At 75.4% G+C, this 57,146-nt stretch carries 46 protein-coding genes and 2 riboswitches (2 of these 48 running past the window's edge); of the genes, 23 read left to right on the forward strand and 23 right to left on the reverse strand.

Going from position 1 to position 57,146, the window contains the following annotated elements; genetic code table 11:
* The 5 genes from egtC to ACW14Y_RS32730 form a co-directional block, all read right to left on the reverse strand.
* Positions 1–116, reverse strand: partial view of an ergothioneine biosynthesis protein EgtC gene (gene egtC / locus ACW14Y_RS32710; RefSeq protein WP_030392116.1) — the 5' end (the start) only. 622 nt of this gene lie to the left of the window's left edge; only the first 116 of its 738 coding nucleotides appear in the window; the start codon lies at positions 114–116; the stop codon falls past the left edge of the window.
* The gene (egtB, locus tag ACW14Y_RS32715; RefSeq protein WP_456984482.1) at positions 116–1,552 is read right to left on the reverse strand and encodes an ergothioneine biosynthesis protein EgtB; all 1,437 of its coding nucleotides are present in this window, start codon (positions 1,550–1,552) and stop codon (positions 116–118) included. Before egtB ends, egtC begins: the two co-directional genes overlap by 1 nt.
* On the reverse strand, positions 1,549–2,847 hold the full coding sequence (egtA, locus tag ACW14Y_RS32720) for an ergothioneine biosynthesis glutamate--cysteine ligase EgtA (protein ID WP_380299357.1): 1,299 nt from the start codon (positions 2,845–2,847) through the stop codon (positions 1,549–1,551). The genes egtB and egtA overlap by 4 nt, the downstream gene beginning before the upstream one ends.
* A gap of 173 nt (positions 2,848–3,020) precedes the next feature.
* Positions 3,021–3,536 carry an SRPBCC family protein gene (locus ACW14Y_RS32725; RefSeq protein WP_456984484.1) on the reverse strand — a complete coding sequence of 172 codons (516 nt, stop codon included), beginning with the start codon at positions 3,534–3,536 and terminating at the stop codon, positions 3,021–3,023.
* Between the two features lie 70 nt (positions 3,537–3,606).
* A complete protein-coding gene (locus tag ACW14Y_RS32730; RefSeq protein WP_456984486.1) occupies positions 3,607–5,391 on the reverse strand; it encodes a glycoside hydrolase family 15 protein in 1,785 nt (594 codons plus the stop codon).
* A 255-nt stretch (positions 5,392–5,646) separates the two neighbouring features.
* Between ACW14Y_RS32730 and ACW14Y_RS32735 the strand changes: the two genes are divergently transcribed.
* The 12 genes from ACW14Y_RS32735 (at position 5,647) to ACW14Y_RS32790 (ending at position 22,262) form a co-directional block, all read left to right on the forward strand.
* Positions 5,647–6,453 carry an SAM-dependent methyltransferase gene (locus ACW14Y_RS32735; RefSeq protein WP_380299360.1) on the forward strand — a complete coding sequence of 269 codons (807 nt, stop codon included), beginning with the start codon at positions 5,647–5,649 and terminating at the stop codon, positions 6,451–6,453.
* Positions 6,450–8,594: a putative bifunctional diguanylate cyclase/phosphodiesterase gene (locus tag ACW14Y_RS32740; protein WP_380299361.1), complete on the forward strand. Its 2,145-nt coding sequence runs from the start codon at positions 6,450–6,452 to the stop codon at positions 8,592–8,594. Before ACW14Y_RS32735 ends, ACW14Y_RS32740 begins: the two co-directional genes overlap by 4 nt.
* A 394-nt stretch (positions 8,595–8,988) precedes the next feature.
* Positions 8,989–9,897, forward strand: coding sequence for a glycosyltransferase family 2 protein (locus ACW14Y_RS32745; protein WP_456984489.1), 909 nt, complete (start codon positions 8,989–8,991; stop codon positions 9,895–9,897).
* Positions 9,894–11,219, forward strand: coding sequence for a glycosyltransferase (locus ACW14Y_RS32750; protein WP_380386861.1), 1,326 nt, complete (start codon positions 9,894–9,896; stop codon positions 11,217–11,219). Before ACW14Y_RS32745 ends, ACW14Y_RS32750 begins: the two co-directional genes overlap by 4 nt.
* Positions 11,216–12,598: a glycosyltransferase family 2 protein gene (locus tag ACW14Y_RS32755; protein WP_456984491.1), complete on the forward strand. Its 1,383-nt coding sequence runs from the start codon at positions 11,216–11,218 to the stop codon at positions 12,596–12,598. The genes ACW14Y_RS32750 and ACW14Y_RS32755 overlap by 4 nt, the downstream gene beginning before the upstream one ends.
* Complete coding sequence (locus ACW14Y_RS32760) at positions 12,598–14,196, forward strand: lipopolysaccharide biosynthesis protein (protein ID WP_456984493.1); 1,599 nt, start codon at positions 12,598–12,600, stop codon at positions 14,194–14,196. The genes ACW14Y_RS32755 and ACW14Y_RS32760 overlap by 1 nt, the downstream gene beginning before the upstream one ends.
* The gene (locus tag ACW14Y_RS32765; protein WP_456984495.1) at positions 14,193–15,284 is read left to right on the forward strand and encodes a glycosyltransferase family 2 protein; all 1,092 of its coding nucleotides are present in this window, start codon (positions 14,193–14,195) and stop codon (positions 15,282–15,284) included. Before ACW14Y_RS32760 ends, ACW14Y_RS32765 begins: the two co-directional genes overlap by 4 nt.
* Positions 15,281–16,105: a polysaccharide deacetylase family protein gene (locus tag ACW14Y_RS32770; RefSeq protein ID WP_380299367.1), complete on the forward strand. Its 825-nt coding sequence runs from the start codon at positions 15,281–15,283 to the stop codon at positions 16,103–16,105. Before ACW14Y_RS32765 ends, ACW14Y_RS32770 begins: the two co-directional genes overlap by 4 nt.
* A gap of 5 nt (positions 16,106–16,110) precedes the next feature.
* The gene (locus ACW14Y_RS32775) at positions 16,111–18,213 is read left to right on the forward strand and encodes a glycosyltransferase (RefSeq protein WP_456984497.1); all 2,103 of its coding nucleotides are present in this window, start codon (positions 16,111–16,113) and stop codon (positions 18,211–18,213) included.
* A complete protein-coding gene (locus ACW14Y_RS32780; protein WP_456984498.1) occupies positions 18,210–19,571 on the forward strand; it encodes a family 16 glycosylhydrolase in 1,362 nt (453 codons plus the stop codon). The genes ACW14Y_RS32775 and ACW14Y_RS32780 overlap by 4 nt, the downstream gene beginning before the upstream one ends.
* Before the next feature lie 196 nt (positions 19,572–19,767).
* Entirely contained in the window at positions 19,768–21,018 is a 1,251-nt protein-coding gene (locus tag ACW14Y_RS32785) for a carboxylate--amine ligase (protein WP_380386850.1), read from the forward strand.
* A complete protein-coding gene (locus tag ACW14Y_RS32790) occupies positions 21,015–22,262 on the forward strand; it encodes an NAD(P)-binding domain-containing protein (RefSeq protein WP_456984501.1) in 1,248 nt (415 codons plus the stop codon). Before ACW14Y_RS32785 ends, ACW14Y_RS32790 begins: the two co-directional genes overlap by 4 nt.
* Positions 22,263–22,298: 36 nt before the next feature.
* Here ACW14Y_RS32790 and ACW14Y_RS32795 read toward each other — a convergent pair whose 3' ends face one another.
* On the reverse strand, positions 22,299–22,994 hold the full coding sequence (locus ACW14Y_RS32795; protein WP_380299372.1) for a GTP cyclohydrolase II: 696 nt from the start codon (positions 22,992–22,994) through the stop codon (positions 22,299–22,301).
* 322 nt (positions 22,995–23,316) lie between these two features.
* Here ACW14Y_RS32795 and gdhA point away from each other — a divergent pair, with 322 nt between their 5' ends.
* The 3 genes from gdhA to ACW14Y_RS32810 all read left to right on the forward strand — a co-directional run bounded on the left by gdhA (position 23,317) and on the right by ACW14Y_RS32810 (position 26,708).
* Positions 23,317–24,696, forward strand: a complete 1,380-nt coding sequence (gene gdhA, locus ACW14Y_RS32800; protein WP_380299373.1) for an NADP-specific glutamate dehydrogenase — start codon at positions 23,317–23,319, stop codon at positions 24,694–24,696.
* A gap of 114 nt (positions 24,697–24,810) precedes the next feature.
* Positions 24,811–25,683, forward strand: a complete 873-nt coding sequence (locus ACW14Y_RS32805) for an AraC family transcriptional regulator (RefSeq protein ID WP_380299374.1) — start codon at positions 24,811–24,813, stop codon at positions 25,681–25,683.
* Between the two features lie 116 nt (positions 25,684–25,799).
* Positions 25,800–26,708, forward strand: a complete 909-nt coding sequence (locus ACW14Y_RS32810; RefSeq protein WP_380386845.1) for an NADP-dependent oxidoreductase — start codon at positions 25,800–25,802, stop codon at positions 26,706–26,708.
* Between the two features lie 18 nt (positions 26,709–26,726).
* On the opposite strand, the gene lnt is transcribed toward ACW14Y_RS32810, so the two are convergent.
* Both lnt and cobN read right to left on the reverse strand, forming a co-directional pair.
* On the reverse strand, positions 26,727–28,343 hold the full coding sequence (gene lnt / locus ACW14Y_RS32815; RefSeq protein WP_456984504.1) for an apolipoprotein N-acyltransferase: 1,617 nt from the start codon (positions 28,341–28,343) through the stop codon (positions 26,727–26,729).
* Positions 28,344–28,429: 86 nt separating this feature from the next.
* Entirely contained in the window at positions 28,430–32,044 is a 3,615-nt protein-coding gene (gene cobN, locus ACW14Y_RS32820) for a cobaltochelatase subunit CobN (protein ID WP_380386840.1), read from the reverse strand.
* Positions 32,045–32,186: 142 nt separating this feature from the next.
* Positions 32,187–32,272, reverse strand: a riboswitch (cobalamin riboswitch).
* 166 nt (positions 32,273–32,438) lie between these two features.
* Here cobN and ACW14Y_RS32825 point away from each other — a divergent pair.
* Genes ACW14Y_RS32825 through ACW14Y_RS32835 form a run of 3 tightly spaced genes read left to right on the forward strand, consistent with a single transcriptional unit; the run spans position 32,439 to position 35,871 of the window.
* Positions 32,439–33,722, forward strand: coding sequence for a hypothetical protein (locus tag ACW14Y_RS32825; RefSeq protein ID WP_456984505.1), 1,284 nt, complete (start codon positions 32,439–32,441; stop codon positions 33,720–33,722).
* Positions 33,719–34,345, forward strand: a complete 627-nt coding sequence (locus tag ACW14Y_RS32830) for a precorrin-8X methylmutase (protein WP_030392140.1) — start codon at positions 33,719–33,721, stop codon at positions 34,343–34,345. The genes ACW14Y_RS32825 and ACW14Y_RS32830 overlap by 4 nt, the downstream gene beginning before the upstream one ends.
* Before the next feature lie 11 nt (positions 34,346–34,356).
* A complete protein-coding gene (locus ACW14Y_RS32835) occupies positions 34,357–35,871 on the forward strand; it encodes a precorrin-2 C(20)-methyltransferase (protein ID WP_380299419.1) in 1,515 nt (504 codons plus the stop codon).
* 99 nt (positions 35,872–35,970) lie between these two features.
* Here ACW14Y_RS32835 and ACW14Y_RS32840 read toward each other — a convergent pair whose 3' ends face one another.
* Together ACW14Y_RS32840 and ACW14Y_RS32845 are read right to left on the reverse strand one after the other, a co-directional pair.
* Positions 35,971–36,231, reverse strand: coding sequence for a type II toxin-antitoxin system RelE family toxin (locus ACW14Y_RS32840; RefSeq protein ID WP_380299379.1), 261 nt, complete (start codon positions 36,229–36,231; stop codon positions 35,971–35,973).
* Positions 36,228–36,491: a type II toxin-antitoxin system Phd/YefM family antitoxin gene (locus ACW14Y_RS32845; RefSeq protein ID WP_045939983.1), complete on the reverse strand. Its 264-nt coding sequence runs from the start codon at positions 36,489–36,491 to the stop codon at positions 36,228–36,230. The genes ACW14Y_RS32840 and ACW14Y_RS32845 overlap by 4 nt, the downstream gene beginning before the upstream one ends.
* A 126-nt stretch (positions 36,492–36,617) precedes the next feature.
* Here ACW14Y_RS32845 and ACW14Y_RS32850 point away from each other — a divergent pair, with 126 nt between their 5' ends.
* Positions 36,618–37,751, forward strand: a complete 1,134-nt coding sequence (locus ACW14Y_RS32850) for a cobalt-precorrin-5B (C(1))-methyltransferase (RefSeq protein WP_402721733.1) — start codon at positions 36,618–36,620, stop codon at positions 37,749–37,751.
* Between the two features lie 159 nt (positions 37,752–37,910).
* On the forward strand, positions 37,911–39,440 hold the full coding sequence (locus ACW14Y_RS32855; RefSeq protein ID WP_053644465.1) for a UDP-N-acetylglucosamine 1-carboxyvinyltransferase: 1,530 nt from the start codon (positions 37,911–37,913) through the stop codon (positions 39,438–39,440).
* A gap of 62 nt (positions 39,441–39,502) precedes the next feature.
* On the opposite strand, the gene ACW14Y_RS32860 is transcribed toward ACW14Y_RS32855, so the two are convergent.
* The 5 genes from ACW14Y_RS32860 to ACW14Y_RS32880 form a co-directional block, all read right to left on the reverse strand.
* Positions 39,503–40,030, reverse strand: coding sequence for a DinB family protein (locus ACW14Y_RS32860; protein ID WP_456984509.1), 528 nt, complete (start codon positions 40,028–40,030; stop codon positions 39,503–39,505).
* Between the two features lie 40 nt (positions 40,031–40,070).
* Positions 40,071–40,862 carry a cobalt-precorrin-6A reductase gene (locus ACW14Y_RS32865; protein WP_456984511.1) on the reverse strand — a complete coding sequence of 264 codons (792 nt, stop codon included), beginning with the start codon at positions 40,860–40,862 and terminating at the stop codon, positions 40,071–40,073.
* Positions 40,862–41,623 (reverse strand): precorrin-4 C(11)-methyltransferase, encoded by a 762-nt coding sequence (gene cobM / locus ACW14Y_RS32870; RefSeq protein ID WP_456984512.1) that lies wholly within the window; start codon positions 41,621–41,623, stop codon positions 40,862–40,864. The genes ACW14Y_RS32865 and cobM overlap by 1 nt, the downstream gene beginning before the upstream one ends.
* Positions 41,620–42,873 carry a precorrin-6y C5,15-methyltransferase (decarboxylating) subunit CbiE gene (cbiE, locus tag ACW14Y_RS32875; RefSeq protein ID WP_456984514.1) on the reverse strand — a complete coding sequence of 418 codons (1,254 nt, stop codon included), beginning with the start codon at positions 42,871–42,873 and terminating at the stop codon, positions 41,620–41,622. The genes cobM and cbiE overlap by 4 nt, the downstream gene beginning before the upstream one ends.
* A 120-nt stretch (positions 42,874–42,993) precedes the next feature.
* On the reverse strand, positions 42,994–43,416 hold the full coding sequence (locus ACW14Y_RS32880; RefSeq protein ID WP_402721729.1) for a gamma-glutamylcyclotransferase family protein: 423 nt from the start codon (positions 43,414–43,416) through the stop codon (positions 42,994–42,996).
* A 136-nt stretch (positions 43,417–43,552) separates the two neighbouring features.
* Here ACW14Y_RS32880 and ACW14Y_RS32885 point away from each other — a divergent pair, with 136 nt between their 5' ends.
* Positions 43,553–44,638: an EamA family transporter gene (locus tag ACW14Y_RS32885; protein WP_456984516.1), complete on the forward strand. Its 1,086-nt coding sequence runs from the start codon at positions 43,553–43,555 to the stop codon at positions 44,636–44,638.
* 19 nt (positions 44,639–44,657) lie between these two features.
* Here ACW14Y_RS32885 and ACW14Y_RS32890 read toward each other — a convergent pair whose 3' ends face one another.
* From ACW14Y_RS32890 to ACW14Y_RS32915, 6 genes are all read right to left on the reverse strand, one after another.
* Positions 44,658–45,758, reverse strand: a complete 1,101-nt coding sequence (locus ACW14Y_RS32890) for a PhlD (RefSeq protein WP_456984518.1) — start codon at positions 45,756–45,758, stop codon at positions 44,658–44,660.
* A 329-nt stretch (positions 45,759–46,087) separates the two neighbouring features.
* The gene (locus tag ACW14Y_RS32895) at positions 46,088–46,651 is read right to left on the reverse strand and encodes an EF-hand domain-containing protein (protein ID WP_380386818.1); all 564 of its coding nucleotides are present in this window, start codon (positions 46,649–46,651) and stop codon (positions 46,088–46,090) included.
* Between the two features lie 201 nt (positions 46,652–46,852).
* Positions 46,853–48,574: a dipeptide ABC transporter ATP-binding protein gene (locus ACW14Y_RS32900; RefSeq protein WP_380439865.1), complete on the reverse strand. Its 1,722-nt coding sequence runs from the start codon at positions 48,572–48,574 to the stop codon at positions 46,853–46,855.
* Between the two features lie 35 nt (positions 48,575–48,609).
* Positions 48,610–49,602: an ABC transporter permease gene (locus ACW14Y_RS32905; RefSeq protein ID WP_380386815.1), complete on the reverse strand. Its 993-nt coding sequence runs from the start codon at positions 49,600–49,602 to the stop codon at positions 48,610–48,612.
* A 93-nt stretch (positions 49,603–49,695) separates the two neighbouring features.
* Positions 49,696–51,450, reverse strand: coding sequence for an ABC transporter substrate-binding protein (locus ACW14Y_RS32910; RefSeq protein ID WP_380386812.1), 1,755 nt, complete (start codon positions 51,448–51,450; stop codon positions 49,696–49,698).
* A gap of 122 nt (positions 51,451–51,572) precedes the next feature.
* On the reverse strand, positions 51,573–52,547 hold the full coding sequence (locus ACW14Y_RS32915) for an ABC transporter permease (protein ID WP_380299392.1): 975 nt from the start codon (positions 52,545–52,547) through the stop codon (positions 51,573–51,575).
* A 315-nt stretch (positions 52,548–52,862) separates the two neighbouring features.
* A riboswitch (ZMP/ZTP riboswitch) is annotated at positions 52,863–52,960 on the forward strand.
* A gap of 21 nt (positions 52,961–52,981) precedes the next feature.
* Here ACW14Y_RS32915 and ACW14Y_RS32920 point away from each other — a divergent pair.
* On the forward strand, positions 52,982–54,439 hold the full coding sequence (locus tag ACW14Y_RS32920; protein WP_380299393.1) for a glycine hydroxymethyltransferase: 1,458 nt from the start codon (positions 52,982–52,984) through the stop codon (positions 54,437–54,439).
* A gap of 443 nt (positions 54,440–54,882) precedes the next feature.
* Complete coding sequence (locus ACW14Y_RS32925) at positions 54,883–55,872, forward strand: class I SAM-dependent methyltransferase (protein WP_380299395.1); 990 nt, start codon at positions 54,883–54,885, stop codon at positions 55,870–55,872.
* 281 nt (positions 55,873–56,153) lie between these two features.
* On the opposite strand, the gene ACW14Y_RS32930 is transcribed toward ACW14Y_RS32925, so the two are convergent.
* On the reverse strand, positions 56,154–56,615 hold the full coding sequence (locus tag ACW14Y_RS32930; RefSeq protein ID WP_456984522.1) for a very short patch repair endonuclease: 462 nt from the start codon (positions 56,613–56,615) through the stop codon (positions 56,154–56,156).
* A 105-nt stretch (positions 56,616–56,720) separates the two neighbouring features.
* Positions 56,721–57,146 carry the 3' portion of an APC family permease gene (locus ACW14Y_RS32935; RefSeq protein ID WP_456984524.1) on the reverse strand. The gene runs 1,272 nt beyond the window's last position, so 426 of the gene's 1,698 nt are visible here — the last part of the coding sequence; the start codon falls outside the window, past its right edge; it ends in the stop codon at positions 56,721–56,723.

A 57,146-nucleotide genomic window follows, 5' to 3' on the forward strand; every position in this document is an offset into this window, starting at 1 on the left:
GTGCCGTACTGCTGGAGGCGCGGCGCCCAGGACTGCCGGTGGAGGCCGAACGGCGGTTCCACCAGCAGCGCCCGGGGCGACACCGGCTCGCCGACGTAGGCGAGGTGGCGGCACATCAGCCGGCCTCCCGAACGGGGCCCGAGCCGGGGCCGTCGGACCCGCCCGGGACGTCGGCGGCGGTGCGGAACCCGGCGAAGATCTGCCGCCGGACCGGGTAGTCCCAGTTGCGGAAGGTGCCCCGGCAGGCGACCGGTGCCACCGCGAAGCAGCCGCCGCGCAGCACCTTGTACTCGGGCCCGAAGAACACCTCCGAGTACTCCCGGTACGGCCAGGCCCGGAAGCCGGGGTACGGCCGGAAGTCGCTGGCCGTCCACTCCCACACGTCGCCCATCAACTGCCGTACCCCGTAGGAGGAGCGGCCCTCCGGGTAGCTGCCGGCCGGGGCCGGGCGCAGGTGCCGCTGGCCCAGGTTGGCGTGCTCGGGGCCGGGGGCGCCGTCGCCCCACGGGAAGCGGCGCGAGCGGCCGGTGGCCGGGTCGTGCCGGGCGGCCTTCTCCCACTCCGCCTCGGTCGGCAGCCGGCGTCCGGCCCACCGGGCGTAGGCGTCCGCCTCGTACCAGCTGACGTGCAGCACCGGCTCGTCGAGCGGGACGGGCTCCAGGACGCCGAACCGGCGGCGCAGCCACTGGCCGTCCTCGCGGCGCCAGAACAGCGGGGCGGTCAGATCGGCGCTCCGCCGGTGCGCCCAGCCCTCCGCGGTCCACCAGTTCGGCTCGTCGTAGCCGCCGTCCTCGACGAACCGCAGGTAGGCACCGTTGGTGACCGGGGTGGTGTCCAGCCGGTAGGCGGGCAGGTCGACGCGGTGGGCCGGGCGTTCGTTGTCCAGCGCCCAGGGCTCGGTGTCGGTGCCCATGGTGAACGGGCCGGCCGGGATCAGCACCTCGGCGGGCAGCGCGGCGGCGTCGGCGGGTGCGGGCGGCGGTGCCGGGGCGGCCAGCGCGGGTTCGCCCCTGCGCAGCTGATGGGTGATCAGCATCGTTTCGTCGTGCTGCTGTTCGTGCTGGGCGATCATGCCGAAGGCGAACCCGGCGTCGAGCAGCGGCGCCCCCTCCAGCGGGCTGGCGGCGAGCAGGTCGAGCACCCGGCCGCGCACCTCGCCGGCGTAGGCGCGGGCCTCCCCGGGCGGCAGCAGCGGCAGGGTGGGGCGTTCGGAGCGGGGGTGCTCGAAGGCGTCGTAGAGCGGGTCGATCTCGGGGTGCATCGGGTCGCGGCCGCCGATGTTGCGCAGCAGCCAGAGCTCCTCCTGGTTGCCGATGTGGGCGAGGTCCCAGACCAGCGGCGACATCAGCGGGGAGTGCTGGGCGGTGAGGTCGTGGTCCTCGACGCAGTCGGTGAGCGCGGCGGTGCGGGCGCGGGCGGCCAGCAGCTCGGCGGCGATGGTCTCCCGCAGCGCCTCGGGCGACAGGGTCTCCAGGGAGGGGGTCTCCAGGGAGGGGGTCTCCGGCGGGCGGGTCTCCCGGGTGCTGCGGTCGGCGCGGGTGTCGTCGATCATGGCGTGGCCTCCTCCGGGGGAGTGCGTCGGGTGCCGGAGCGCAGGGCGTCCAGCTGGTCGTCGGCCGGGCAGCGGCCGCGCGCGGGGTAGCGCTCGGCGAACGCGGCGACGGTGGCGCGCAGCGGCTCGGCGCCGGGCAGGCGGCCCAGCGCGGCGTCGGCGGCGGCGAAGCAGGTGAGGGCGGCGCGGCGCAGCTCGGGGTCGGCCGTCGCCAGGGCGGCCGCCCGGCGCCAGGCGTCGCTGCGCGGCGCGCGCGGACCGGAGGTGCCCGGGGGCGGTTCCAGCGGCTCCAGGGCGGCGAGCGCGGTGTCCGCGGCGACCGGGTCGTCCAGCAGCGCGGTGACCAGGGCGGCGGGGACGATCCAGCCGTCCCCGGGCTGGGCGTCGATCATCCGCAGCTCCAGGTGGCCGCGCGGGCGGACCGGCGGGAACAGCGTGGTGCGGTGGTAGTCGAGGTCGGCCAGGGTGGGCGGCCGTTCGCCGCGGCCGCGCAGCCAGTCGAGGAAGGTCAGTCCGCTGGGCGCGGTCCACGGCAGGCCGTCGCGGCGGCGCACGCAGAGCACCTGGGCGTCCAGCACGTACCTGGTCCAGGCCTCGCGCGGGTCGCCGTGGTCGGGTGCGGGCGCCAGGGTGCGGGAGGGGTCCATCCGGGACCAGACGGTCTGCCGGGTGGACCGGTGCCCGGTGGGGCGGCCGTCCAGCACCGGCGAGTTGGCGAAGGCGGCGACCAGGACCGGGCCGAGCCGGTGGGCGAGGCGCCAGCGGCGCTCCAGCGCCTGCGGGCCGCTCTCCGTCCCGGCGTCCAGGCAGACCTGGAGCGAGGCGGTGCCGGTCATCATGATCCGGCCCCAGGGCCCGGCCGAGGCGAAGTGGTGCTCCATCGCGACGTAGCGCGGGTGGTCCAGCACCATTCGGCGGGGGCGGGCCAGCGGGTCGGTGCCGGTGCCGGTGAGGCGCAGGCCCTGGGCGGCGAAGGCGTTCCGCAGGGCGGCGAGGTCGCGCCGGGTGTCGGCGACGCAGCCGGTGAGGCTGTCGGCGGGCGGGGAGCTGAGCTCTACCTGACCGCCGGGTTCGAGGGTGAGGACGGCGCCGGAGGGGAGGGTGTTCCCGTCGGGGCCGCCCAGTGGCAGTGCGTCCAGTGCGGCGTGCAGTCGTTCCGGGGGGACCGGTTCGTCGGGACATCGGTCGTCGTGGACGAACCACTCCAGCTCGACGCCGACCAGCCGGGGAGGGCCGATCTTGAAGCAGACGCCGGTCATGTGGTTGCGCGCGGCGGATTCGGTCAGCGGGGTCACCGTAGCGGCGGGAGGTCCCGCGGTCTGCCGGTCGGTCGGACCGGACGGTCGGAGGGGTATCACCGGACTCACCATCCTCGGGGCACGGGTGCGGCCCGGACTACCCTGCCCAGTCTGCTACGGACCATGCCCGGGCGCCGCGCAAACATCTGGTGAAGGAGTGTCCTCGCAGGTCAGGGCCGGTGCGAACGGGTGAATCGGGCCTTTTCGAGGCCCGCGCCCCAGCTCGAGCCGCCGGCCGGACGGGCGTCGAGGTGGGCCGCCAGGCCGCGCCGCCCGCGCCGCATCATCACCGCGTGGTTGGCCCGGAACAGCGGCCGCGCGGGCAGTGCCAGCAGGCGCAGCAGCGGCTTGGCCGGGCGGGTGTCCTCCTCGAACAGGACCAGGCTGCCGCCCGCGCCGTCCGCCGTGACCGTCCAGCGGGACCAGCCGGTGAGGTCGCCGTCCATGGCCGCCTCCAGGACCCCGGCGGCGCGGTCCTGGCGCACGGCCGTCAGCCCGATCACCAGCCGGTAGGGGAGCAGGGCCCGGACCAGGACCTCGCCCCGGTCCGGCCCGGTCTCCCGGACGGAGAGGATCTCCGGCCACCAGCGCGGGTAGCCGGGGACGTCGGCGAGCGCCGCGAAGACCGCCGACGGCGGGGCGGCCAGCCGCCAGACGCCGCGGAACCGGTAGTGGTTGGGGTCCACGGGGGCACTCTAGACCCGGTCCGGGCCGCCCCGGCAGGGGGTGGTCGGGCGCTCCGGCCGCCCGGCGCGGCTACGCTCCGGGCTCGGCCAGCGCGAAGGCGGTGTTCACCAGCGCCACGTGACTGAACGCCTGCGGGGTGTTGCCGAGTTGGCGCCGGGCCCGCGGGTCCCACTGCTCCGAGAGCAGGCCCAGGTCGTTGGCCAGGCCGACCACCCGGGCGAACAGTTCGCGGGCCTCGCCCCGCCGCCCGGTCGCGGCGAGCGCGTCGGCGAGCCAGAACGAGCAGGCGAGGAACGCGCCCTCGCCGCCGGGCAGTCCGTCGGTGCCGGGCGCCGGACGGTAGCGGCGGACCAGTCCGCCGTGGTCGAGGCCGTCCCGCACGGCGTCGACGGTGCGCACCACCCGCGGGTCGTCGGGCGGCAGGAAGCCGCTCTTGACCACGAACAGGGTGGCCGCGTCCAGCCCGTGCCCGCCGTAGTGCTGGACGAAGACGCCCCGGCGCCGGTCGTAGCCGTGGGCGCACACGTCGGCGTGCACGGCGTCCCGCATGGCCCGCCAGCGGTCGAGCGGCGCGGGCAGTCCGGTGGCCTCGGCGAGCCGCACCGCCCGGTCGGCGGCGACCCAGCACATCACCTTGGAGTGGACGAAGTGCCGCCGCCGGCCGCGCACCTCCCACAGGCCCTCGTCGGGTTCGCGCCAGTGCTGTTCGAGGTGGTCCATCAGCGCGCGCAGCAGGGTCCAGACGTGCCGCTCCATCGGGATGCCGGCCAGCAGCGCCAGGTGCAGGGTGTCGACGACCTCGCCGTGGACGTCGAGCTGGAGCTGGCCGACGGCGGCGTTGCCGAACCGGACCGGGCGCGAGCCGAGGTAGCCGGGCAGCCAGTCGGCCTCGGTCTCGGTGACGACGCGCTCGCCGGCCACCCCGTAGAGGGCCTGGAGGTCGCGGGGGTCGCCGGCGATGGCGCGCAGCAGCCACTGGCGCCAGGCGGCGGCCTCCTCGCGGAAGCCGCCGCGCAGCAGCGCGGAGAGCGTCATCGAGGAGTCGCGCAGCCAGCAGAACCGGTAGTCCCAGTTGCGCGGGCCGCCGATGTGCTCGGGCAGGGAGGCGGTGGGGGCGGCGACGATGCCGCCGGTGGGCGCGTAGGCGAGCGCCTTGAGGGTGATCAGCGAGCGGAGCACGGCGGCCCGCCACTCGCCGTCGTAGCGGCAGCCGGCCGCCCAGCGCCGCCAGGTGTCGACGGTGGTGGCCAGTTCGGCGTCGGGGTCGGTGCTCGGGGCGGCACGCAGGTGGGAGGGCTGCCAGGTGAGGACGAAGGGGACGCGCAGGCCCGGGGTGACGGTGACCTCGGAGACGGTGGTGCCGTCGGCGCCGTAGGTGTGCACCCCGGGCGGGACGCGCAGCCAGGCGGAGTCGGGGCCGGCGACGGCGACCCGGTGGTGCCCGGTGCGGCGCACCCAGGGGTCGATCCGCCCGTAGTTGAACCGCAGCCGCAGTTCGCCGCGGACCGGGACGGCGCCCTCCAGCCCCTCGACGATCCGGACCAGCCGGGGCGGGCGCCGTCCGTCCGCGCCGCGCTGCGGCATGAAGTCGGTGATCCGGACCCGGCCCTCGGGGGTGTGCCACTCGCTGTCGAGGACGAGGCTGTCCGGCCGGTAGCGGCGGGTGGCGCACTCGCGGGCGCCGGCGGGGGCGAGCCGCCAGGCGCCGTGCCGCCGGTCGCCGAGCAGGGCGGTGAAGCAGCTGGGGGAGTCGAAGCGGGGCAGGCAGAGCCAGTCGACGGCGCCGTCCCGGCCGACCAGGGCAGCGGTCTGCAGGTCGCCGATCAGGGCGTAGTCCTCGATGCGTCCGGCCATCGGGTCCATTCTCGGCGCTCCGGGCGGCACCCGCAGATCCGTCCGGGGGCCGCCGGCGGATCCGTCCGGGGGCCGGTGGCGGATCCGTCCCGGGCACCACCCGCGGATCCGGCCGAGGTGGTCAAAAGGGCCGCGTCACTCCGCTTGCACCCGTTCGACGTGCAAGGGAGGATCTTGTGTGCTTGTAGTCTCATCAGTCCCAGCCATCACGGCAGGCGACTGATTCACCGGAACCGGAACGAAGGAGTCCCGAGAATGCGGCGACCGAACTGGGTACCGGAGGGCACGGACCTGGACAAACCGAACGCCGCCCGGGTCTACGACTACTACCTCGGGGGCTCGCACAACTTCGAGGTGGACCGGGAGATGGCCCGCAAGGCGATCGCCCTCTGGCCGGAACTCCCGCAGATCATGCGCTCCAACCGGGCCTTCCTCCGCCGCGCCGTCCAGTTCACCGCCGAACGCGGCATCAGCCGCTTCCTGGACATCGGCTCCGGCATCCCCACCTTCGGCGCCGTGCACGAGATCGCCCGCGCCATCCGGCCGGAGTCCCAGGTCGTCTACATCGACCGCGACCCGGTCGCCGTCGCCCACAGCCGGCTGCTGCTGGAGGACGACCCGGGCAGCCTCGTCGTCCAGGCCGACGTCCGGGACGTCGACGACCTGATGTCCCGCCCCGAGGTGACCGCGCTGCTCGCGCCCGGCGAGCCGGTGGCCGTCCTGCTGGTCGCCGTCATGCACTTCGTCCAGGACGCGGACGACCCGTGGAAGCTGATCGCGGTCATCCGCGACGCCCTCCCGCCGGGCAGCGCCCTGGTGCTCTCGCACGCCTCCCTGGAGGGCCGCCCCGACCAGGCCGAGGACCACCAGCGGCTCTACCGGATGACGCCCACCCCGCTCACGATGCGCACCGTCGAGCAGATCACCGGGATGTTCGCCGGCTTCGACATCGTCGAGCCCGGCGTCGTCTACCTGCCGCAGTGGCACCCGGACCAGCCGGAGACCGTCGGCGAGCACCCCGAGCGGATGACCGGGGTGGCCGGGGTGGGGTTCCGCCCGTGACCCGAGCACCGGAACCGAGCAGCGGCGCCGAACGGTTCCACGAGGACTGGGCGCGGCTGCTCTCCGGTGACCACGGCACGGCGGTGCACCCCGGCCTGCTCGACCGGCTGGTGTCCGGGACCGCCGGCCTGCTCCGCCGCGCCCAGCTGGACGAGCCCTTCGAGCCGCACTTGGCCGCCGAGGCCGGCGCACAGCTCGTCGAGGCCCAGTTCACCGACCCGATCGTGCTGGCCCGCGCGGTGGAGCTGCTCCAGCGGCAGCCGTCCGCCGACGGCCGGGGCCCGGCGCTGTGCGGCGCGTTCGCGGCCGGCTGGGCGGCCGCCCTGCGCGAGCGCACCCTGCGCGAGCAGGAGGCCATCCGCACCGCCGCCGACATCGCCCGCAAGGAGGCCGAGAAGGCGCTCCGGGCGTCCGAGGCGCGCTTCCGGGCGCTGTTCGAGAGCGCCGCGATCGGCATCGGCATCGGCGACACCGACGGCAACATCCTGGCCGTCAACAAGGCCCTCCAGGAGCTGTTCGGGGCCGGCCCGGAGGACATGATCGGCCGCCGGGTCGGCGACCTCGTCCACCCCGAGGACGCCGACGGCGTCTGGGACGTCTACGAGGAACTGGTCAGCGGCAAGCGCGAGTACTTCCAGTTCGACAAGCCGTACTACCGGCAGGACGGCGAGGTGGTCTGGACCCACCTGACGGTCTCGCTGATCCGCGACGACGACGGCACCCCGCAGTACCAGGTCGCGATGCTGGAGGACGTCACCGACCGCTACCGGCTCCAGGAGCGGCTGCGCCACCAGGCCACCCACGACCCGCTCACCGGGCTGCCCAACCGGGCCGCGTTCTTCGAGCGGCTGGAGAAGCTCTTCGAGGACCCGGACCCGGGTGCCCGGTTCGGGCTCTGCTACGTCGACCTCGACGGCTTCAAGGTGGTCAACGACAGCCTCGGCCACGACACCGGCGACCAGCTGCTGTCCGCCGTCGCGGCCCGGCTGAAGGCCGCGCTCAACCCGCTCGGCCACCTGGTGGCCCGGCTCGGCGGGGACGAGTTCGTCGTCCTGCTGGAGAACAGCCGCGGCGAGCAGGAGGCCGTCGCCGCCGCGAAGACCGTGCTCAAGGCGCTGGCCGGGCCGGTGCTGATCGGTGACCACAAGCTCGCCGTCGGCGCCAGCGTCGGCGTGCTGGAGCGCCGGGTCTCCACCACCACCCCCGGCGCCGCCGTCCGGGCCGCGGACCTGACGCTCTACCGGGCCAAGGAGGCCGGCCGGGGCCGCTGGACGCTCTTCGACCCCAAGGAGAACGCCCGCGCGGTCTCCCGCTACGCGGTGTCGGTGCGGATGCCCGCCGCGCTGGACCGGGGCGAGTTCTTCATCGACTACCAGCCGCTGTACGCGCTGGCCGACGGCCGGCTCGCCGCCGTCGAGGCGCTGGTGCGCTGGCGCCACCCGCAGCTCGGGGTGCTCGGCCCGGACGAGTTCGTGACCACCGCCGAGGAGACCGGGCTGATCATGCCGCTCGGCCGCTGGGTGCTGGAGCAGGCCTGCGGTCAGGCCGCCGACTGGATCCGGCGGTTCGGCGACGCCGCGCCGCAGCTCAACGTCAACCTGGCGGTCCGCCAGGCCCGCAGCGCCGCCCTGGTCGGCGACCTCAACCGGATCCTCGACAGCACCGGCCTGGACCCGGCCCGGCTCCAGCTGGAGATCACCGAGTCCACCGTGGTCGGTCCGGAGGACGAGGCGCTGCGCACCCTGCACGGCCTGGTCGAGCAGGGCGTCTCGCTCGCCGTCGACGACTTCGGCACCGGCTGGTCCAACCTCGCCTACCTGCGCGACCTGCCGGTCTCGGGGCTGAAGATCGCCGGGTCCTTCGTCGGCGACCTGCACGACCCGGCCAAGGACGAGGAGACCGGCTGGCGGATCGTCAGCGGTCTGGTGTCGATGGCGCACGCCCTCGGGCTGACCGTCACCGCCGAGGGCGTGGAGACCCGCCGGGACGCCGAGCGACTGCGCGTCATCGGCTGCGACTGGGCGCAGGGCTGGCACTTCGGGCGGCCGGTGCGGCCGTCCGAGATCGCCCGGCGGATCGCCGAGGAGCCGCAGGGCCGCCCGGTCGCGGTCCGGGGGCGTGCGGTAACGCACGGAGATTAGTACAAAAAACGGACAAATCACCCTTGACGCGATGAGGCGACCGAGCGCACGATGAGGTCCTGGCAGTCCCCGCACCGCTGGTGCGGGATCCCCGCCAGTACGACGGACCGGCGCCTTCCCGGCGCCCGGGACCAGCGGTGCGCACCCCATTCGGCCGCCCGGTTCCCGGCGGTCGCCCGACGTCCCACGGCCCGTCGACCAGCCCCCTCGGGGCTTTCTCCGGGGTCCGAGCCCTGCGTATCCGTCTCGCACCGGGCCCGCCCCGTTCCACCGGGCCGCGCCGTGCCTCCGCGCCGGACGCCGCCCGTCACAGCCAGGGGCCGCGCCGCTCCCGCCGTCCAACGGTCCGTCCGGTGCCCCGCCCACCACCTCTTCGCCGAGAGGCCGGCTTTCGATGAGCACCACCGCGCCCCCGAGCGCCCGACCCGACAGCCACGACGGCCGGACCAGCCACGACGGTCCCGGCAGCCACGACGGCCACGACGGCCACGACGGCCGCGACGGCCACCCGTTGCGACGGGCCACCGACCGCGACACCGGGCCCGACCCCGCCCACCCCCGGCCGATGCGCCGGGCCGGGGACGTCGTCGTCACCCGTCGGTCCGTCAGCCTGGTCGTCCCCGCCCGCAACGAGGCCCGCAACATCCCCTGGGTCTTCGAGCAGATCCCGCGCTGCGTCGACGAGGTCATCCTGGTCGACGGCTCCTCCAGCGACGCGACCGTCCCGATGGCCAGGCACTGCCTGCCCACCGTGCGCAGCGTCGCCCAGCGGGGACCCGGCAAGGGCAACGCCCTGCGCACCGGCTTCGCCGCCGCCACCGGCGAGTACATCGTCATGATCGACGCCGACGGCTCGATGTGGCCGGGCGAGATCCCGCACTTCCTGCACTTCCTCGACCACGGCTACGACTTCGTCAAAGGCTCGCGCTGCATCGGCGGCGGCGGCTCACTGGACCTCACCAGGGTCCGCTCGCTGGGCAACCGCGCCCTGCTCACCGTCGCCAACCGCCTGTACGACGCGCGCCTCACCGACCTGTGCTACGGCTACTGCGCCTTCCGCCGCTCCTTCCTGGACGCGCTCGACCTGCGGTCCACCGGCTTCGAGATCGAGGCCGAGATGATCGCCCACGCGCTGCGCTCGGGACTGCGGATCGCCGAGGTGCCGAGCCTGGAACTCCCCCGCCGCAGCGGTCGCTCCCACCTGCACGCCGTCGCCGACGGCCGCCGGGTGCTGAGGACCCTGATCACCGAGCGTCCCGGCGCCCGGTCCTCGGCGACCGCTCCCGCGGAGGAGCAACGATGAAGGGCTCCGACCGGCGCACCGATGCAGCCTGCCCGCGTCCCGCCGTCCGCGACTCGCTCTACACCCCCGTCCGGGTCGTCGACCTGGACCTGGACGAGCCGAGCGGGCTGCGCTCGCCCGGCGGTTCCGGGGCCGACGACCCGGTCGGTCGCGTGTTGGCGTTGGTCCGGCTGCACGGGCACCCGCTCGGCCTGGTCACGGCCACCGGAACAGCCGGCGGCACCGCCGCGCTGCGCCGGGCGCTGGTCGACGCCGCCCACCGGGAACTCCGCGTTCCCGCCCTGTCCACCGCGACACCCGCGGCGCGCCCGAGTCGGGTCGCGCGCGCCCGGGTGCCCGCGGGCCCGGTCACGGTCAGCGTGATCGTCTGCACCCGGGACCGGGAGGCCCTGCTGCCCGCCTGCCTGGACTCCGTCCTGGCCGCCCGACGCCCCGGCGTCGAGGTGATCGTGGTGGACAACGCCCCGGCCACCAGCGCCACCGAGGACCTCGTCCGCTCGCGCTACGGCGACCGGGTCCGCTACGTGCGGGAGCCCCTGCCGGGCCTCTCCCGGGCGCGCAACCGGGGCCTGTCGGTCGCCGCGGGCGAGATCTGCGCCTTCACCGACGACGACACCGTGGCCGACAGCGGCTGGGTGGACGCCCTGGCGGACACCTTCGCCTCCGACGACCGGATCGGCTGCGTCACCGGACTGGTGCTGCCCGCCGAACTCGACACCGAGGCGCAGTTCGTCGTGGAGCAGTACAGCGGGCCCAACCGGGGCTTCGCCACCCGCAGCTGGTCGCTGCGCGACGGTCTGGCGGACCCGCTGGACCGGTTCTCCACCGGCCGGTTCGGGATGGGCGCCAACATGGCGTTCCGCACCGACGTGCTGCGGGCGATGGGCGGCTTCGACCCGGCGACCGGCACCGGCACCCCCTCCCGGGGCGGCGAGGACCTGCTCGCCTTCCTCCAGGTGCTGACCGCCGGGCACACCGTCAGCTACCAGCCGGACGCGCTGATCTGGCACCGCCACCGGCGGACCATGGAGGAACTCGCCCACCAGGTCGACGGCTTCGGGGTCGGCTTCACCGCGTACCTGACCGCCGCGGTCACCCACCAGCCGCGCCTGCTGGCCGGGATCGTCCGGCTGCTGCCCTACGGCCTGTGGCGCTGGCACCGCACCCACCGGCCCGAGGCGCGGCCCCGCGACGGGGTGGCCGACGAGGTGCTGCGGGAGCTGCGGCGGACGGAGCGCCGCGGCCTGGCCCGCGGCCCGTTCTGCTACCTGCGCACCGTCCGGCAGCAACGCCGCACCAGGACCGGAGGCCGATCCTCATGAGCACCCCGAGCAACCCCGCCGCCCCGACGGCCGCCGCTGCCCCCACCGCCCGCACTGCCCCGACGGCCGCCGCTGCCCCGACCGCCCGCACTGCCCCGACCGCCGCCGCTGCCGCCCCCGGCTCCGGGTCCGCGCGATCCGTCCTGCCGTCCGTCCCCGTCGCGGTCGCCGAACTCGACCTGGAGCACCCCGAGGTGCTGCGCCGCCCCGGCCGCGGCGCCGTGTTCACCCCGGAGGGCCGGGTGCTGGCCCTGGTCCGTCAGCACGGCCGCCCGCTCGGCCTGGTCACCGGGGAACCGGCGGCCGACGGCGAGCCCGGCACGGCGACCGGCCCCTACCGGGAGCTGGTCGACGCGGCCGCCCACGACCTCGACCCGGACCACCGCCCCGGACCGCCGGCCCCCGCTCCGGCCGACGGCCCGCCGCTGACCGTCGTCGTCTGCACCCACGACCGGACCGACCTGCTGCCGCGCTCCCTGGACGCCCTCCTGGCCGGCACCTACCGGCCCACCGAGGTGGTCGTGGTCGACAACGCCCCCTCCGACCGGGCCACCGAGACCCTCTGCCGGGAGCGCTACCCCGACCGGGTCCGCTACCTGCACGAGCCGGTCCCCGGCCTCGCCCGGGCCCGCAACCGGGGCCTCGCGGTCGCCCGGGGCGAGATCTGCGCCTTCGCCGACGACGACCTGCTGATCGACCCGGACTGGGCCGCCGCGCTGGTCGACGGCTTCCGCACCGACCCGAGGGCCGGCTGCGTCACCGGCCTGGTGCTGCCCGCCGAACTCGACACCCGCGCCCAGCTCGCGCTGGAGCACTACTGCGGCTACGCCAAGGGCTTCGCCGCCCGCAGCTGGTCGCTGCTCGACCCGTCCGAGGACCCGCTCTTCCCCTTCGCCACCGGGCGGCTGGGAACCGGCGCCAACATGGCGTTCCGCACCGACCTGCTGCGGGCGATCGGCGGCTTCGACCCGGCGACCAGCACCGGCACCCCCGCCCGAGGCGGCGAGGACCTGCTCGCCTTCCTCCAGGTCCTGATCGCCGGGCACACCGTCGTCTACCGGCCCGACGCGCTGGTCTGGCACCCGCACCGCCGGTCGATGGAGGCGCTGAGCACCCAGGTCTTCGGCTTCGGCGTCGGCTTCGGCGCCTACCTGACCGCCGCCGTCCGCCACCGCCCGGAACTGCTGGCCGCCCTGCTCGCCCGGGTGCCGCGCGGCGTCCGGCAGACCCTGCGCCGGGGCACCCCCGCCGGAGGCCGCCGCGACCCGCTGATGGCGCACCTCGGCCGGCTCGAACTGCTCGGGCTGCTCTACGGGCCGCTCTGCTACCTGCGCAGCGTCCGGTGCCAGCGCCGGGCCGACACCGCGCCGAGGCCGTGATGGCCTCCCTCCTCGACCACCCCCGCCCCCGGCCGCGCCGACGCCGCCGGCCGATGGCCGCGACCTGCCCGTGCCCGGTCGCCATGCCCTGCGACTGCAGCTTCCGCGCCCTGCTGCGGGCCCGGCTCCGGTCCGTCCGCGCGGCCCTCCCCGGCGGCCTCCCGGCCCGTGCCCGCACCGACCGCCGGCCGGCGGACGGAGGGACGGCGGAGGGAGCGGCGGACGGCCGGCCGCGCTCCGACGCGCTGATGCGCAACGGGCACGTCCTGGCCGCGAGCTCGATCGTCGCGGCCGGGCTCGGCGGGTTCTTCTGGCTGCTCGCCACCCGCTACTACGCGGTCGAGACGGTCGGCCGCAGCTACGCCGCGCTGTCGGCCGCGATGTTCCTCTCCACCCTCGGCAGCCTCAACCTGGGGGACGCCCTGGTCCGCTTCGTGCCCGCCGCCGGGCGGCACACCCGGAGCCTGGTGCTGCGGTGCTACGTGATCAGCATCGGCTTCAGCGCCGCGGTCGCGGTCGGATTCCTGCTCCTGATCCCGGTGGTCGCCCCCGACCTGGCCTTCCTGCGCGGACCGGTGCTCGCCGTCGCGTTCGTCGCCGCCACCGCCGGCTACTCGGTCTTCGTCCTCCAGGACGGCGCGCTCACCGGCACCCGCCGGACCGGCTGGGTGCTCGGCGAGAACGCCGTCTTCGCCGTCACCAAGACCGTGCTGCTCGCCGCCTGCGCCGTGCTGGCCGTCAGCAGCGGGATCATGCTCGCCTGGGCGGCCGCGATGCTGATCTCGATCGGGCTGGCCAACCTCGTCCTGTTCCGCCGGGCGGTGCCCTCCCACGAGGCGGCCGGGCCCGCCGACGCCGAACCCCCGCAGCGGGTGCTGCGCTGGGCCGGCGCGGACTACCTCGGCAACCTCTTCAGCTTCGCGAGCTACAGCGTCGTCCCGCTGATGGTGCTGGCCCAGCTCGGACCGGAGGGCAGCGCCTACTACTCGCTGGCGTTCGTCATCGCCGAGACCCTGTTCGTGGCGACGTTCAGCATGGGCCACTCGCTGGTGGTCGAGGGCGCCCGCGATCCGCACCGGCTCGCCGAGTACGCCCGCCGGATGCTGCGGCACACCGGGCTGCTGCTGGCCGGGGCCGTGCTGGTGATCGTGGCCGGCGCGCCCCTGATCCTCGGCGTCTTCGGCCCCGCCTACGCCGAGCACGGGACGACGGTGCTGCGCCTGATGGCGCTGTGCGCCCTGCCGGTCGCGGTGATCAACGTGGTCATCCAGATGGCCCGGGTCCGCCGGGCGCTGCCCTGGATGATCGGGGTCAGGGTCGCCTCCAGCGCGATGGTCATCACGCTGGTCGCCGTCCTGCTGCCCCGCTACGGACTGACCGGCGTCGGCCTCGCCTGGCTGATCGCCGAGTACGTGCTGGCGGCGGGCCTGCTGCTGGTGCTGCGCGGCTGGCTGCGCGCGACGGATCGGACGGACACGGGCCCGACCGGCACGGACCCGACCGACACGGTCCGGTCCGGCACGGACCCGACCGACACGGTCCGGTCCGGCACGGACCCGACGGACAAGGAACTGGCGGACGGAGGCGAACCGGCATGACCCCGGACCGGATCCACCCGCGGCGGGGGACCCGCGCCCCCGACCGCCCCGCGCCCGACCCCGACGCACCGGACCTCACGGTGGTGATCTGCGCCTACACCCTCGAGCGCTGGGACGACCTGAGCGCCGCCGTCGCGTCGGTCCACGCCCAGCGCCGCCCGCCGGAGGAACTGCTGCTGGTCGTCGACCACTGCCCCGAACTCCTCCGCCTCGCCCGGGAGCACCTGACCGGCCTGCGGATCCTCGCCAACCGGCAGCGGCGCGGCCTGTCCGGCGCCCGCAACACCGCCCTGGCCGAGGCCCGGGGCACCCTGGTCGCCTTCCTCGACGACGACGCCGCCGCCGACCCCGACTGGACCGAGCACCTGCTCGCGGGCTACCGCGACCCGGCCGTGCTCGGCGTCGGCGGCCTCGTCCGGCCGTGGTGGCGGACCGGCCGCCCCGACTGGTTCCCGCCCGAGTTCGACTGGGTGGTCGGCTGCTCCTACCGGGGACTGCCGCTCCGGCCGGCCCCGGTCCGCAACTTCATCGGCGCCAACATGTCCTTCCGGCGGGCCGAGGCGCTGGCCGCCGGCGGCTTCCGGACCGACCTCGGCCGGGTCGGGCGCCGCCCGCTCGGCTGCGAGGAGACCGACCTCTGCATCCGGCTGACCGCCCGGCACCCCGGCACCGTGCTGCGGTACGAGCCGGCCGCGGCCGTCCGCCACCGGGTGCCGGCGGCCCGCACCGCCTTCCGCTACTTCGCCGCCCGCTGCTGGGCGGAGGGATGCTCCAAGGCGGCCGTCGTCCGGTACGACGGCGCCGCCGCCGGCCTGGCCAGCGAGCGGGCCTACCTGCGGCACACCGTGCCCGCGGCGCTGCTGCGCAGCCTGCGGCGGCGCCGTCCCGCCACGGCGGCCGCGCTCTGCGCGGGCGTCGCCCTGACCGCCGGCGGCTACCTCACCGGGGCGGTCCGCGCCCGGGCCGCCCGGGCCGCCCGGGCCGCCCGGATCGCCCGGGACCCGCGGTCCGCGCCCCGCCGCCCCGGCGCCGTCGGCACCACGTCCGGTCCCGCCGCCGCGCCCGACCTCCCCGGGGGCACCACGTGAACGCCGTCCCGGTCTTCCTCTACCACGCGGTGTCCGACGACCCGCCGTCCTGGCTCGCGCCGTACACCGTCACACCCGCCGGGTTCCGCTCCCAGCTGGACCGCATCAGGGACAGCGGCCTGCGGGTGGTGCCGCTGCGCCGGCTGGTCACCGCCCTGCGCGGCGGACCGGCGCTGCCGCCCGGAGTGGCCGTCCTGACCTTCGACGACGGCTACGCCGACTTCTACTGGACGGTCGCCCCGATCCTCTCCGACCAGGGGCTGCCCGCCACCCTGTACGTCACCACCGGCGCCCTCCACCCGCCCGGCGGCCGGGGCAGCGGCAGCCTGCTCCCCCCGGCGCCGATGCTGAACTGGCGCCAGCTCGGCAACCTCGACGCGCTCGGCGTCGAGATCGGGGCCCACTCCCGGACCCACATCCCGATGGATACGGTCCACGGGCGCCGGCTCACCGACGAGGTCGTCGGCTGCAAGCACCTGCTGGAGGACGTCCTCGGCCACGAGGTCGCCTCCTTCGCCTACCCGCACGGCTACTCGGGCGCGGAGGTCCGCCGCAAGGTCGCCCAGGCCGGCTACACCTCCGCCGCCGCGGTCGGGAACGCCTTCAGCTCCCCGGCCGACGACCCGCTGCGGATCGCCCGGCTGATGGTGCGGGCCGACACCCCGCCCCAGGTCTTCGACGACTGGACCGGCCTCCGGGGCGCCCCGACCGCGCCCCATCGCGAGAGCGCCGCCACCAAGGCGTGGCGCGGCTACCGCCGGGTGCGCGCGGCCCTCGGCCGCCCCGTCGGCGGACCGCCGAAGAGCCCCGGTCAGGAGTGATCGCCGTGACCGACGCCCCGGAACGTGAAGACGTCCGACCCGACCCGCGGACACCGGCCCCCCGAACCCCCGTCCACCCCGACCCCGCCGCCGGCCCCGCCCGGCGGACGGCCGGACCGCGCGCGGCCCTCGCCGCGGCGGCCCCGACCCGCCCGTCCGGCTGGGTGGCCCTCTGCGCGCTGCCGGTCGCGACCGCCCTCTGGCTGGCCGCCCTGCCCGGCGTCCGGCTCTCCCGGATGGGCGACCTCGGCCTGCTGCAGGCCCTGCCCCCGCTCTGGTACGCGGTCCCCGTCCTGCTCACCGTCGGCTTCGTGGCCGTCCTGCGCGCCCCGGTGGTCCGCCACCGGTGGGCGGGCGCCTACGTGCTGGCCCTGATCCTGATGATCCACGCGACGCCGAGCCTGCTCTACCCGACCCTGCGCTACGCCTGGGCCTGGAAGCACGTCGCGATCATCGACACCATGCTGCGCCACGGCGGGGCGGTGCCCGGCGCGGGCAAGCTGGACGTCTACAACCAGTGGCCGGGCTTCTTCGAGTTCCACGCGCTGGTCCTGCGCGCCACCGGCCTGGACTCCGTGCTGGGGTACGCCTCCTGGTACCCCGTGATCACCAACGTCCTGCTGCTCGGCCCGCTGCTGCTGCTCTACCGGAGCTTCACCACCGACCGGCGGCTGATCTGGGGCGGGATCTGGCTCTACTACGCGACCGCCTGGGTGGGCCAGGACTACTTCTCCCCGCAGGCCCTCGCCTACCTGCTCCACCTGACCGTGATCGCCCTGGTGGTGAACCGGCTGGCGGCGCGGCGCCGGCTCGCCGGGGCGGCGGCCGCCGGACCCGCGGGCCCCGCGAGCGCCGCCGGCCCCGCGAATGCTGCCGGCCCTGCCGGACCTGCGGGCGCCGCCGGACCTGCGGGCGCCGCCGGCCCCGCGGGACCCGTCGGCGCCCGGGCCCTCGGGTCGGTCCTCGACGTGTCCTCGCGGGCCGGCTGGCGGGCGGCGCCGTTCGCCCTGCTGCTGGTGCTGATCGCCGCGATCGTCTCCTCCCACCAGCTCACCCCGGTCATGCTGGCCGCGAGCCTGCTCCTGCTGGCCCTGGGCCGCCGCAACCGCCGCACCGTCCTGCCGGTGCTGGCCGCCGTGGTCGGGCTGACCGTGCTCTGGGACGCCACCGTCGCCCGGCCGTTCGTGTCCGCGAACCTGAGCGGCCTGATCTCCGCCCTCGGCTCCCCGGACCACAACGCGGTGGCCGGCCTCGCCCGGCTCGGCGAGGCGCCCTTCGGCCAGATCCTCGCCTCCTGGGCCGACCGGGGCCTCACCGCCGCCGTCCTCCTGCTGGCCCTGGCGGGCGCCCTGCGCCACCGGTGGGTGCGCCGGGTCGGCCTGCTGCCGCTGCTGGCGGCGCCGGTCCTGGTCCTGCTGGCCAACGCCTACGACGGCGAAATGCTCTTCCGGGCCTACCTGTTCGCCCTCCCGGCCGCCGCCTTCCTCGCCGCCGCGCTGCTCTGGGGCCACCGGGCCGCCACCCGCGCGGAGGACGCCCTCCCGCCCGGCACCCCGCCCCGGCCGGTCGGCGGCCCCGGCGGCCCGCTGCGGACCGGCGTCTGCGCCGTGCTGCTGCTCGGCCTCCTCACCGGCACCCTCTTCGGGTACTACAGCAAGGAGGCGATGAACTACTTCACGCCGCAGGAGGTCGCGGCGGTGCGCTACGTCGCCGAGACCCCCGCGGGCTCCCGGATCATCTCGCTGACCGCCAACGAACCGGGCGGCGAACTGAACTACGACACCCACGACCGGCTGGTGCTCGGCGACGCCGCCGGCGAGGACCTGCGGCACCTGGCGGCGGACCCGGGCGACGCCCTGCGCGGCGCGCTGTCCGCCCCCAACCCGGCCGGCGGCCCCACCTACCTCGTTCTCACCCGGGGCCAGGTGCTCGACTGCGAGCTGACCGGCCTGCTGCCGGCCTCCGCCGTCCAAGGCCTGGCGGCCGCCGCGGCGGCCGAGCCCACGCTGCGGCGCGTCTACGCCAACCAGGACGCCGTCGTCTACCAGTACACCGATTCCGACGCCGGGGGCGGCGCGGTCGCCCCCGCCGGAGGGAGCACGCCATGACCCCCGCCCGACCGTGGACCCCCTACCGCCTCCTCCCGGCGCTGGGCGGCTGGTGCGCCCTCGCGGCCCAGCTGCTCCCGGTCGGCGTGCCGTTGCGGGCCGTCGTGGTGGGCGCCTTCCTGCTGGCCGGTCCGGGCGCGGCGGCCGTGGACCTGGCCCGCCCGCTCCCCGCGCCGGTACGGGGACCGGACCGGCTGAGCGCCGCCGGACTGGTGGTCGCGCTGAGCGTGGCGTTCGCGGTGCTGACCGCGGAGGCGCTGTTCTTCACCGGCTCCTTCGGCGCCGCCCGCGCGGTGCTGGTGCTCGCGGTGCTGACCACGGTCCTGACGCTGCTGCCGCGCCACCTCCCGCGCCGCCTCCCGCGCCGCCCCCTGCACCGCCCGCACCTTCCGCACCGGGACCGGAGCCAGGACCGGGACCGTCGGCCGGACGGGCGACCGCCGGTCCGGTGGCGGCTGCTCACGGTGGCCACCGTGCTCGCGCTGTCCGCCGCCTGCGGGGCCACCGGCAGCATCGGCAGTACCGGGAGCGGCGGCGGCAGCGTGTTCGACCCCTCGGCCCCGTCGGCGTCGGCCCCGGCCGCCGCCTCCCCCGGCACGCCCCTGCCGGTCGGGGCCGACCAGCCGCCGTCGACCGGCGGCCCGTGGCACTCGGTGTTCCGCGACGACTTCAACGGCTCCGGCCTCGACCACGGCTCCTGGGCGACCTGCTACGACTGGAACGACGGCGGCTGCACCAACGCCGGCAACCAGGAGGACCAGTGGTACCTCCCGGGCCAGGTCTCGGTGGCGGACGGCAAGCTCACCCTCACCGCCGAGCGCAAGGCCACCACCGGCAGCGACGGCAAGACCTACCCCTGGACCTCCGGCATGGTCTCCACCGGCCGCGACCAGTGGGACGGCACGCCCCGGAAGACCTTCACCTACGGCTACTTCGCCGCCGCGATCAAGACCACCGGCCAGGCGGCCGGCATGTTCCCGGCCTTCTGGCTGCTCCCCGCCGGCACCCGCGGCGGACTGCCCGAGCTGGACATCGCCGAGTTCATCAACACCGACCAGTACGCCGACCTCAACCTGCACGCCGAGGCCCCCGACGGCACCAACATCGACGCCCACTACTCCCACGGCCCGGCGGACTTCTCCAGCGGCTACCACGTCTTCGGGATCGACTGGGAACCCGACGCCGTCACCTGGTACGTCGACGGCGTGCAGGTCTTCCAGGTCACCGACCCGAGCGTGATCCCGACCGTGCCGATGGAAGTGATCCTCGACCTGGCCGTCGGGTACCACCAGTCGCCGCCGGCCGGCGTCGACCGGACCCAGGTGGACGTCGACTGGGTCGGCGTCTGGCAGCACTGAGCACGCCGGAGAGCGCCGCAGCACCGAGCATCGGAACTACTGCCGCACCGCGGCACCGAAGCACCGAAGCACCGCTGCACCGAAGCACCGCGGCACCGAAGCACCGCGGCACCGAAACACCGCTGCACCCAAGCACCGCGGTACCGAAGCACCGCTGCACCGCCGCACCGAAGCACCCCAGAGGAAGGCCGACACCGTGAACCGCACCAGCCCCGCACTGGACCGCAGCACACCGGTCCTGCTGGTCAGGGTGGGCCGGTACCCGCTCGCGCACGGACCGCTCGGCGCCGTCCGCTCCCTCGGCCGCGCAGGCGTCCAGGTGCGCGCGATCGTGGAGGACCGGCTCACCCCGACCGCGCTCTCCCGCTACCTGACCCGCGCCATCGTCCGCCCCACCAGCGGACGCGAGCCCACCGAACGCCTGGTCGCCACCGTCGCGGACGTCGGACGCCGACTCGCCCGGGAGTCCGGCCGCCGCTGCGTGGCCGTGCCCACCGACGACGAGGCCGCCGTCCTGCTCGCCGAGCACGCCGCCGAACTCGCCCCGTACTTCCTGCTGCCACCGGTGCCCGCGGCGCTGCCGCGCCGACTGGCCGACAAGGGCGCCCTGTACACCGACTGCCTCCGCTACGGGATCCCGGCGCCGCACAGCGCCGCGCCCGCCGACCGGGACGGGCTGCTCGACGCCGCCGAACGCTGCGGCTACCCGCTGGTCCTGAAGAACCTCGCCCCCTTCACCCGGCTGAGCCACCCCGTGGTCAGCCACGCCACGGTGGTGCGCGACGAGGCCGAACTGCTGCGCCACTGCCCCCCGGACGGCCCGCTCTCGGTGCTCGCCCAGGAGTACCTGCCGGACGCGCGCACCGAGCACTGGATCACCCACCTGTGCTGCGGCCCGGGCGGCGAGACCCTGGCCCTGTTCACCGGGCGCAAGCTGCGCTCCTACCCGCCGTCGGGCGGCTTCACCACCCGCGCGGTCGCGGTCGCCAACCCCGAGCTGGCGGCCCTCGCCGCCCGACTCTGCCGACAGATCGGCTACAGCGGCATCGCCGACCTGGACTGGCGGCTGGACCTGCGCGACGGCCGGTACAAGCTGCTGGACTTCAACCCCCGGGCCGGCGCCCAGTTCCGGTTGTTCGAGACGGTGGACGGCGTGGACGTCGTCCGGGCCCTCCACCTGTCGCTCACCGGCCGGCCGGTCCCACGCGGACCCCAGCTGGACCGGTACTACGGCGTCGGCCAGCTGGACGCGCTCTCCGCCGCCGTCGCGCTCTGGCGCGACCGCCACCCGCCCACCGACCTGCGGCCGCGCCGGTCCACCGAGCGGGCCTGGCTCTGCCGCGACGACCTCGTCCCGGTGGCCGCCATGACCGTCCGCTTCACCGGCCAGGCGATCCGCCGGGTCGCCGGGACCGTCCCCGTCCGAGCCAGAGGAGGCTCGTCATGACCACTCCGCACACCGTTCCCGTCGCGGTCGTCGGCGCCGGCCCGTACGGCCTCGCCGTCGCCGCCCACCTGACGGGCCGGGGCCTGCCACCGCGCGTCCTCGGCGTCCCGATGGAGAGCTGGCGGACCCGGATGCCCGCCGGGATGTTCCTCAAGTCCCTGCCGAGGGCCTCGTCGATCTCCGACCCGGCGGGCCGGTACCGGCTGGCCGACTTCCGGGCCGCCTCGGGCCTGCCCCCGGTGGGCGACCGCTACGCCGTACCGCTGGACGAGTTCGTCCGCTACGGCGAGTGGTTCCAGCGGGCCCGGGTGCCCCAGGTGGAGCGCGCCGCGGTGGTGGGGACCGAACGCGCGCGGGACGGCTTCCGGCTGACGCTGGACACCGGCGAGGTGTTCACCGCCCGGGCCGTGGTCCTGGCCGGAGGGTTCCCGCCGTACGCGCGGGTCCCGGGAGTGCTGCGCCCCCTGGTCGAGGCGGGTCTCGCCTCGCACACCGCGGACCACGCCGATCTGGCGAAGTTCGGCGGCCGCCGGGTGGCGGTGATCGGCGCCGGACAGTCCGCGCTGGAGAGCGCCACCCTGCTGCACGAGGCCGGCGCCGAGCCCGTCCTGGTGGCCCGGACCGGCGAGCTGCTGTTCGGCGAGCCGCCGGAGTGCGACGACCCCGCCGACCGCCCGTGGCCGGTGCGGCTGGCCAAGCCCGCTTCACCGCTGGGCCCCGGCTGGTCGTTCACCGCGTTCAGCCGGGCCACCGGGGCGTTCCGCGCCCTGCCGGACGCGACCCGGGCCAGGCTGGTGCGCACCGTGCTCGGCCCGGCAGGCGGCTGGTGGCTGCGCGAGCGCCTGGAGGGCCGCTTCCCGGTGCTCACCGGGCACCAGCTGCTGGCGGCCGAGCGGATCGGCGGGAACGGCGGCCCGGACGGCGGCGACGGCGGGGTGCGGCTGGGACTGCGCGGCACCACCCCGGAGCTGGAGGCGGACCATGTGCTGGCCGCCACCGGCTACCGGGTGGACGTCGGGCGGCTCGACCACCTCTCGCCCGAGCTGCGCGACGCGATCGAGCGGCGCAACGGGGGAGCGCCCCGGCTCTCGGCCGGCTTCGAGTCCTCCGTGCCGGGGCTGTACTTCACCGGGCTGTCCGCCGCCGACACCTTCGGGCCGCTGATGCGGTTCGTCTGCGGCACCGGCTTCGCGGCCCGGCGGATCAGCCGCTCGGTCGCGGCCGGCCCGGCGGGGAGCCGCTGAGCGGGACCGCCGGCACCGTCGTCGTCGGCGCCCGGCTCAGCCCACCAGCCGGGACAGCTCGATCGAGTGGCCCGTCCGCTCCACCTTGGCCCGCAGGTAGCGGACGTTGCTCCCGGACAGGTGCACACCGGTCGGCACCCGGCGCTCGACCGTGACGCCCAGGGCGGCCAACTGGGCGTCCTTGTCGGGGTTGTTGCTCAGCAGCTCGATCCCGTCGACCCCGAGGGCGCCGAGCATCTGCGCGGCCGCCGTGTAGTCGCGGCCGTCCTCCGGCAGCCCGAGCGCGGTGTTGGCCTCGTACGTGTCGAGACCGGAGTCCTGGAGGGCGTAGGCGTCGAGCTTGTTGTAGAGCCCGATGCCGCGCCCCTCCTGCCGCAGGTACAGCAGGTAGCCGCCCGCGTCGGAGATCCGCTCGACCGCCTCGCGCAGCTGCGGCCCGCAGTCGCAGCGGTCGGAGCCGAACACGTCCCCGGTCAGGCACTCCGAGTGCAGCCGCACCAGCGGTGTGCCGCCCTCCGGCACGGTGCCGAGGGCCAGGGCGAGGTGCTCGGCCCCGTCCGTCAGTCCGTGGAAGGTGAACACCTCCGCCTCGGCCCGGTAGCCGTCCGGGAAGGTCAGCGGGATCCGGACCCGGGACCGGACCCGGGCGCCGTCGGCGGTCTGCGGGGCGCCCGCGGCCAACGGCGCCCGCGGGGAATTGTTCTGCTGCTCGGGCAGCTGCACCTGCGGCATGGGCTGGGCCTCCGTGACGGACGGTTCTCCTGGGACTCGGCTCCGACGGTACTAGGTAGTTCCAATTTGAACAACAGCTCGGCCGGAGGTGTACGGAGGATTGGCCCCGCTCACGAACCGAAAGCCGAGGTCGGCGGCGACCCGATAGGGGCGGACAAACGCGGGGGAGCGGTGCGAGACTGACGCCTGCGAGCGGTCCGGAGTCGCCGCGCCGGTGTTGTGGCGCGCCGCGACGCCCTCAATGGCGAGGGGACCGCCGGCGTCTCCCCCCGGGCGGGGGAGCGCCTGTCTTTCGACCACCCCCATGGAAGGTGCTCACAAGATGCCGGCTACCCCTGTGCCCGTGTCGTCCCACGACGCCGAGAACCCCGCCCTCGAGTCGCTGCTCGCCGAGGTGCTCCGCCGCAACGCCGGCGAGCCCGAGTTCCACCAGGCCGTGCGGGAGGTGGTGGAGACGCTCGGACCGGTGCTGGCGGCGCGGCCGGAGCTGGTCGAGGCGCGGATCGTCGAGCGGATCGTGGAGCCCGAGCGGCAGGTGATGTTCCGGGTGCCGTGGACCGACGACCGGGGCCGGGTGCACGTCGACCGGGGCTTCCGGGTGGAGTTCAACAGCGCCCTCGGCCCGTACAAGGGCGGGCTGCGGTTCCACCCCTCGGTGAACCTCGGGATCGTGAAGTTCCTCGGCTTCGAGCAGATCTTCAAGAACGCGCTGACCGGCCTCGGCATCGGCGGCGGCAAGGGCGGCTCGGACTTCGACCCCAAGGGCCGCTCGGACGCCGAGATCATGCGCTTCTGCCAGTCCTTCATGACCGAGCTGTACCGCCACCTCGGCGAGCACACCGACGTCCCGGCCGGGGACATCGGCGTCGGCGGCCGGGAGATCGGCTACCTGTTCGGCCAGTACAAGCGGATCACCAACCGCTACGAGGCCGGCGTGCTGACCGGCAAGGGCATCGGCTGGGGCGGCTCCCAGGCCAGGACCGAGGCCACCGGCTACGGCTGCGTGCTGTTCACCGCCGAGATGCTGCGCGCCCGGGGCGAGGAGCTGGACGGTCTGCGGGTCTCCGTCTCCGGCTCCGGGAACGTCGCGCTGTACGCGATCGAGAAGGCCCAGCAGCTCGGGGCGACCGTGGTCACCGCCTCCGACTCCACCGGCTTCGTGGTGGACGAGAAGGGCATCGACCTGGACCTGCTGAAGGAGGTCAAGGAGGTCCGGCGCGGCCGCCTCACCGAGTACGCCGAGCGGCGCGGCAGCCACGTCAAGTACCAGGAGGGCACCGGCGTCTGGGGCGTCCCGGTGGACGTGGCGCTGCCCTGTGCGACCCAGAACGAGCTGACCGGGCCGGACGCGCTGGCCCTGGTCCGGGGCGGGGTGCGGGCGGTCGCCGAGGGCGCCAACATGCCGACCACGCCCGAGGCGGTCCGGGTGTTCCAGGAGGCCGGGGTGGCCTTCGGGCCGGGCAAGGCCGCCAACGCCGGCGGCGTCGCGACCAGCGCGCTGGAGATGCAGCAGAACGCCTCCCGCGACGTGTGGTCCTTCGAGCGGACCGAGGAGCGGCTGGCCGCGATCATGCGCGACATCCACACCTCCTGCCACACCACGGCGGAGAAGTACGGCCGCCCCGGCGACTACGTCCTGGGCGCCAACATCGCCGGCTTCGAGCTGGTGGCGGACGCGATGCTGGCCCAGGGCCTGATCTGACCTCACGGGCCAGGTGCGGGCCACCCGACCGGAGCGGGCACGGGATGTCGGGTCCGGCCGGGTGGCCGCTGCCTACGGTGAGGAGCACAGGAACGGAAGGACGGGGCAGGGCGGATGCTGGAGCGGCTGAACCGGGCCATGGAGTACATCGAGGAGCACCTCGACGGGACGGTCGACGCGGGTGAGCTCGCGCGGATCGCGACCACCTCGGAGTACCACTTCCGGCGGCTGTTCTCGGCCCTGGCCGGCATGCCGCTGTCGGAGTACCTCCGGCGCCGGCGGCTGACCCTCGCGGGGGCCGAGGTGCTGGCCGGGGAGCGGACCCTGCTGGACGTCGCGGTCCGCTACGGCTACGGCTCGGGCGAGGCGTTCGCCCGGGCGTTCCGGGCGATGCACGGCGTCGGCCCGGGCGAGGCCCGGCAGCGCGGCGCGGTGCTGGTCTCCCAGCCCCGGATGTCCTTCCGGCTCGTCGTCGAAGGGAGCAGCAGCATGGAGTACCGGATCGTCGAGAAGCCGGCGTTCAGGATCGTCGGGCGCAGGGCCAGGGTCCCGCTGGTGCACGAGGGGGTCAACCCGGCCATCGCGGAGTTCATCCGCGGGATCGGGCCGGAGCAGGTGGAGCGGATCGCGGCCCTCTCGGGGCAGGAGCCGCGCGGGATCCTCTCGGTCACCGAGTTCTTCTCGGACAGCCGCGAGGAGGGCGTGCCGCTCGACTACTACCACGCGGTGGCGGCGGAGCCGGACGCCGAGGTGCCGGAGGGCCTCGACGCGCGGGAGGTCCCGACCGGGACCTGGGCGGTGTTCCGGGCCGTCGGGCCGTTCCCGCAGGCGCTCCAGGAGATGTGGCGGGACGTCTTCACGCAGTGGTTCCCGTCCAATCCGTACGAGTTCCGGCCGGGCCCGGAGATCCTGCGGGTCGGCGCCCTGGTGGAGGCGGCGGAGGCGGAGGCCGAGCTCTGGATCCCGGTGACGCGGGCGGCCGGCTGACACCTCTGCCTCACCGGAGCGCCCCGCCCGCCCGTTCGGCCCACCAGGACCGGCCCGGCCCCGGCCCCCGCCCGCATGCTGGGGCGGGGGCCGTCGAGCGGGAGAGTGGAGCGGGCATGGCCAAGGCGTTCGGATTCGTCGACTACGGCGGCCCGGAGAACCAGGAGTTCCTGGACCGGCCCGTCCTGGAGCCCGGCCCGGGGCAGCTCGCGGTCGCCGTCCGGGCGGCCGGGGTGAACCCGGTGGACTGGAAGGTCCGCCGCGGCCTGCTCGGCCGGGAGCGCCGACTGCCCTTCGTGATGGGCTCGGAGGCCGCCGGGGTGGTGGAGCGGATCGGTCCCGGCGTCACCGGGTTCACCCCCGGCGACGAGGTGTTCGGGCTGGTCGCGGCGGGTGCCTTCGCCGAACAGACACTGCTGCTGGCCGGGTCGAGCGCGCTGAAGCCGGCGAAGGTCGGCTTCGACCTGGCCGCCACCCTGCCGGTGGCGGCCGCGACCGCCGACGACGCCGTCCGCGACATCGGCGTGGGGGCCGGGCAGACCCTGCTGGTCCTCGGGGTCTCCGGCGGCGTCGGCAGCGTGGCCGCGCAGATCGCCCGCAGTCGGGGGATCCGCGTGGTCGGCACGGCCGGCGACTCCAACCGCGGCTACGTCGAGTCGCTGGGCGCGGTGCCGGTCCGCTACGGCGAGGGCGTCGCGGACCGGATCCGGGCGGTCGCGCCGGACGGCGTCGACGGCATCCTCGACCTGATCGGCGGGGACGACGCCCGGGCCGCCGCCGTCACCCTGGCCGACCGGTCCCGGTTGGTCTCCACCAGCGATCCGACCACCGCGCAGGAGCTGGGCGGCCGCTACATCACCCGGTCCACCACCCCCGGCACCCTGGCCGCCCTGGCCGAACTCGTGGCCGCCGGGGAACTGGACCCGAACATCTCCGCCCGTTACCCGCTGGACCGTGCCGCCGAGGCCCTGGCCCTGGTCGAATCGGGGCACGCGCGCGGCAAGCTGGTCCTCGAAGTGGGCTGACGGCGGGGGCGCGGGGCCCTAGGGCGCACCGGGCCCGCGCCGCTCCCGCCACCGGCCGGCCCCCGCGGCCACCGCCGCCCCCGCCGTCACCAGGACGGCCGTCAGCGGGACGACGTCCCCCACCCGGTCGTACCAGGTGGCCGTGTCCGGGGCCGTCAGCGGCAGCCGCACCACCAGCGCGCCCGTGCCGTCGGTACCCAGCCGCGCCAGCTCCCGGCCCTGCGCGTCGAAGGCGGCCGACACCCCGGTCAGCGAGGCCTGGACGACCGGTCGGCCCGTCTCGGCGGCCCGGATCGCGGCCAGCGAGACGTGTTGTTCGGGTGCCCAACTGCGCTGGAAGGTCGAGGTCGACGACTGGTAGACGAGGACCCTGGCCCCCGCCCGGGCGGCCGTCCGCGCCATGTCGGGGAAGGCCGACTCGAAGCAGATCAGGGTGCCGATCGGCAGCGCGCGGCCGGACCGGTCCACGGCCGGCAGCAGGTGCTGGTCGGTGCCGGGCGCCCGGTTCTCGCCCGCCGCCCGGCTGACCCCGGCCACCCAGCCGAGCACCGGCCGCAGCGGGATGTACTCGCCGAACGGCACCAGCCGGATCTTCCGGTACCGGTCGACCACGCCCTCCGGGGACACCAGGACGGCGTCCTTGGAGATCCGCCCGTCCGCCTTCCGGGCGTCCTCGCCGGCCAGCAGTTCGGCCCCGGTGGCGGCGGACAGCGCGCGCAGCCGGGCCAGCGTCGCCGGGTCGCGGTCGAGGTCGGCGGTGGTGCTGGACTCGCCCCAGACCACCAGGTCCACCGGGGGCCGTCCGACCAGCGCGGCGGTGGCCCGGGTGCTCGCCTCGAAGCGGGCGTCCGGCTCCTCCACGATCCCCGGCTGCACCAGGGCGATCCGCACCTCGGCCGGCCCGGTCCCGTCCGCGGGCGCGGCCGGCGGCGCCGGCCGGAGCGCGAACAGCAGCGGCCCGGCCGCCAGGACCGCCGCCGCGAACAGCGCCGCCACCGCCCGGGGGCGCGGGTCGACGGCGGTGAGCGCCACCGCCACGGCGGTGTTGACCGCCACCACCGCGGCGCTGACCAGCCAGATCCCGCCCGCCGAGGCCAGCGCCAGGACGGCGGGGTGCTGCCACTGGGTGGCGCCGAGCAGCGCCCACGGCCCGCCCAGGGCGTGCCAGGAGCGCGCGTACTCGGTGGTCAGCCAGACCGCCGCGACCACCACCGGCGCGAGCAGCGCCCGCCGGATCGTCAGCGGGGGCCGCAGCAGCCGCCACACCGCGAGGCCCACCCCGGCCTGGAGCGCCCCGAACACCACCGCGAGCAGCGGCAGTCCGGGGCCGATGGAGCCGGTCAGCCAGGACATCCCGGTCAGGATGAACCCGGCGCCGAACCACCAGCCGCGCACCGCCGCCTCCCGGGCGCCCGGGGCCGCCCGCATCAGCAGCAGGCCGGGGACGAGCGCGACCCAGGCCAGCGCCGCCACCCCGGGGGCCGGGAAGGCGAGCACGGGCAGCGCCCCGGCGGCCAGCGCGGCCAGCCGGGGCCGGTACCGGGCGAGCGTCCGGCCGGGGCGGGCGGCGTCGGCCGCCGGGGCGGTGGGGCCGGGGGGACCGGCGGGGCCGGTGAGCAGGGGAGGGCGCGGCATGCCCCGTATTGTCCGCTTGGCGCGGCCCCGTCACCAGCCCCGTGATGCCCCGTGATCACTCGAACGGAGCAACGGTCGAGGGCGGGTCAGCCCTCGTCGCCCTCCAGGTCGCCCTCGGTCTCCAGGAACGCGGCCTGGAGCTGCTCGATCAGCTGCGGGTCCGGCTGCTCCCACAGCCCTCGGCTCGCCGCCTCCAGCAGCCGCTCGCTGATCCCGTGCAGCGCCCACGGGTTGGCGCCGGCCAGGAACTCCCGGTTGACCGGGTCCAGCACGTACTCCTGGGTGAGCTTCTCGTACATCCAGTCCGCGACCACGCCGGTGGTGGCGTCGTACCCGAAGAGGTAGTCGACCGTCGCGGCCATCTCGAAGGCGCCCTTGTAGCCGTGCCGCCGCATCGCCTCGATCCAGCGCGGGTTGACCACTCGGGCACGGAAGACCCGGGCCGCCTCCTCGGTGAGGGTGCGGGTGCGGACCGTCTCCGGGCGGGTCGAGTCGCCGATGTAGGCGGTCGGCGCCTTGCCGGTGAGCGCGCGCACGGTGGCCACCATGCCGCCGTGGTACTGGAAGTAGTCGTCCGAGTCGGCGATGTCGTGCTCGCGGGTGTCGGTGTTCTTCGCGGCGACGGTGATCCGCTTGTACGCGGTCTCCATCTCCTCGCGGGCCGGACGCCCGTCCAGGCCGCGCCCGTAGGCGTAGCCGCCCCAGACCGTGTACACCTCGGCCAGGTCGGCGTCGGTGCGCCAGTCCCGGCTGTCGATCAGCTGGAGCAGTCCGGCGCCGTAGGTGCCGGGGCGGGAGCCGAAGACCCGGGTGGTGGCCTTGCGCTCGTCGCCGTGCACGGCGAGGTCCGCCTGGACGTGGGCGCGCACGAAGTTGTCCGCGTCCGCCTCCTCCTGGGCGGCGGCCAGCCGGACGGCGTCGTCCAGCAGCGCGACCACGTGCGGGAAGGCGTCCCGGAAGAAGCCGGAGATGCGCAGCGTGACGTCGATCCGCGGGCGGCCCAGCTCGTCGAGCGGGATCGCCTCCAGGCCGGTGACCCGGCGCGAGGCGTCGTCCCAGACCGGGCGGACGCCGAGCAGCGCGAAGGCCTCGGCGATGTCGTCACCGGCGGTGCGCATCGCGCTGGTGCCCCACAGCGACAGGCCCACCGAGGACGGGTGGGTGCCGTCGTTGTCGGCCCGGTAGCGGTCGATCAGCGAGGCGGCGAGCGCCTGGCCGGTCTCCCAGGCGAGCTTGCTGGGCACGGCCTTGGGGTCGACGGAGTAGAAGTTGCGGCCGGTCGGCAGCACGTTGACCAGTCCGCGCAGCGGCGAGCCGGACGGGCCGGCCGGGACGAAGCCGCCCTGGAGCGCGTGCAGCACGGCGTCCAGCTCGTCGGTGGTCGCGGCGAGCCGGGGCACCACCTGGGTGGCGGCGAAGGCCAGCACCTCGTGCACGGCCTCCGGCAGCCCGGCGGCGACCTTCTCCACCGCCTCGGGCGCCCAGTCGGCCGCCTCCATGGCCTCGACCAGGGCGCGGGCCTGCGCCTCGGCCGCGTCGGTGGCGCCGAGGGTGAGCGCGGCCTCGTCCAGGCCGAGCGCCTCGCGCAGGCCGGGCAGGGCGCTGACGCCGCCCCAGATCTGCCGGGCGCGCAGGATGGCGAGCACGATGTTGACCCGGTCGGTGCCGGCCGGCGCCTGGCCGAGCACGTGCAGGCCGTCGCGGATCTGGGCGTCCTTGATCTCGCACAGCCAGCCGTCGACGTGCAGCAGGAAGTCGTCGAAGCCGTCGTCCTCGGGGCGCTCCTCCAGACCGAGGTCGTGGTCGAGCCGGGCGGCCTGGATCAGGGTCCAGATCTGGGCGCGGATCGCGGGCAGCTTGGCCGGGTCCATCGCGGCGATGTTGGAGTGCTCGTCGAGCAGCTGCTCCAGCCGGGCGATGTCGCCGTAGGAGTCGGCGCGGGCCATCGGCGGGACGAGGTGGTCGACCAGGGTGGCGTGGGCGCGGCGCTTGGCCTGGGTGCCCTCGCCCGGGTCGTTGACCAGGAAGGGGTAGACCAGCGGCAGGTCGCCGAGGACGGCGTCGGGGCCGCACTCGTCGGACAGCGCGGCGGTCTTGCCGGGCAGCCACTCCAGGTTGCCGTGCTTGCCGAGGTGGACCACGGCGTGGGCGCCGAAGCCGCCGTCGGACTGCGCGGCGGCGATCCAGCGGTAGGCGGCCAGGTAGTGGTGGGACGGCGGGAGGTCGGGGTCGTGGTAGATCGCGACCGGGTTCTCGCCGAAGCCGCGCGGCGGCTGGATGAGCACCAGCAGGTTCCCGGAGCGGATCCCGGCGAGCACGATGTCGCCGTCCGGGTTCTGCGAGCGGTCGACGTACAGCTCGCCGGGGGCCGGGCCCCAGTGCTCCTCGACCTGCTCGCGCAGTGCGGCGGGCAGCGTCGCGTACCAGCGGCGGTAGTCGGCGGCGGGGATGCGCACCGGGTTGCGGGCGAGCTGGTCCTCGGTGAGCCAGTCCTGGTCGTAGCCTCCGGCCGCGATCAGCGCGTGGATCAGGGCGTCGCCCTCGTGGCCGTCGTCGGTGTCGGTGTCCAGGCCCGGCAGGTCGTCGCCGAGGTCCATGCCCTCCGCGCGCAGGCGCTCCAGCAGGCGGATCGCGCTGGCCGGGGTGTCCAGGCCGACGGCGTTGCCGACCCGGGCGTGCTTGGTCGGGTAGGCGGACAGCACCAGCGCGAGCCGGCGCTCGGTGGCCGGGACGTGCCGCAGCCGGGCGTGGGCGACGGCGATGCCGGCGACCCGGGCCGAGCGCTCCTCGTCGGCGGCGTAGACGGTGAGGCCGTCCTCGTCCAGCTCCTTGAAGGAGAACGGGACGGTGATCAGCCGGCCGTCGAACTCGGGCACGGCGATCTGGGTGGCGGTGTCCAGCGGGGACAGGCCGTCGTCGCTCTCCTCCCAGCGGGCGCGCGACCAGGTCAGGCAGAGCGCCTGGAGGATCGGCCGGTCCAGGGCGGCGAGCGCGCCCGCGTCCCAGGCCTCCTCGTCGCCGCCGGCCTGGGCGTCGGCCGGGCGGGTGCCGCCGGCGGCGAGCACGGTGGTGACGAGGGCGTCCGCCTCGCCGAGGGCGGCCAGCAGCTCCGGCTCGGCGCCGCGCAGCGAGGCGCAGTAGTAGGCGCGGGCCCGGGCGCCCTGGTCCTCGATCGCGCGGCAGAGGGTCTCCACGAAGGCGGTGTTGCCGCTCATGTGGTGGGCGCGGTAGTAGAGCACCGCGACGGTCGGGCCCTCGGTGGTGCGGGCGGTGCGCTCCAGCGGGCCCCAGGCCGGGGCGGAGGCGGGCGGGGCGAAGCCGTGGCCGGTGAGCAGCACGGTGTCGGAGAGGAAGGCGCCGAGCTCGGCGAGGTTGGCCGCGCCGCCGTGGGCCAGGTAGGCGTGCGCCTCGGCGGCGATGCCGGCCGGGACGGTGGACAGCTCCATCAGCTGGGCGTCGGGGGCCTGTTCGCCGGTCAGCACGATCACCGGGCGGGGGCCGGCGAGCAGCGCGTCCAGGCCCTCCTGCCAGGCGCGGCGGCCGCCGAGCAGGCGGACCACGACCAGTTCGGTGCCCTCCAGCAGCGCGGGCAGCTCCTCGGCGGCGAGCCGGGCCGGGTTGCCGAGCCGGTAGCGGACCGGACCCTCGGACGCGCGGGCGCTGAGCAGGTCGGTGTCTGACGTCGACAGCAGCAGAATCATGCGAAGGCCCTCCCGGCCTCGACGGCGGGCGTGGACAGTCGCACGGGCACTGGCATGGAGCACCACGTGGGCGCGGGCATGCGGCGGCGCATGGCTTCAAGCCTTCCTCGGGGTCCGCGCCCCGGGCAGTGGAGGACGGCAGGAGTTCCTGGCTCCCGCGCTTCCCCGGAGGCCCGGTGAAGCGCGGTCACAGTGGCGGGACCGCACCGGGTTCGCACCGGTTTCCTCCCCTGCGCCGTCGCTGGCGTTCGGACGGTCCGCGGGGACCGTCCGCGAGCATCGTACGGGGTGCGGCTGACCTGGGGGAGAGCAGGTTCCGGCCGCTGCGGACGGGGTCGGAGGTGTGATCGACGGTACGGCGGCAACCCGTCCGATCCTCGGTATGCTCGCCGCCATGCCTCCCGAACCCGACGCCGTCGTGCCGGGCGCCGCCGTGCCCGACCGGGCGCGTTCGGACGCCTGCCCCGGGGCCCTTCGTCTGCACACGGCCGACGACGGCGCCCTGGCGCGGGTCAGGCTGCCCGGGGGACTGCTGACTGAGTGTCAGGTTCTGGCGCTGGCCGACGCGGCCGAGGCGCTCGGCGACGGCCGCGCGGAGATCACCTCGCGCGGCAACGTCCAGCTGCGCGGCCTGGCTTCGGACTGCGGCGGCGAACTCGCCGAGCGGCTGCGGGCCGCCGGCCTGCTGCCCTCCGACACCCATGAACGGGTCCGCAACATCGTCGCCTCGCCGGGCCCCGGCGCCGGGCCCGCCGAGGGCTCCGCCGATGTGCGGGCCTGGGCGCGCGCCCTCGACGCGGCCCTGTGCGCCAGCCCGTGGGCGACCGGCCTGTCCGGAAAGTTCCTGTTCGCCCTGGACGACGGCCGGGGGGACGTCGCCGCGCTGGACGCCGATGTGACATTGATCGCAGGCCCGGACGGCACCGCCCTGCTGCGCCTCGGCCGGGCCGCCACCGCGCGGCCGGTGCCGGCCGGGCGGGCGGTCGCGGCGGCGCTGGACGCGGCCCGGGAGTTCCTGGACGCGCAGCGCGCCGCCGGACTGCGGGCCTGGCACCTGCGCGAACTGCCCGATCTGCTGCCGCCCGGCCAACTGCCGCTGCCGCCGCCGGCCGGGACCCGTCCGCCGCTGGGCGCCCTGCCGGGGGGCGGGCTGCACGTGGGCCTGCGCTTCGGCGTGGCGACGGCCGGACAGTGGCGGGCGCTGGCGGAGGCCGCCGAGGGGGAGCTGCGGCTGACCCCGTGGCGCGGCGTGGTGCTGCCCGGCGCTCCCGCCGGGCGGCTGCCCGCGCTCGCGGCGGCCGGCTTCCGGACGGGGGCCGGGGTCGGGGCAGAGGCCGGGGCAGCGGCCGGGACGGCCTGGGACGGCGCGAGCGCCTGCACCGGGCTGCCGGGCTGCGCGAAGTCGCGGTCCGACGTCCGGGCCGACGCGGCCCGGGCACTGGACGGGAGCACGGCCCGGGGTGCCGGTCCGCAGCCGGGCGCCGCCCTGCTGCCGGTGCACTGGTCGGGCTGCGAACGCCGCTGCGGCCACCCCGCCGGACGCCGGGTGGACGTGCTGGCGACCGGGGAGGGCTACCGGGTGGCGGTGACCGGCGGACCGCAGGGGCGGGACACCGCCGTGGAAGTGACGAACGAGCTGATGGCCGCGGCGGTCGCCGCGGCCCGGAGGACCACGTGATCGAGTACGAGAAGGACGGCGCGTCCATCTACCGCCAGTCCTTTGCCACCATCCGGGCCGAGGCCGACCTGGCCGGACTGCCCGCGGACGTCGCCCAGGTCGCGGTGCGGATGATCCACGCCTGCGGCATGGTCGACCTGGTCGAGGACCTGGTGTACTCGCCCGGCGCGGTCGCCTCCGCGCGCGCCGCCCTGCGGGCCGGGGCGCCGATCCTCTGCGACGTGAACATGGTCGCCAGCGGCGTCACGCGCAAGCGGCTGCCGGCCGACAACGAGGTGATCTGCACCCTCACCGACCCGTCCGTGCCGGAGCTGGCCCGGGCGATGGGCAACACCCGCAGCGCCGCCGCGATGGAGCTGTGGCTGCCCCGGCTGGAGGGCGCGGTGGTCGCCGTCGGCAACGCGCCGACCTCGCTGTTCCGCCTGCTGGAGCTGATCGAGGCCGGCGCCCCGCGCCCGGCCGCCGTGATCGGCGTCCCGGTCGGCTTCATCGGCGCGGCCGAGTCCAAGGAGGCCCTGGCGGCGCACCCGGCGGGCCTGGAGCACCTGGTGGTGCGCGGCCGGCGCGGCGGCAGCGCGATGGCCGCGGCGGCGATCAACGCGATTGCGAGCGAAGAAGAATGACGGACAGTCAGATGGCCGACCAGCAGGCCACCGGCCGGCTCTACGGTGTGGGTCTCGGCCCCGGCGACCCGTCGCTGGTGACCGTCCGCGCCGCCGAACTCATCGGCAAGGCCGACGTGGTGGCGTACCACAGCGCGCGGCACGGCCGCTCGATCGCCCGCTCCATCGCCGAGCGGTACCTGACGGGCGGTCAGATCGAGGAGAAGCTGGTCTACCCGATCACCGTCGAGACCACCGACCACCCGGGCGGCTACCGGGGCGCGCTGGACGACTTCTACCAGGAGGCCGCCGAACGCCTGGCCGCCCACCTGGACGCCGGTCGCGACGTGGTGGTGCTCGCCGAGGGCGACCCGTTCTTCTACGGCTCCTACCAGCACATGCACAAGCGCCTCGCGCACCGCTACCCGACCGAGGTGGTGCCCGGCGTGACCTCGGTCAGCGCCGCGTCGGCCCGGCTGGGCCAGCCGCTCACCGAGGCCGAGGAGACGCTCACCGTCATCCCGGGCACGCTGCCCGAGGAGGAGCTGACCGCGCGCCTGGCCGCCGCCGACTCCGCCGTGGTGATGAAGCTCGGCCGCACCTTCCCGACCGTGCGCCGCGCCCTGGAGCGGGCGGGCCGGCTGGCCGACGCCCAGTACGTCGAGCGGGCGTTCATGGACGGCGAGCGGACGGCCCCGCTGGCCTCCGTCGACCCGGACAGCGTCCCCTACTTCGCGGTGGCGGTGCTGCCCAGCAAGGTCGCCCCGCTGGAGGCCCCGGCCCCCGACCTGAGCGGTCCGGGCAGCGTCACCGTCGTCGGCACCGGCCCGGCCGGCCCGCTCTGGCTGACCCCCGAGGCCCGCGGCGCCCTCGCCGCCGCGACCGACCTGGTCGGCTACACCACCTACCTCGACCGGGTGCCGGAGCGGCCGGGCCAGACCCGGCACGGCTCCGACAACAAGGTGGAGTCCGAGCGCGCCGAGTTCGCCCTCGACCTGGCCCGCCGGGGCCACCGGGTCGTGGTGGTCTCCTCCGGCGACCCGGGCGTCTTCGCGATGGCCACCGCCGTGCTGGAGGTCGCCTGCGAGGAGTCCTACCGCGAGGTGCCGGTGCGGATCGTCCCCGGGATGACCGCCGCGCACGCGGCCGCCTCCCGGGCCGGCGCCCCGCTCGGCCACGACTACGCGGTGGTGTCGCTCTCCGACCGCCTCAAGCCGTGGGACGTCGTCGCGCAGCGCCTGCGCGCCGCCGCCTCGGCCGACCTCGTGCTCGCCCTGTACAACCCCGGCTCGCAGTCCCGCACCACCCAGGTCGGCCGGGCCCGGGACCTCCTGCTGGAGTACCGCGCCCCGGAGACCCCGGTGGTGCTGGCCCGCGACGTCGGCGGCCCCACCGAGCGGGTCCGCACCGTGCCCCTCGGCGAACTGGACCCGGCCGAGGTCGACATGCGGACCATCCTGCTGATCGGCTCCTCCCAGACCCAGCACGTCACCCGCTCCCCCCACCCCGACGTCACCTGGACCCCCCGCCGCTACCCGGAGGCCTGAGCCCCACCCCCTCCGCCCCGGACCCGCCGACGGGACCGGGGCGGATCGGGCTGCCCGGGCTGCCGCCGGAAGGAAGGAGCCCGGCCGGCGGCGCGCGCGTCAGTCGCGGTAGATCTCGGAACGATGGCCGACCCGGACCACCAGGACGAGCAGGAGCCCGCCGTCGACGGTGTAGACCACCCGGTGGTCGCCCACCCGCAGACGGCGGTGGTCGGGCGATCCCACCAGGGCGGTGGTGTGGAAGCCGTAGGGGTCCTGTTCGAGCTCCGCGAGCTTGCGCAGGACCAGGATCGCCGTCGCCCGGGGCAGCTTGCGCAGCTCGCCGCGGGCCGACTCGGTGAAGCGCGTGCTGTACTTCACTCGGGCCGGGCCAGGGTCTCGGCCATGACCTCGTCCAGCGAGTAGGTGGGCTCGTCGCGGCGCTCCTCGATGAGGCGCATCAGTTCGCGCTCCTCCCACTGCCGGTACTCGCGCAGCAGCTCTATCGGGACGACGGCGGCGACCTCCCGTCCCCGCCGGGTGATGACGGTCGGCTCGTCCCGCTCCGCGCGGTCGACGACGTCGGCGAGGTGCTCGCGGGCCTCGCGAATCGAAACGGTCTGCACAGGCTGCTCGCTCATACTCCGAGTGTACGAAGTGTGCCATGTGTACACAAGGCGGTCGCGGACCCCGCCGAGGAGTCGGCTCGTCGGCGGTGGAGCATGGTGTCCGATCGACGGACGAACGGCAGGGAGACGGTGCGGGACATGGGCGAGGTCGGTGGGCGGGCCGGGCAGTTGCGGAGCAGTGGGCTGCGGCACGGGTGGACCACCGGGGCGTGTGCCACGGCGGCGACCAAGGCCGCGTACCGGGCGCTGCTCACCGGGGTGTTCCCGGACCCGGTGGAGATCACGCTGCCGAAGGGGCAGCGGCCGGCCTTCGCGCTCGCGGCGGAGCTGGTGGCCGAGGAGCCGGGCGGCGGGCGGCGGGCGACGGCCGGGGTGGTGAAGGACGCCGGGGACGATCCGGACGTCACCCACGGCGCGCTGGTGCGCTCCACCGTGCGGGCGGGGGAGCCGGGCGCGGGCGTGGTGTTCCGGGCCGGGCCCGGGGTGGGGACGGTCACCAAGGCCGGGCTGCCGCTGCCGGTCGGCGAACCCGCCATCAACCCGGTGCCCCGGCAGATGATCCGGGACGCCGTCGCCGAGGTCGCGGCCGAGTGCGGCGGCAGCGGGGACGTGGTGGTGGAGGTGTCGATCGACCACGGCGAGGAGCTCGCCCGGTCCACCTGGAACCCCCGGCTCGGCATCCTCGGCGGGCTCTCCGTCCTCGGGACCACCGGGATCGTCGTCCCCTACTCCTGCTCCGCCTGGATCGACTCCATCCGGCGCGGGGTGGACGTGGCGCGGGCCGCCGGGCGCACCCATGTGGCCGGCTGCACCGGCTCGACCTCCGAGAAGGTGGCCGCGGCGGTGCACGGCCTGCCCGAGGACGCGCTGCTCGACATGGGCGACTTCGCGGGCGCCGTGCTCAAGTACCTCAAGCGCCACCCGGTGCCGAGGCTGACCATCGCCGGCGGCTTCGCCAAGCTCTCCAAGCTCGCCGCCGGCCACCTCGACCTGCACTCGGCGCGCTCCCGGGTGGACCAGGGCCACCTGGCCGGGCTGGCCCGTACGGGCGGCGCCGACGAGGAGCTGACGGCGGCGGTCGCGGCGGCCAACACCGGTCTGGAGGCGATCCAGCTCTGCCGGGCGGCCGGGGTGCCGCTGGGCGACCTGGTGGCCGAGGCGGCCCGGGCCACCGCGCTCGGGGTGCTGCGCGGTTCGCCGGTCGCGGTGGACGTCGTCTGCATCGACCGGGCGGGGACGATCGTCGGCCGCGCGCAACCGCTGGGGCCCTGACGGCCGTCCTCCGCCCGGGAGTTCTGTCCCAGGACTGTCCCGATAAGTTCGCCATGGTGTGAAGATCTGACGCTCATACGGGGTGAGAAACGGACAAAAGTCGCGCCAGGGCCGGGGTCGGCGCTGTTGCTATCTCAGTCATGAGATATCGTCTGGCGAGTGACAGGCGACTACCTCACCCGTATCGGCACCCTCATCCGCACCGCGCGTCAGCACCGCGGCTGGTCCCAGGCCCAGCTCGGCGAGGCCCTCGGCACCAGCCAGAGCGCGGTCAACCGCATCGAGCAGGGCAAGCAGAATGTCAGCCTTGAGATGATCGCCCGCATCGGCGAAGCGCTCGACAGCGAGATCGTCTCCCTCGGCTACTCCGGCCCGATGCACCTGCGGGTCGCCGGCGGCACCACCCTCTCCGGCGCGATCGACGTCCGCAGCAGCAAGAACGCCTGCGTCGCCATCCTCTGCGCCTCGCTGCTGACCACCGGCCGCACCACCCTGCGCAGCGTCGCCCGGATCGAGGAGGTCTACCGGATCCTGGAGGTGCTCAACAGCATCGGCGTCAGGAGCCGCTGGACCAACGACGGCCGCGACCTCGAACTCACCCCGCCCGCCGAGCTCGACCTGGCCGGCATGGACGTCGAGGCCGCCCGCCGCACCCGCAGCGTGCTGATGTTCCTCGGCCCGCTGATGCACCGCGCCGACAACTTCGCCATCCCCTACGCCGGCGGCTGCGACCTCGGCACCCGCACCGTGCAGCCGCACCTCACCGCGCTGCGCCGGTTCGGCCTGGAGGTCGCCACCACCGGCGGCGCCTACCACGCCTCGGTCCAGCCCGGCACGCCGATGGACCGGCCGATCGTGCTGACCGAGCGCGGGGACACCGTCACCGAGAACGCCCTGCTCGCCGCCGCCCGCCACGACGGCGTCAGCGTCATCCGCAACGCCTCGCCCAACTACATGGTCCAGGACCTCTGCTTCTTCCTGGAGAAGCTGGGCGTGCGGATCGACGGCGTCGGCACCACCACCCTCACCGTGCACGGCGTCCCCGAGATCACCTGCGACGTCGACTACACCCCGGCCGAGGACCCGGTGGAGGCGATGAGCCTGCTCGCCGCCGCCGTGGTCACCTCCTCCGAGCTGACCGTCCGCCGGGTGCCGATCGAGTTCCTGGAGATCGAGCTCGCCGTGCTGGAGGGCATGGGCCTCGACTACGACCGCACCCCCGAGTACCCCGCCCACAACGGCCGCACCCGGCTGGTCGACCTCACCGTGCGCCCCTCCAAGCTCACCGCGCCGATCGACACCATCCACCCGATGCCCTTCCCCGGCATCAACATCGACAACGTGCCGTTCTTCGCCGCCATCGCCGCGGCCGCCCACGGCACCACGATGATCCACGACTGGGTGTACGACAACCGCGCCATCTACCTGACCGAACTCACCCGCCTCGGCGCGGACATCAAGCTCCTCGACCCGCACCGGGTGCTGGTCCAGGGCCCGACCCGCTGGCGTGCCGCCGAGATGGTCTGCCCGCCCGCGCTGCGCCCCGCCGTGGTGATCCTGCTGGCGATGCTGGCCGCCAAGGGCACCTCGGTGCTCCGCAACGTCTACGTCATCAACCGGGGTTACGAGGACCTCGCCGAGCGCCTCAACTCCATCGGCGCCCAGATCGAGACCTTCCGCGACATCTGATCCGGACACCCGCCGCCCGGTCCCGGAACCCCGGGGCCGGGTGGCGGCGTGCCCGGGTGCGGCTACTCGCCGGTGCGGCCGTCGAGGTGCTCGCGGAGGAGGTCGGCGTGGCCGTTGTGGCGGGCGTACTCCTCGATCATGTGGGTGAGGATCCAGCGCAGGGAGTACTCGGTCTCCTGGCCGTCGGGCGCGCGGTAGTGGCCGAGCACGTCCAGGGACGGGGCGGCGGCGACGAGTTCGCGGGCGTGCTCGCACTCGGCCCGCCAGACGGTGAAGGCCTCGTCCGGGTCGGCCTCGTCGGCCTCGAACTCGACGTCCCTGCCGCCCCAGAAACCGGGATGGCCCTCGCCGTTGAGGACGTTGCGGAACCAGCCGCGCTCCACCTCGGCCAGGTGGCGGGTCAGGCCGAGCAGGGAGAGCGTGGAGGGGAGCAGCGGGCGGGCGCGGAGCTGTTCGGTGCTCAGCCCGGTGCACTTCCAGGCGAAGGTGGCGCGCTGGAAGTCCAGGAAGCCCGTCAGGGTGGCGAGTTCCGCACCGGCCAGGGGCGGTTCGGGGCGGGCGGCGTCGGCGAGTTCGTAGGCGTCGGTCATCCGGTCATCCTTGCAGCGTGGGGTGGGTTCCGCGCGGGAATTACGGCCCGATCGGGCCGTGGTCGGCGAGCCGCTCCAGCACCTCGGCGACGCTCGCCGCGACGGGCACTCCGGCCGGCAGCGGCGGGCGGTCCACCAGTACGACGGGCAGGCCGAGTTCGCGGGCCGCGGTGAGCTTGGGCGCGGTGGCCGCGCCGCCGCTGTCCTTGGTGACGACGACGTCGATCCGGTGCTCGCGCAGCACCGCCCGCTCGCCGTCCAGGGTGAAGGGGCCCCGGTCGAGCAGGACGTCGAGCGCGGCGGGCAGCGGCGGTTCGGGCGGATCGACCGAGCGGGCCACGAAGTGCAGGCCGTCGAGGTGGGCGAAGGCGGCGAGGCCCTGCCGGCCGCTGGTGAGCAGGACCCGGCGGCCGAGGGCGGGCAGCAGCGCGGCGGCGGCGTCCAGGGACGGGACGCGGTGCCAGTCGTCGCCCGGTACGGCCGTCCAGCCGGGGCGGCGCAGCGCCAGCAGCGGGACGCCGGTCGCGGCGGCGGCCGCGGCGGCGTTGCCGGACATCACGGCGGCGAACGGGTGGGTGGCGTCGACCACCGTGTCCACCCGCTCGGCGCGCAGCCAGTCGGCGAGGCCGTCGGCGCCGCCGAAGCCGCCGATCCGCACCTCGCCGGCGGGCAGCCGGGGCCGGGCCACCCGCCCGGCGAGCGAGCTGGTGACCCGGAGCCCGGTCCGGCCGTCGAGCGCGGCGGCGAGGGCGCGGGCCTCGGTGGTGCCGCCGAGGATCAGCAGGTGGCGGTGGTCCCGGGGCGTCGTCGGGCGGTGGTCCGGCGCGGTCATCAGGTGCCGCAGGGCTCGTGCGGGCGCTCGCGGTCCGCGGAGTAGAGGTGGCTGTCGCGGAACTGCTCGGCGGCCAGGGTGCGGCCGACGATGATCACCGCGGTGCGGACCACGCCGGCGGCCTTCAGCTGTCCGGCGATGTCCCCGACGGTGCCGCGCAGCACCAGCTCGTCCGGCCGGCTGGCCATCGCGACCACGGCGGCCGGGCAGTCCGCCCCGTAGTGCGGGAGCAGCTGCTCGACCACGTCGTCCACGTACCCGGCGGCCAGGTGCAGGACGAGCAGGGCGCCGCTGCGGCCCAGGGTGGCGAGGTCCTCGCCCGGCGGCATCGGGGTGGCGCGCTTGGCGATCCGGGTGAGGATCACGGTCTGGCCGACGGTCGGCACGGTCAGCTCGCGCTTGAGCGCGGCCGCCGCGGCGGCGAAGGCCGGCACGCCGGGCACCACGTCGTAGGGCACCCCGGCCGCGTCGAGGCGGCGCATCTGCTCGGCGACGGCGCTGAACACCGACGGGTCGCCGGAGTGCAGCCGGGCGACGTCCTGCCCGGCGGCGTGGGCGCGGACCATCTCCTCGACGATCAGGTCCAGGGTGAGGTTGGCGGTGTCGATCAGCCGGGCGCCGGGCGGGCACTCGGCGAGCAGCTCGCGCGGCACCAGGCTGCCGGCGTAGAGGCAGACCTCGGCGCGGGCCAGGATCCGCTGGCCGCGCAGGGTGATCAGGTCGGCGGCGCCGGGGCCGGCCCCGATGAAGTGGACGGTCACGAGGCGTTCTCCCGGGGAGTGAGGGGGTCGGCGGCGGGTTTGACGGCGGACCACTGGGTGACCGGCATCGCCTGGCGCCAGCCGGTGAAGCCGCCGACCGGGACGGCGTGCGCCACGGCGAGCCGCAGCAGTTCGCCGCCGTGCCGCCGGTACCAGGTGGTGAGCAGCGCCTCCGACTCCAGGGTCACCGTGTTGGCGACCAGCCGGCCGCCGGGCGGCAGCGCGGCCCAGCAGGTGTTGAGCAGGCCGGGCGCGGTGAGGCCGCCGCCGACGAACACCGCGTCCGGGGCGGGCAGTCCGGCGAGCGCGTCCGGGGCGGGGCCGGTGACCACGCGCAGCCGGGGCACGCCGAGGGCGGCGGCGTTGCGGACGATCCGCTCGGCCCGCACCGGGTCGCGTTCGACCGTGACGGCCCGGTTGTCGCGGTGGGCGCGCAGCCACTCGATCGCGATCGAGCCCGAGCCGCCGCCGATGTCCCAGAGCAGTTCGCCGGGGACGGGGGCCAGGGTGGCGAGGGTGGCGGCGCGCACGTGGCGCTTGGTCAGCTGGCCGTCGCTCTCGTACGCGCCGTCGGGCAGGCCGGGGACGACCGGGGTGCGGGGGCCGTCGGCGCCGAGCTCGACGGCGATCAGGTTGAGCGGGTCGCCGGGCGGGTGCGGCCAGCCGTCGGCGGGGCCGTCCAGCTGCCGTTCGCCGGGTCCGCCGAGCTGTTCGAGCACCCGCAGCCGGGCGGAGCCGTGCCCGAGCCCGGTGAGCAGCGCGGCGACGGCGGCCGGGGTGGCGGCGTCGGCGCTGAGCACCAGCAGCCGGCGGCCCGGGTTGAGGGCGAGCCGCAGGGTGTCGAGGGGCCGGCCGACCAGGCTGACCACCTCGGTCGCCTCCAGCGGCCAGCCGAGCCGGGCGCAGGCGTACGCGACCGAGGAGGGGTGCGGCAGGATCCGCAGCCGTTCGGGGCCGACGGTCTCGGCGAGGGTGCGGCCGATGCCGAAGAACATCGGGTCGCCGCTGGCCAGGACGACCGTCCGGCGGTCGGCGTACCGGGCGAGCAGGCCGGGGACGGCCGGGCGCAGCGGGGACGGCCAGGACACCCGTTCGGCGCCGACCTCCTCGGCGGGCAGCAGGTCCAGCTGCCGGGGGCCGCCGATCACGGCCCCGGCGGCCCGCAGGGCGGCGCGCGCGGTGGCGGCGAGTCCGGGCCAGCCGTCGGCCCCGATCCCGACGACGGTGATCGGGGGTGGCTGCTGGGACACCGGGGGGCTCCTCGGGGGCGTGCTCGGGGCGGGTGGGGGCAGCCTACCTGGCGGTATTCGCCCGGCGGTCGGCCAGGGGGCGGCCCCGGACCGGTGCGCGGGCCGCCCTCGGGCGGGCCGTCATCGGCCGCGCCGCCGCCAGTCGCCGGAGGCGATGAGCGCCGGGTGCGCGCGCAGCCGGGCGCCGACGGCCGGTCCGGCCAGGTACACCCAGGCCGGGGCGGTGCCACCGTCCCCGGTGCGGACGGTCAGCCGCGCGCGGACGTACTCGCCGTCGCCGTCCGGCCGGCAGTCCTCCAGCCGGTCCAGCGCCGCGAGCGCCGCCGGGTAGGCGGCCGGGCGGATCGTCACCAGCTCGCCGACGATGTGCCGGCCGGGGGCGGCGTCCGGTACGGCGTACGGGAACCCGGGCCCCGCGTGCAGCGCCGCGCCGTCCAGGACCGCGGGCCGTACCGAGGCGCAGCGGCCGGCCAGGAACAGCGCGTGGTTGCGCTCCCCGGTGAGCAGGGTGCCGTAGACGAAGAAGGGGAGGGCGGACGGCACGGGGACTCCTCGGGGCCGGGGTGGGAAGCGGACCGGTGTTCGATGGTGACCGCCTGGTGATACCCACTGGCGCGCGGGGCGGCCGATGCGGTGTCATGTCGGGTACATCTGCCAGTACCGTTCCGGGGGGACACCCATGACAGCTCCAGTCGAACGCGGGCCGGCCGGGTCCGCGACCGCCCGCCCCGTCCCCGCCGATGCCCCGGCCGACGCGCCCGCCGACGCCCCCGCCCCCGCCTCGGGCGACACCGGCGGGGCCGCCGCCGGGCGGCTCGGAGCCGGGGTGTGGACGGCGCTCGTGGTGGTCTACGTGGTGTGGGGCTCGACCTATCTGGCGATCCGGATCGCGGTGGAGACCATGCCGTCCTTCCTCTCCGCCGCCGCCCGCTTCCTGACCGCCGGTCTGCTGCTCGCCGGCTTCGTCGCCGTCCGCCACGGCCGGGCCGGACTCCGGGTGGACGCGCGGCAGCTGGGCTCCGCCGCCCTGGTCGGACTGCTGCTGCTGACCGGCGGCAACGGACTCGTGGTGCTCGGCGAGACCTCCGTCCCCTCCGGACTGGCCGCGCTGCTGGTCGCCGCCGTGCCGCTCTGGATGGTGCTGCTGACGGCGGCCGGCGGCGAGCGGCCCGGGCGCGCCGAACTGACCGGCGTGCTGCTCGGACTGGTGGGCCTGGCCGTGCTCTCCGCCCCCGCGATCGGGGGCTCGATCGCCCCCGCCGGGGTGGTCGCGATCATCTGCGCCACCCTCACCTGGGCGTCCGGCTCCTACGCCAGCAAGCGGATCCCGATGCCCGGCAACGTCTTCGCGTCCAGCGCCTACCAGATGCTCGCCGGCGGGCTCGGCAATCTGCTGATCGGGCTGGCCCGGGGGGAGGAGCGCGGGCTGCGCCCCGGCGACGTGTCCACCCGGTCCTGGCTGGCGCTGGCCTTCCTGGTGGTGTTCGGCTCGCTGGTCGCCTTCACCGCGTACGCCTGGCTGCTGCGCTCCGCCCCGCTGACGCTGGTGGCCACCTACGCGTACGTGAACCCGGTGGTGGCCGTGCTGCTGGGCTGGCTGGTCCTGGCCGAACCGCTGACCGGCCCCACCCTGCTGGGCGGGGCCGTCGTGGTGGCCGGCGTGTGCCTGGTGGTGAGCGTCAGCCGCGGGTCGGGACGGAAGCCCGCCGGGAAGTCCGCCGGGAAGTCCGTCCGGGAGCCCGCCCGCGAGCCCGACCGGAGTTGAGGCCGGGCCCGGTACCGGCTCACCCGGACCAGGTGACGAGCAGGGTGCTCAGGGTCACGCCCGGGCCGAGGCCCAGCAGCAGTCCGCGGGCACCGGCCGGCGGGGGCGTGCGGTGGGTGCGGGCGAGGACGGAGAAGACGGTGGCGCCGCCGAGGTTGCCCTCCTCGGTGAGGACGTCCCGCGAGTGCCGCAGGAAGGCGGCGTCCGCGTCGAGCAGCACCCCGAGCCGGTCCAGGATGGCCGGGCCGCCCGGGTGCAGCACGCCGAAGTCCAGCTCCCGTCCGCCGTGCCGGTCCAGCCAGTCGAGCAGCGCCGGGCCCAGGTCGGTGACCGAGCGGAGCGAGGCCCGGGTGGAGGCGAAGTGGTCGCCCCGGTGGTCCGTCAGCTTGCGGTAGCGGTCGGTGGTGTGCGGGATGGTGTACTCGAAGCAGTGCTCCAGCCTGAGCCCGGGCGTGCGCTGCTCGGCCGTGACCACGGCGGCCGCCGCCGCGTCGCCCCAGAGGCCCTTGTAGATCTGGTCCTCCACCGAGGTGCGGGTGTTCTGGTAGAGCGAGGAGAGCGACTCGGCGGCGACCACCAGCACCACGGCGGCCGGGTTCCAGGCCAGGAAGCGACGGGCCGTGAGCAGGACGTGGGCGCCGCCCGCGCAGGCCAGCTGGCTCATCGGCAGCCGGCTGATGTCGGGGCGCAGGCCCAGGTTCTGCTGGAGGTGGACGTCCAGCCCGGGCACGGCGTCCCCGGTCGCGCTGGACACGATCACGCAGTCCACCTGCTCGGGCCGGACGCCCGCGGTCAGCATCGCCTCGGCGGCGGCGTGTTCGGCGGCGGCCAGCAGGTCGCCGAAGGTGGTGGTCTTGCGTTCGGCGGCGGTGCGCTCGGGGGAGGAGACCAGCTCGTAGGGCCGGAAGTAGCGGCGGGTGCCGGGCAGGTTGCCGAGGGCCAGCCGGACGGTCTGGGCCTGCCGGGCGGGGTAGTCGGGGTTGCGGTCGAGGATGTCCTCCCGGATCCGCTCGGCCGTCACGGTGTGGGGACCGAGGGCGAGGGCCGGGCGGGCGACGAACGCGGGCGCGGGGGCGGACCGGGGGGTGGGGGGAGCGGGAGCGGGGGCCGTGCTGGGCATGCGGATGGTTCCTTGCGGCTGTGCGCGCCGCGTCCGGCCGGACGCGACGGCCGGTCCGGGCGGTCGTGGCGCGCCGCCCGACGGCGCCGTGTCCGGCCGGCCGGGGGCGGCCGGGACGCACCGACCCGTCGTGACAGCGTCCGACCCGTCCGGGCGCCGGCACCGCCACGCTACCCGCCGGACGGTCCCGCCGCCGTCCCCGCCCCTGGCCCCGGCAGCCGGCCGGGACACCGCCGGTCACCTGCGAGGATCCTCGGATCGGGGGAGCCGGCGGGGTCCGCCGAGGGGGACCGGGCGCGACCCCTCCGGGCCGGCCGGGCGGGGCCGCGTCAGACCGCGTACGGAGGACGCCCGGCCCACCAGTGCCCGGGGGCCTCGGCCTCGCGGCTGGTCCAGAACTCGATGAGGCCGCCGACGAACTCCTCGACCGAGAGCAGGCCGTCGCCGTCCAGGTCCAGCCGGCGGAACGCCTCGTCGGCGTCGTCGCGGGAGAGGGCGGAGAAGTGGCCGCGCTGGAAGACGAAGAACTCGCCCGCGTCCACGGTCCCGCTGCCGTCCACGTCGGCGATCGCGAGGAAGGCCTCGGCCAGCGCGCCGAACACGGTCCGCGCGGCCACCGGGTCGTCGGCGAGCGAGCGGGTCGAGGCGACGAACTGGGCGCGGCCGATCGAGGTGGTGCCGACCGGCAGGTGGGAGACGTGCAGGTCGCGCCAGATCGCGAGGTAGGCGTCGACGATGCGCTCCTCGGTGCGGGAGCCCTCCGCGTGCCCCAGCGAACGGGCCACCGCCCGGCCCATCAGCACATGGTCGTGCTCGGTGAGCCGGCCGTCCCCGTCGGCGTCGAGGTGGTCGAAGCCGTGGTTGATCCTCGCGAGCAGTTTTTCCTCGGACACGTTTCTCCCGGATCGAGCAGATGCCCTGTCGGACCGTCACAGCGGTCGTTTCGCAGCACGCTAACCCGCCCGGTACCGGCCGCGCAGCCGAAGACTCGAACTGTCGGCCGACCGTGCGCACGTCCGTGACCGGCCGTCGGCCGACCGCGCGTACGGCCCTGGACGGCGGTCCCCGGACGGCGGCCCGGGAGCGCGGTCCGCTCAGCGCGCGGCGGCGAGCAGCTCCCGGGTGTAGTCGGTGTGCGGGGCGGTGAACAGGCGGTCCCGGTCGGTGGATTCGACCAGTCGGCCCCGGTGCATCACGGCCACCCGGTCGCAGAAGTGGCGGACCACCGCGAGGTCGTGCGAGACGAACAGGAAGGCGACGCCCAGCCGTTCGCGCAGTTCCATCAGCAGATTGAGGACCTGCGCCTGGACCGACACGTCCAGCGCGGACACCGGCTCGTCGGCGATGATCAGCCGGGGCTCGGCCGCGAGCGCGCGGGCGATCCCGATCCGCTGGCGCTGGCCGCCGGAGAACTCGTGCGGGTAGCGGTCCAGGTGGTCGGCCGGCAGGCCGACCTGCTCCAGCAGTTCGGCGGAGCGCCGCCGCCGTTCGCCCGCGCCGAGCGCGGTGTGCAGGCGCAGCGGGGTCTCCAGGGTCTGCGCGACGGTGCGGCGCGGGTTGAGCGAGGCGTACGGGTCCTGGAAGACCAGCTGGACCTCCTTGGCGAGCCGCCGCCGCAGCGCCCGGTCGGGCCGGGTGGCGTCCAGGCCGTCGTACCGGACGGTGCCGGCGGTGGCGGGCTGGAGTCCGGCCAGCACCCGCGAGGTGGTGGACTTGCCGGAGCCGGACTCGCCGACCAGGCCGAGCGTCTCGCCGGGGGCGATGCGCAGGCCGAGCCCCTCGACGGCCCGCACCGGCTCGGACCGCGTCCCGGGGAAGCGGCGGCGGCCCGGGAAGTGCACCGAGAGGTCCTCGACCTCGACCAGCCACCGGCCGCCGGCCGGCTCGGACCCGGAGCGGGGGCGGGCGGTCGGCCGGGGCGCCGGCGAGGGGTCGTCGACCGTCGGCAGCGGTGAGCCGGGCACCGAGTCCAGCGTCAGCGCGGCGCCGACCAGGGCCCTGGTGTACGGCTCCCGGGGCGCGGCCAGCAGGTCCGGTGTGGGCGCGCTCTCCACCTCCAGGCCGCCGCGCAGGACGAGGGTGCGGTCGGTGCTGCCCGCGACCACCCCGAGGTCGTGGCTGACCAGCAGGACGGCGGTGCCGTGCTCGCGCTGCAACTCGCCCAGCAGGTCGAGCACCTGGTCCTGGACACGGGCGTCGAGCGCGGTGGTGGGCTCGTCGGCGATCAGCACGTCGGGGTTGTTCAGCAGCGCCATCGCGATCATCACCCGCTGCCGCATGCCGCCGGAGAAGCGGTGCGGGTGGTCGTCCGTCCGGGCGGCCGGGATGCCCACCCGGTCGAGCATCGCGGCGGCCTTCCGGCGGGCCTCGGCCCGGCCCGCGCCGGGGTGGTGCAGCCGGTACATCTCGGCGAGCTGCGCGCCGACGGTGTGGAAGGGGCTGAGCGAGGTCAGCGCGTCCTGGAAGACCAGGGCCACCCGGCCGCCGCGCACCCGTCGCAGCACTTGCTCCCCGGCGCCGACCAGCTCCTGTCCGTCCAGCCGGATCGAGCCGGTGACCGTGGTGGTGCGCGGGTCGTGCAGGCCGAGCACGGCGAGCCCGGTGGCGGACTTGCCGGAGCCGGACTCGCCGACCAGGCCGAGGACCTCGCCCCGGGCGAGGTCGAAGGACAGGCCCCGCACGGCGTGGACGGGTGCGCCGCCGCGCGGGTCGGCGAAGCTGACGGAGAGGTCGCGGACGCTGAGCACCGGTGGTTCGTCGGCGGGCACGGGCGTGGCGGCGGCGGTCGCGGGCGCGGTCGCGGAGGAGGGGGTCATGGGGAGGGCTCCAGGCGGGAGGGCGGCGGGCGGGTTCAGCCGAGGCGGATGCGCGGATCGAGCCAGGCGATCACCAGATCGGCCAGCGCGACGAACAGCACGACGAAGCAGGCGGCGAGCAGCACGGCGCCGACCACGGCCGGCAGGTCCTGCCCCTCGACGGCCTCGGTGGCGAACCGGCCCACGCCGTTCAGTCCGAACACCGTCTCGGTGATCACCGCGCCGCCCAGCAGCGCGCCCGCCTCCAGGCCGAGCAGCTGCACCAGCGGTCCGGCGGCGCCGCGCGCGGTGTACTTGAGGTGGGCCCGGAGCCGGCCGAGGCCCTTGCCGCGGGCGGTGCGGACGTACTCCTCGTCCATCGTCTCCAGCAGCTGGGAGCGCGAGAGCCGGGCGAACACGGCCGAGTTGACGAAGCCGAGGACGATCCAGGGGAGCAGCATGCCGCCCGCCCAGGCGGCCGGGTCGGTGGCCGGCGGGGTGTAGGAGGGCAGCGGCAGCAGTCCGGTGGTGTAGACCAATCCCCACTGCGCGACATAACCGAGGAAGTAGATCTGCACGCTGGCGCCGACCAGGGTGAAGCCGGAGAGCAGCCGGTCGGTCCTGGTGCCGTGCCGCAGCGCGGCGACGAAGCCGGTGCCGAGCCCGAACACCACCAGGAAGGCCAGCGCGCCCGCCGCCAGCGAGACGGTCACCGGCAGGTGGTCGACCAGGGCCTCGGTGACCGGCTGGTGCAGCCGGTAGGAGTAGCCGAGGCAGGGCGCGTCGCAGTGCAGGGTGGAGCCGTCGACGTCCTGGATGTCGCGGCCGGCCACGATCCCGGTCAGGTAGTCGGTGTACTGGGTGAGCAGCGGCTGGTCCAGGCCCATGCTCGCGCGGACCGCCGCGACCTGACCGGTGTCGCAGCGCGGGCCGCAGGCGGCGCGGGCCGGGTCGGCGGGGGCGGCGTAGAAGAGGGCGAAGGCGGCGGCGGAGACCGCGGCCAGGACGGCGAGCGCCTGGAGGATCCGCCGCAGGGCGAAGGAGAGCATGGTGGCCGGTCCGGGTTCGGTGGGCGTCGGGGCGGTGGTCCCGCCGCGCGCCGCGCGGGGCGGGCGGCGGGACCACCGGGGGAGTGCGGGCTGTCAGGCCTTCAGGTAGAGCCAGGCGAGGCTGACCGACCCGTAGATCGGGTGGACGAACGCGCCGCCGACGTTGGAGCCGCGCAGCTGGTTGACGTTCGGGTAGGCGAACGGCAGCACCGGCAGGTCCTTCATCACCGTCTGCTCCAGCGCGTACAGCTCCTTGGCCTTGGCCCGGGGCTCGCCGATCCCGTTGATCCGGTCGATCTCCTTGTCCACCTCGCCGTTGTGGTAGCGGGCGGAGTTGAGGTCGCTGTTGGCGCGGCCGTCGAAGGAGAACGGGATCAGGGTGGAGGGCGTCGGCCAGTCGACCGAGCTGGTCTCCTCCCACAGGTCGTAGGGGGAGTCGGCGCGGTGCGCCTCGTCCAGCAGGGCCTTGGCGTCGACCGGCTTCGGCACCAGCGTGATCCCGGCCTTGGCGAAGCCGTCGACCAGCACCTGCGCGACCCGCTGGCCGTTCGGGGTGTTGGCGTAGGCGTAGGTCAGCGAGGCGGGCGGCTGCTTGGCCTTGGCCAGCACGGCCTTCGCGGCGTCCGGGTCGCCCTCCGGCCTGGCCGGGTTCAGGTCGTACTTCTGCCAGTCGACCAGGGCGGGCGAGCTGAGGGTGCTGGCGAGCTCGCCGGCCCGGCTGCCGCCGAGGACCTGGCGGGCCTGCTGGCGCGGGTAGGCGAGGTTGAGGGCCTTGCGGACCTCGGGGTCGGTCACCCGCTCGTTGTTGACCATGAGGTAGGTGACGAAGGCGCCCTGCCGTCCGGAGACGACCAGGTCCTGGGCCTTCGGGTCGGTGTCCACGGTCTGGTACAGCTCGGGGGAGAGCTGGGTGGCGACCGTGGTGGCGTCCGCGCCGCCGTCGCGCCCGGAGAGGATCTCCTGGTTGATGTTGAGCGCCTCCTTCCCGAAGGTGAAGACGAACTTCTCCGGGTACTGGCTGCGGATCGGGTCGGTCTCCGCCTTCCAGTGCGGGTTGCGCTCCAGCACCAGCCGGGTGTTCTGGACGTGCTCGACGATCCGGTACGGGCCGGTGGAGAACGGCAGCCGGTCGTAGTCGGTGCCGGTGTCCTTGTCCTTGCGCACCGGCGAGGAGGAGGACTGCGCCGCCATGTAGGGGACGTCGGCCTGCGGCTGCGGGAAGTGGAAGACCAGGGTGCGGTCGTCCGGCGTCGCGATCGCGTCGAGGTCGCCGTCCTGCGGGCCGCCGTACTTCTTGCGGGCGTCGTCGTAGCTGGCCTCGCCGGTCAGCCACTGCGGCCAGTACGGCGGGCCGACCTCGTAGCCCTTGCCGAAGGAGCGCTCGATGCCGTACTTGACCTGCTGGGAGGTGATCGGCTGACCGTCCTCCCAGGTCACGCCCTCCTTCAGCCGGTAGGTCCAGGTGCGGCCGTCGTCGCTGGAGGTGCCGGTGTCGGTGGCGAGGTCGCCGACCAGCTTGGCCTTGCCGTCCACCACCTGGTACTGGGTCAGCTGGCGGCCCCACAGCAGCGAGGTGTTGTAGGCGGCGCCCGCGTACACCTTCTGCGGGTCGAGGTGGCGGAAGTCGGTGGTGTTGTAGACGTTCACCGTGCCGCCCGCGCGGGCACCGGGGACGGCGGGGGCCGGTCCGGCGCTCTCCTTCTCGGTGCCGAGCGCGGCGGTCAGCGGCGAGGCGTCCTTGGCCGCGGCGCCGGGGCCGGCCGTGGTGGTGGTGCCCGCGCCGGCCGAGCAGGACGTCGCCAGCAGGGCGGTCGCGACGACGGCGAGGGACGGTCTGATCCAGCGCATGGCGAATCTCTCCTTGCCCCGGGGTCTCCGGGGCGGTCGGGTGAACTGTCGGGTGAACAGCGGAAGGAAGGCAGGAAGGCGGTCGGTCGGACCGGGGCCGGCGACGGCCCCGGGGGCGACTTCTAGCGGGCGGCCCGGGGGTCCAGGGCGTCCCGCACGGCGTCGCCGAGCAGGTTGAAGGCGAGCACGAAGAGCAGCAGCGCGACGCCGGGGAAGAACATGTACGTCGGGTCGGCCCGGAACACCTCGGAGCCGCGGGAGATCATCCGGCCCCAGTCCGGGACCGGCTCGTTGATGCCCACGCCGAGGAAGGACAGCACCGCCTCCGAGGCGACGAACGCCGGCACCGCCATGGTGGCGTGCACCAGCAGCTGCGCCCGGACATTCGGCAGCAGCTCGCGGACGACGATGTGGAATCCGCCGGCGCCCATCGCCCGGGCGGACTGCACGAAATCCCTTTCCCGGAGCGAGCGGACGGTGGCGCGCAGGGAAAGCGCGAGCGGAATCCAGCCGAACGCGGAGAACACCAGCACCAGCACCAGGAACTGCATCCACTCCGGCTCCGCGGTGCCCGGGTCCACCAGCCGGGACTGGATCACCGGGCTGAGCGCGAGCAGCAGGAGCAGGGTCGGGAACGCCAGCAGGACGTTGGAGAAGAAGCCGAACACCCGGTCGGTGATCCCGCCGAGGTAGCCCACCGCGACCCCGGCCAGCACCCCGAGGGCGGTGGTCACGGTGGCCGAGGCGAAGGCGATCAGCAGCGAGGTGCGGATGCCGTAGAGCAGCTGGGTGAACACGTCGCGGCCCAGGCCGGGCTCCAGGCCGAACCAGAACTCCCCGGAGATGCCGCCGTTCGGCGCGATCGGCAGGCCGCCGTCGCTGAGCAGGCCGGGCGCGTTCTGGCCGTAGTGCTCGGTGGGGTTCTTGCCGTACAGCGCGGCGATCAGCGGGGCCGCCAGGGCCAGCAGGAGGAAGAGCGCCACCACGCCGAGCGCGACGGCCCCGGTGCGGTCCCGGCAGACCCGGCGCAGCAGCCCCGGCGGGGCGGGCCGCACGGGCGGCGCGTCCGATGCGGCGACGTGTTCGACCACTGCCATGACAGGAGTACTCCCCGAATTCCGTGCCGCCCCATGGGTGGAGGTGCACCGACGTACATTTCCGGACGCCCTCCCGGGGGTTTCCCGGGGTGTCGCCGAGCGCCATCAGATCGGACACCGAGGACTTTCCGCAAATCATTCCGAACGCGTCGGAGAAGTGCTTCCCGGGCTTTGTTCCGGAATTGTGACGGCTTCATTCCGCCGCAATACGGCCGTAGCACAAGAACGGGCGCAAGCGGACAAAAGGTATGTCATGTCCGCCGCTGTCCCGCATTCTGAGATCTCCGCCACAGGACGTCGGGCATTGGTACGATTCCGGCGGGCCGCGACTGGCGCGCACGGATGGAATCGACCATCGGGAAGCGGCCCCGTGCCGAATCACGACGCAGTTGCCGAGCGCCTGGGCCCCCCGACCTCCCCTTCAGGAGACCGTCATGGCCCAGCAGCCGCACACGGCCGCCACCCCCGCCGCCAACACCGCCTTCCGCTCCGCGCTCGACGTGGTCCGCGAGGTCGAACCGAGGATCGCCGCCGCCATCGGCCGGGAGATCGACGACCAGCGCGCCTCGCTCAAGCTCATCGCCAGCGAGAACTACGCCTCCCCGGCCGTCCTGCTCACCATGGGCAACTGGCTCAGCGACAAGTACGCCGAGGGCACCCCCGGCCGCCGCTTCTACGCCGGCTGCCGCAACGTGGACACCGTCGAGACCGTCGCCGCCGAGCACGCCCGCGCCCTCTTCGGCGCCGACCACGCCTACGTCCAGCCGCACTCCGGCATCGACGCCAACCTGACCGCCTTCTGGGCCGTCCTCTCCCAGCGGGTCGAGAGCCCCGCCCTCGAGCGCGCCAAGGTCCGCAACGTCAACGACCTCACCGAGGCGGACTGGGCCGAACTGCGCCGGGAGCTCGGCAACCAGCGCATGCTCGGCATGTCCCTGGACACCGGCGGCCACCTCACCCACGGCTTCCGCCCCAACATCTCCGGCAAGATGTTCGACCAGCGCAGCTACGGCACCGACCCGGCCACCGGCCTCATCGACTACGACGCGCTGCGCGCCACCGCCCTGGAGTTCCGCCCGCTGATCCTGGTGGCCGGCTACTCCGCGTACCCGCGCCGGGTCGACTTCCGCCGGATGCGCGAGATCGCCGACGAGGTCGGCGCCACCCTGATGGTCGACATGGCCCACTTCGCGGGCCTGGTCGCCGGCAAGGTCTTCACCGGCGACGAGGACCCTGTGGCCCACGCCCACATCGTCACCACCACCACCCACAAGTCGCTGCGCGGCCCGCGCGGCGGCATGGTGCTCTGCGTCGAGGAGCTCGCCGAGCACGTCGACCGGGGCTGCCCGCTGGTGCTCGGCGGCCCGCTCTCGCACGTCATGGCCGCCAAGGCGGTCGCCTTCGCCGAGGCCCGGCGCCCCGAGTTCCGGGACTACGCCCAGCGGGTCGTCGACAACGCCCAGGCGCTCGCCGAGGGCCTGCTGCGCCGCGGCGGCACCCTGGTCACCGGCGGCACCGACAACCACCTCGTGCTCGTCGACGTCTCCGGCCACGGCCTCACCGGCCGCCAGGCCGAGGCCGCGCTGCTGGACGCCGGCATCGTCACCAACCGCAACTCCGTCCCGGGTGACCCGAACGGCGCCTGGTACACCTCGGGTGTGCGGATCGGCACCCCGGCGCTCACCACCCGGGGCCTCGGCACCGCCGAGATGGACGAGATCGCCGGCCTGATCGACACCGTGCTGCGCGCCGCCACCCCGGCCACCACCGCCGCCGGCACGCCGTCCAAGGCCCAGTACACGCTGGACCCGGCGGTCGCCGAGGGCGTCGCCGGGCGCGCCGCCGACCTGCTCGCCGGCTTCCCGCTCTACCCGGGTGTCGACCTGGTCTGACCCGACCGAGGAGTCGGCCGAGGAAGCCGACCGAGCAAGCCGACCGGGCCCGTCCGGCCGGGGCCACCGCCCCCGCCGGACGGGCCCGGTGCTCCCTCCGCCGCCGGGAGCCGTGCTGATGACAACCGGGCGGCCGGGCTGCACTATGGACGCACCGTTCCCGTGCCGGGTACGGGTCCCGGTCAACTCCGCGCACAAATTGCCGGGGGCCGAAATTCTTTGCTCCGAGCCCGCGCAACTCCGCTCCGTGGCGAGTAGATTGCAGCGAACTCGGGCGCCCCGGACTACCGTCGGTGTCAGACCGGGTCGCGCCCGTCTGCCCGGACCGCCCACGGGGCCCGGCCGCGGACGCGGACTGCCGGGACCGTCGAAGGGCCGCAGCGGCCGCCCCGAGTCCGGAGATCGTGCCCAATGGTCGTTCGTACCGTGTTAGGAGCCGCCTCGTGACCGACGCCGCACTCAGTGCCGACCAGCAGCGACCTGCTGAACCGGGGGTGCTCGACGACGTCCCCGGGTGGTTCTGGGACCAGGACCGTCATCTCTTCGACTGGTTCCTCGGCCGGCAGGAGAAGGCCGGCCGCTCCGGGGACCTCATGGAGATGGGCGCCTATCTGGGTCGCAGCGCGATCGTCATCGGCTCGCACCTCCAACCGGGCGAGTCCTTCACGGTCTGCGACCTGTTCGACTCCGACGCCCCGGACGACGAGAACGCCGCCGAGATGGACATGTCCTACCGCAGGACGCTGACCCGCACCGCCTTCGAGACCAACTACCTGGCCTTCAACGAGCGGCTGCCGGAGATCGTCCAGGCCCCGACCTCGACGCTGGCCGGCGGCCGGGTCGCGCCCGGTGCCTTCCGCTTCATCCACATCGACGCCTCGCACCTCTACGAGCACGTCGCCGAGGACATCCAGGTGGCCCGGACGGCACTCGCCTCCGACGGTGTCGTGGTCCTGGACGACTACCGCTCCGCCCACACCCCCGGCGTCGCCGCCGCCACCTGGGAGGCCGTGTTCAACCACGGACTGCGGCCGATCGTGCTGACCGACAGCAAGTTCTACGGCACCTGGGGCGACCCGGAGCCCGCCCAGCTCGACCTGCTGGCCCGCCGGGGCACCCTGCCGCACTGCGACCTCGCCAGCGAGGCGGTCGGCGGGCACCGTCTGGTCCGGATCAGCGGCAGCGACGCGGGCGCCGAGCCGTTCCGGGTCTCCCGCCACCACGCCCGGCTGGCGGCCGAGGCCGATGACCGCGCCGCCGAGGACGCCTTCCGCGCCGCCGAGCGCGACCGCGAATCGGCCGACCGCGACCTCGCCGACCGCCGCGCCCGCGCCGCCGAGCGCCGCCGCCCCGCCAACGTCGCCAAACGCGCCGTCGGCGACCTCCTGCCCCCGGTCGTCACCTCGGCCATCCGCCGCGCCCGCCGCGGCTGACCGGCGGGGGCTCGGGGACGCCGTCGGGACCCGCGGCGTTCGCGCCGCCGCCCCGCCTACGACGCCGAACGCGCCGTCGGCGACCTCCTGCCCCCGGTCGTCACCTCGGCCATCCGCCGCGCCCGCCGCGGCTGACCAGCGGGGGCTCGGGGACGCCGTCGGGACCCGCGGCGTTCGCGCCGCCGCCCCGCCTGCGACGCCGAACGCGCCGTCGGTGACCTCCGGCCCCCGGTCGTCACCTCCGCCGTGCGCCGGGCCCGCCGCTGCTGAACCGCCGGGGCTCAGGGGGCGTCGTCGGGACCCGGGGCGTCCGTCGCCTCCGGCACGGGCTCGTCCGGCCGCAGCCGGGTGTAGACCGTCCGGGCGATGCCGGCCGGGGGTTCGTGCTCCCAGAACCGCAGCACCGTCCAGCCGTCCTCGGCCAGGTGCCGGGTGGTGTCCCGGTCGCGGGCGACGTTGCGGTCGAGCTTGGTGCGCCACCACTCGGCGTTGGACTTCGGGCTGGTCGCGTGCTCCGGGCAGCCGTGCCAGAAGCAGCCGTCGAGGAAGACCGCGACCTTCGGCCCGGGGAACAGGATGTCCACGGTGCGCCGGGGCAGCCCCGGGACCTTGGCGTTCACCCGGTAGCGCAGGCCCCAGCGGAACAGCAGCCGCCGCACGGCCAGCTCCTGCGCGGTGTCGCGGGACGCCTGGCGGCTCATACGGGCCGCGACGGACGGGGAGGAGGCGGCGGGCGACGACATGCGACCCAGTATTCCGCAGCCCTCCGACAGCCCCCCGGCAGCGCAGGAGGGGCGCCGCCCCGGGGGATCCCGGAGCGGCGCCCCTCCTGACGGTCGGTGCCGGGCTCAGCCGCGCGGGGCTCCGGCGGGCTCCGCGTCGGCGGCCCGTCCGGTCCCGGCGGCGGTCCCGGCGGTCCCGGCGGTTTCGTCGGCGGCACCCGCGTCCCCGGCCAGTTCGAGCTTGACGGCGGCGAGGCTGGGGTTGGCCCAGGCGCTGCGGACGCCCCAGGCGTAGAAGGCGAGCGCGATCAGGGCGACGACCAGCAGGTCCCAGCCCTCGGGGAGGTAGCCCTCGCCGCCGAAGTCGGTGGAGCCGGCCCAGGAGACGCCGGCCATCACGAACAGGTAGGCGACCATCCAGGCGCCGGCCTTGAGGTGCGGCTTCAGCTCGGCGAACGGCTTGCGCAGCTCGTACCAGGCCCAGATCGGCAGACCGGCGGCCATCAGCAGGATCACCTTGCCGGTCAGCGGCCAGCGGGCCCAGTAGAGGAC

This window comes from Kitasatospora sp. cg17-2, from assembly GCF_054031055.1.

Coding starts and splice junctions, on each gene's coding strand:
- ACW14Y_RS32795 (WP_380299372.1), bottom strand. CDS start 22,994: ATGCCGCAGGTGCAGCTGCCCGAGCAGCAGAACAATTCCCCGCGGGCG.
- ACW14Y_RS32885 (WP_456984516.1), top strand. CDS start 43,553: ATGACAGCTCCAGTCGAACGCGGGCCGGCCGGGTCCGCGACCGCCCGC.
- ACW14Y_RS32845 (WP_045939983.1), bottom strand. CDS start 36,491: ATGAGCGAGCAGCCTGTGCAGACCGTTTCGATTCGCGAGGCCCGCGAG.
- ACW14Y_RS32755 (WP_456984491.1), top strand. CDS start 11,216: ATGAGCACCCCGAGCAACCCCGCCGCCCCGACGGCCGCCGCTGCCCCC.
- ACW14Y_RS32735 (WP_380299360.1), top strand. CDS start 5,647: ATGCGGCGACCGAACTGGGTACCGGAGGGCACGGACCTGGACAAACCG.
- ACW14Y_RS32730 (WP_456984486.1), bottom strand. CDS start 5,391: ATGGCCGGACGCATCGAGGACTACGCCCTGATCGGCGACCTGCAGACC.
- ACW14Y_RS32825 (WP_456984505.1), top strand. CDS start 32,439: ATGCCTCCCGAACCCGACGCCGTCGTGCCGGGCGCCGCCGTGCCCGAC.
- ACW14Y_RS32860 (WP_456984509.1), bottom strand. CDS start 40,030: ATGACCGACGCCTACGAACTCGCCGACGCCGCCCGCCCCGAACCGCCC.
- ACW14Y_RS32850 (WP_402721733.1), top strand. CDS start 36,618: ATGGGCGAGGTCGGTGGGCGGGCCGGGCAGTTGCGGAGCAGTGGGCTG.
- ACW14Y_RS32805 (WP_380299374.1), top strand. CDS start 24,811: ATGCTGGAGCGGCTGAACCGGGCCATGGAGTACATCGAGGAGCACCTC.
- ACW14Y_RS32890 (WP_456984518.1), bottom strand. CDS start 45,758: ATGCCCAGCACGGCCCCCGCTCCCGCTCCCCCCACCCCCCGGTCCGCC.
- ACW14Y_RS32915 (WP_380299392.1), bottom strand. CDS start 52,547: ATGGCAGTGGTCGAACACGTCGCCGCATCGGACGCGCCGCCCGTGCGG.
- ACW14Y_RS32810 (WP_380386845.1), top strand. CDS start 25,800: ATGGCCAAGGCGTTCGGATTCGTCGACTACGGCGGCCCGGAGAACCAG.
- gdhA (WP_380299373.1), top strand. CDS start 23,317: ATGCCGGCTACCCCTGTGCCCGTGTCGTCCCACGACGCCGAGAACCCC.
- ACW14Y_RS32745 (WP_456984489.1), top strand. CDS start 8,989: ATGAGCACCACCGCGCCCCCGAGCGCCCGACCCGACAGCCACGACGGC.
- ACW14Y_RS32930 (WP_456984522.1), bottom strand. CDS start 56,615: ATGTCGTCGCCCGCCGCCTCCTCCCCGTCCGTCGCGGCCCGTATGAGC.
- ACW14Y_RS32865 (WP_456984511.1), bottom strand. CDS start 40,862: ATGACCGCGCCGGACCACCGCCCGACGACGCCCCGGGACCACCGCCAC.
- ACW14Y_RS32920 (WP_380299393.1), top strand. CDS start 52,982: ATGGCCCAGCAGCCGCACACGGCCGCCACCCCCGCCGCCAACACCGCC.
- ACW14Y_RS32835 (WP_380299419.1), top strand. CDS start 34,357: ATGGCCGACCAGCAGGCCACCGGCCGGCTCTACGGTGTGGGTCTCGGC.
- ACW14Y_RS32900 (WP_380439865.1), bottom strand. CDS start 48,574: ATGACCCCCTCCTCCGCGACCGCGCCCGCGACCGCCGCCGCCACGCCC.
- egtB (WP_456984482.1), bottom strand. CDS start 1,552: ATGATCGACGACACCCGCGCCGACCGCAGCACCCGGGAGACCCGCCCG.
- ACW14Y_RS32780 (WP_456984498.1), top strand. CDS start 18,210: ATGACCCCCGCCCGACCGTGGACCCCCTACCGCCTCCTCCCGGCGCTG.
- ACW14Y_RS32910 (WP_380386812.1), bottom strand. CDS start 51,450: ATGCGCTGGATCAGACCGTCCCTCGCCGTCGTCGCGACCGCCCTGCTG.
- cobN (WP_380386840.1), bottom strand. CDS start 32,044: ATGATTCTGCTGCTGTCGACGTCAGACACCGACCTGCTCAGCGCCCGC.
- ACW14Y_RS32765 (WP_456984495.1), top strand. CDS start 14,193: ATGACCCCGGACCGGATCCACCCGCGGCGGGGGACCCGCGCCCCCGAC.
- ACW14Y_RS32750 (WP_380386861.1), top strand. CDS start 9,894: ATGAAGGGCTCCGACCGGCGCACCGATGCAGCCTGCCCGCGTCCCGCC.
- ACW14Y_RS32760 (WP_456984493.1), top strand. CDS start 12,598: ATGGCCTCCCTCCTCGACCACCCCCGCCCCCGGCCGCGCCGACGCCGC.
- ACW14Y_RS32790 (WP_456984501.1), top strand. CDS start 21,015: ATGACCACTCCGCACACCGTTCCCGTCGCGGTCGTCGGCGCCGGCCCG.
- ACW14Y_RS32905 (WP_380386815.1), bottom strand. CDS start 49,602: ATGCTCTCCTTCGCCCTGCGGCGGATCCTCCAGGCGCTCGCCGTCCTG.
- lnt (WP_456984504.1), bottom strand. CDS start 28,343: ATGCCGCGCCCTCCCCTGCTCACCGGCCCCGCCGGTCCCCCCGGCCCC.